Source organism: Streptomyces sp. NBC_00775, assembly GCF_036347135.1.
In the GTDB taxonomy this organism is placed as follows: domain Bacteria; phylum Actinomycetota; class Actinomycetes; order Streptomycetales; family Streptomycetaceae; genus Streptomyces; species Streptomyces lutosisoli.
Genome location: NZ_CP108938.1, coordinates 9,345,014 through 9,402,420, shown reverse-complemented (window position 1 = coordinate 9,402,420; position 57,407 = coordinate 9,345,014). Strand labels below are relative to the sequence as shown.

Annotated in this window: 48 protein-coding genes and 2 pseudogenes (1 of these 50 cut by a window edge); 27 read left to right on the top strand and 23 right to left on the bottom strand. The window is 70.1% G+C overall.

Annotated features, from left to right (window positions below):
- A protein-coding gene (locus tag OIC96_RS41825; RefSeq protein ID WP_330302837.1) for an aminotransferase-like domain-containing protein crosses the window boundary here: on the top strand, positions 1-937 show its 3' portion. It extends 401 nt beyond the left edge of the window; only the last 937 of its 1,338 coding nucleotides appear in the window; its start codon lies beyond the left edge, outside the window; the stop codon is at positions 935-937.
- Positions 938-1,039: 102 nt separating this feature from the next.
- Here the strand turns inward: OIC96_RS41825 and OIC96_RS41820 are convergent, their stop codons facing one another.
- Together OIC96_RS41820 and OIC96_RS41815 are read right to left on the bottom strand one after the other, a co-directional pair.
- Positions 1,040-3,463, bottom strand: a complete 2,424-nt coding sequence (locus tag OIC96_RS41820; protein ID WP_330302838.1) for a SpoIIE family protein phosphatase — start codon at positions 3,461-3,463, stop codon at positions 1,040-1,042.
- Positions 3,464-3,689: 226 nt separating this feature from the next.
- On the bottom strand, positions 3,690-4,895 hold the full coding sequence (locus OIC96_RS41815) for an MFS transporter (protein ID WP_330302839.1): 1,206 nt from the start codon (positions 4,893-4,895) through the stop codon (positions 3,690-3,692).
- A 207-nt stretch (positions 4,896-5,102) separates the two neighbouring features.
- Between OIC96_RS41815 and OIC96_RS41810 the strand changes: the two genes are divergently transcribed.
- Complete coding sequence (locus OIC96_RS41810) at positions 5,103-6,176, top strand: AraC family transcriptional regulator (protein WP_330302840.1); 1,074 nt, start codon at positions 5,103-5,105, stop codon at positions 6,174-6,176.
- A 17-nt stretch (positions 6,177-6,193) separates the two neighbouring features.
- On the opposite strand, the gene OIC96_RS41805 is transcribed toward OIC96_RS41810, so the two are convergent.
- From OIC96_RS41805 to OIC96_RS41795, 3 genes are read right to left on the bottom strand one after another with little or no spacing between them, the layout of a single operon-like run.
- Complete coding sequence (locus tag OIC96_RS41805) at positions 6,194-7,606, bottom strand: aldehyde dehydrogenase family protein (protein ID WP_330302841.1); 1,413 nt, start codon at positions 7,604-7,606, stop codon at positions 6,194-6,196.
- On the bottom strand, positions 7,603-8,481 hold the full coding sequence (locus OIC96_RS41800; protein WP_330302842.1) for an SDR family NAD(P)-dependent oxidoreductase: 879 nt from the start codon (positions 8,479-8,481) through the stop codon (positions 7,603-7,605). The genes OIC96_RS41805 and OIC96_RS41800 overlap by 4 nt, the downstream gene beginning before the upstream one ends.
- On the bottom strand, positions 8,478-9,824 hold the full coding sequence (locus OIC96_RS41795) for a flavin-containing monooxygenase (RefSeq protein ID WP_330302843.1): 1,347 nt from the start codon (positions 9,822-9,824) through the stop codon (positions 8,478-8,480). The genes OIC96_RS41800 and OIC96_RS41795 overlap by 4 nt, the downstream gene beginning before the upstream one ends.
- A 188-nt stretch (positions 9,825-10,012) precedes the next feature.
- Between OIC96_RS41795 and OIC96_RS41790 the strand changes: the two genes are divergently transcribed.
- The 4 genes from OIC96_RS41790 (at position 10,013) to OIC96_RS41775 (ending at position 16,792) form a co-directional block, all read left to right on the top strand.
- On the top strand, positions 10,013-10,636 hold the full coding sequence (locus tag OIC96_RS41790) for a TetR/AcrR family transcriptional regulator (protein ID WP_330302844.1): 624 nt from the start codon (positions 10,013-10,015) through the stop codon (positions 10,634-10,636).
- Positions 10,637-11,328: 692 nt separating this feature from the next.
- Entirely contained in the window at positions 11,329-13,536 is a 2,208-nt protein-coding gene (locus OIC96_RS41785) for an MMPL family transporter (protein ID WP_330302845.1), read from the top strand.
- Positions 13,537-13,783: 247 nt separating this feature from the next.
- The gene (locus OIC96_RS41780) at positions 13,784-16,435 is read left to right on the top strand and encodes a CHAT domain-containing protein (RefSeq protein ID WP_330302846.1); all 2,652 of its coding nucleotides are present in this window, start codon (positions 13,784-13,786) and stop codon (positions 16,433-16,435) included.
- 12 nt (positions 16,436-16,447) lie between these two features.
- Positions 16,448-16,792, top strand: a complete 345-nt coding sequence (locus OIC96_RS41775; protein WP_330302847.1) for a hypothetical protein — start codon at positions 16,448-16,450, stop codon at positions 16,790-16,792.
- 29 nt (positions 16,793-16,821) lie between these two features.
- On the opposite strand, the gene OIC96_RS41770 is transcribed toward OIC96_RS41775, so the two are convergent.
- Positions 16,822-18,078, bottom strand: a complete 1,257-nt coding sequence (locus tag OIC96_RS41770) for an MFS transporter (RefSeq protein WP_330302848.1) — start codon at positions 18,076-18,078, stop codon at positions 16,822-16,824.
- A 130-nt stretch (positions 18,079-18,208) separates the two neighbouring features.
- Between OIC96_RS41770 and OIC96_RS41765 the strand changes: the two genes are divergently transcribed.
- Together OIC96_RS41765 and OIC96_RS41760 are read left to right on the top strand one after the other, a co-directional pair.
- Entirely contained in the window at positions 18,209-19,093 is an 885-nt protein-coding gene (locus tag OIC96_RS41765) for a winged helix-turn-helix transcriptional regulator (protein WP_330302849.1), read from the top strand.
- A 138-nt stretch (positions 19,094-19,231) separates the two neighbouring features.
- Positions 19,232-19,708, top strand: a complete 477-nt coding sequence (locus tag OIC96_RS41760) for a DUF7919 family protein (RefSeq protein ID WP_330302850.1) — start codon at positions 19,232-19,234, stop codon at positions 19,706-19,708.
- 167 nt (positions 19,709-19,875) lie between these two features.
- Here OIC96_RS41760 and OIC96_RS41755 read toward each other — a convergent pair whose 3' ends face one another.
- Entirely contained in the window at positions 19,876-20,304 is a 429-nt protein-coding gene (locus OIC96_RS41755) for a secondary thiamine-phosphate synthase enzyme YjbQ (RefSeq protein ID WP_330302851.1), read from the bottom strand.
- A 188-nt stretch (positions 20,305-20,492) separates the two neighbouring features.
- Between OIC96_RS41755 and OIC96_RS49980 the strand changes: the two genes are divergently transcribed.
- From OIC96_RS49980 to OIC96_RS41730, 6 genes are all read left to right on the top strand, one after another.
- Positions 20,493-20,576: a putative leader peptide gene (locus OIC96_RS49980; protein ID WP_351276907.1), complete on the top strand. Its 84-nt coding sequence runs from the start codon at positions 20,493-20,495 to the stop codon at positions 20,574-20,576.
- 149 nt (positions 20,577-20,725) lie between these two features.
- A complete protein-coding gene (locus tag OIC96_RS41750) occupies positions 20,726-21,613 on the top strand; it encodes an ABC transporter permease (RefSeq protein WP_330302852.1) in 888 nt (295 codons plus the stop codon).
- Positions 21,586-22,341 (top strand): ABC transporter ATP-binding protein, encoded by a 756-nt coding sequence (locus OIC96_RS41745; protein WP_330302853.1) that lies wholly within the window; start codon positions 21,586-21,588, stop codon positions 22,339-22,341. Before OIC96_RS41750 ends, OIC96_RS41745 begins: the two co-directional genes overlap by 28 nt.
- 100 nt (positions 22,342-22,441) lie before the next feature.
- Entirely contained in the window at positions 22,442-23,476 is a 1,035-nt protein-coding gene (locus OIC96_RS41740; protein WP_330302854.1) for an ABC transporter substrate-binding protein, read from the top strand.
- Positions 23,473-24,630: an LLM class flavin-dependent oxidoreductase gene (locus OIC96_RS41735; RefSeq protein ID WP_330302855.1), complete on the top strand. Its 1,158-nt coding sequence runs from the start codon at positions 23,473-23,475 to the stop codon at positions 24,628-24,630. Before OIC96_RS41740 ends, OIC96_RS41735 begins: the two co-directional genes overlap by 4 nt.
- Positions 24,631-24,724: 94 nt before the next feature.
- Entirely contained in the window at positions 24,725-25,813 is a 1,089-nt protein-coding gene (locus OIC96_RS41730) for an NAD(P)-binding domain-containing protein (protein WP_330302856.1), read from the top strand.
- A 16-nt stretch (positions 25,814-25,829) separates the two neighbouring features.
- Here the strand turns inward: OIC96_RS41730 and mltG are convergent, their stop codons facing one another.
- Complete coding sequence (mltG, locus tag OIC96_RS41725; RefSeq protein ID WP_330302857.1) at positions 25,830-26,756, bottom strand: endolytic transglycosylase MltG; 927 nt, start codon at positions 26,754-26,756, stop codon at positions 25,830-25,832.
- A 43-nt stretch (positions 26,757-26,799) separates the two neighbouring features.
- Positions 26,800-28,599, bottom strand: a complete 1,800-nt coding sequence (locus OIC96_RS41720) for an ABC transporter ATP-binding protein (RefSeq protein WP_330302858.1) — start codon at positions 28,597-28,599, stop codon at positions 26,800-26,802.
- 144 nt (positions 28,600-28,743) lie between these two features.
- Here OIC96_RS41720 and OIC96_RS41715 point away from each other — a divergent pair, with 144 nt between their 5' ends.
- From OIC96_RS41715 to OIC96_RS41710, 3 genes and pseudogenes are all read left to right on the top strand, one after another.
- On the top strand, positions 28,744-29,199 hold the full coding sequence (locus OIC96_RS41715) for a MarR family winged helix-turn-helix transcriptional regulator (protein ID WP_330302859.1): 456 nt from the start codon (positions 28,744-28,746) through the stop codon (positions 29,197-29,199).
- Between the two features lie 20 nt (positions 29,200-29,219).
- Positions 29,220-29,779: pseudogene (locus tag OIC96_RS49975) on the top strand (FAD-binding oxidoreductase); the annotation flags it as partial.
- Positions 29,756-32,149: an FAD-binding and (Fe-S)-binding domain-containing protein gene (locus tag OIC96_RS41710; protein WP_443058587.1), complete on the top strand. Its 2,394-nt coding sequence runs from the start codon at positions 29,756-29,758 to the stop codon at positions 32,147-32,149. The pseudogene OIC96_RS49975 and the gene OIC96_RS41710, both read left to right, overlap by 24 nt.
- Here OIC96_RS41710 and OIC96_RS41705 read toward each other — a convergent pair.
- The 3 genes from OIC96_RS41705 to OIC96_RS41695 form a co-directional block, all read right to left on the bottom strand.
- Positions 32,142-33,614 (bottom strand): cation:dicarboxylate symporter family transporter, encoded by a 1,473-nt coding sequence (locus tag OIC96_RS41705; RefSeq protein ID WP_330302860.1) that lies wholly within the window; start codon positions 33,612-33,614, stop codon positions 32,142-32,144. The genes OIC96_RS41710 and OIC96_RS41705 overlap by 8 nt on opposite strands.
- 153 nt (positions 33,615-33,767) lie before the next feature.
- Complete coding sequence (locus OIC96_RS41700; RefSeq protein WP_330302861.1) at positions 33,768-35,381, bottom strand: peptide-N4-asparagine amidase; 1,614 nt, start codon at positions 35,379-35,381, stop codon at positions 33,768-33,770.
- A gap of 119 nt (positions 35,382-35,500) precedes the next feature.
- Positions 35,501-36,286: a L,D-transpeptidase family protein gene (locus tag OIC96_RS41695; protein WP_406501344.1), complete on the bottom strand. Its 786-nt coding sequence runs from the start codon at positions 36,284-36,286 to the stop codon at positions 35,501-35,503.
- A 208-nt stretch (positions 36,287-36,494) separates the two neighbouring features.
- Here OIC96_RS41695 and OIC96_RS41690 point away from each other — a divergent pair, with 208 nt between their 5' ends.
- From OIC96_RS41690 to OIC96_RS41675, 4 genes are all read left to right on the top strand, one after another.
- Positions 36,495-38,282 (top strand): ABC transporter ATP-binding protein, encoded by a 1,788-nt coding sequence (locus OIC96_RS41690; RefSeq protein WP_330302862.1) that lies wholly within the window; start codon positions 36,495-36,497, stop codon positions 38,280-38,282.
- A complete protein-coding gene (locus OIC96_RS41685; protein ID WP_330302863.1) occupies positions 38,279-40,060 on the top strand; it encodes an ABC transporter ATP-binding protein in 1,782 nt (593 codons plus the stop codon). Before OIC96_RS41690 ends, OIC96_RS41685 begins: the two co-directional genes overlap by 4 nt.
- 266 nt (positions 40,061-40,326) lie before the next feature.
- Entirely contained in the window at positions 40,327-40,797 is a 471-nt protein-coding gene (locus OIC96_RS41680; protein WP_330302864.1) for a DUF5709 domain-containing protein, read from the top strand.
- 34 nt (positions 40,798-40,831) lie between these two features.
- The gene (locus tag OIC96_RS41675) at positions 40,832-41,107 is read left to right on the top strand and encodes a type B 50S ribosomal protein L31 (protein WP_327426863.1); all 276 of its coding nucleotides are present in this window, start codon (positions 40,832-40,834) and stop codon (positions 41,105-41,107) included.
- 153 nt (positions 41,108-41,260) lie between these two features.
- On the opposite strand, the gene OIC96_RS41670 is transcribed toward OIC96_RS41675, so the two are convergent.
- The gene (locus tag OIC96_RS41670) at positions 41,261-42,055 is read right to left on the bottom strand and encodes a metal-dependent hydrolase (protein ID WP_327426864.1); all 795 of its coding nucleotides are present in this window, start codon (positions 42,053-42,055) and stop codon (positions 41,261-41,263) included.
- A gap of 145 nt (positions 42,056-42,200) precedes the next feature.
- On the opposite strand from OIC96_RS41670, the gene OIC96_RS41665 reads away from it, so the two are divergent.
- Together OIC96_RS41665 and OIC96_RS41660 are read left to right on the top strand one after the other, a co-directional pair.
- Positions 42,201-44,714, top strand: coding sequence for a DEAD/DEAH box helicase (locus tag OIC96_RS41665; RefSeq protein WP_330302865.1), 2,514 nt, complete (start codon positions 42,201-42,203; stop codon positions 44,712-44,714).
- A 19-nt stretch (positions 44,715-44,733) separates the two neighbouring features.
- On the top strand, positions 44,734-45,600 hold the full coding sequence (locus tag OIC96_RS41660) for an acyl-CoA thioesterase (protein ID WP_330302866.1): 867 nt from the start codon (positions 44,734-44,736) through the stop codon (positions 45,598-45,600).
- A 101-nt stretch (positions 45,601-45,701) separates the two neighbouring features.
- On the opposite strand, the gene OIC96_RS41655 is transcribed toward OIC96_RS41660, so the two are convergent.
- The 7 genes from OIC96_RS41655 to OIC96_RS41625 all read right to left on the bottom strand — a co-directional run bounded on the left by OIC96_RS41655 (position 45,702) and on the right by OIC96_RS41625 (position 52,515).
- Positions 45,702-46,721, bottom strand: coding sequence for a DUF6397 family protein (locus OIC96_RS41655; protein WP_330302867.1), 1,020 nt, complete (start codon positions 46,719-46,721; stop codon positions 45,702-45,704).
- A 127-nt stretch (positions 46,722-46,848) separates the two neighbouring features.
- Positions 46,849-47,262 (bottom strand): roadblock/LC7 domain-containing protein, encoded by a 414-nt coding sequence (locus OIC96_RS41650; RefSeq protein WP_330302868.1) that lies wholly within the window; start codon positions 47,260-47,262, stop codon positions 46,849-46,851.
- 163 nt (positions 47,263-47,425) lie between these two features.
- A complete protein-coding gene (locus tag OIC96_RS41645; RefSeq protein WP_327426869.1) occupies positions 47,426-48,031 on the bottom strand; it encodes a GTP-binding protein in 606 nt (201 codons plus the stop codon).
- A 239-nt stretch (positions 48,032-48,270) separates the two neighbouring features.
- Positions 48,271-48,684, bottom strand: a complete 414-nt coding sequence (locus tag OIC96_RS41640; RefSeq protein ID WP_330302869.1) for a DUF742 domain-containing protein — start codon at positions 48,682-48,684, stop codon at positions 48,271-48,273.
- Between the two features lie 19 nt (positions 48,685-48,703).
- On the bottom strand, positions 48,704-49,141 hold the full coding sequence (locus tag OIC96_RS41635) for a roadblock/LC7 domain-containing protein (protein ID WP_327426871.1): 438 nt from the start codon (positions 49,139-49,141) through the stop codon (positions 48,704-48,706).
- Positions 49,138-51,678: a sensor histidine kinase gene (locus OIC96_RS41630; protein ID WP_330302870.1), complete on the bottom strand. Its 2,541-nt coding sequence runs from the start codon at positions 51,676-51,678 to the stop codon at positions 49,138-49,140. Before OIC96_RS41630 ends, OIC96_RS41635 begins: the two co-directional genes overlap by 4 nt.
- A gap of 63 nt (positions 51,679-51,741) precedes the next feature.
- Positions 51,742-52,515: an MHYT domain-containing protein gene (locus tag OIC96_RS41625; RefSeq protein ID WP_327426873.1), complete on the bottom strand. Its 774-nt coding sequence runs from the start codon at positions 52,513-52,515 to the stop codon at positions 51,742-51,744.
- 152 nt (positions 52,516-52,667) lie between these two features.
- Here OIC96_RS41625 and OIC96_RS41620 point away from each other — a divergent pair, with 152 nt between their 5' ends.
- Positions 52,668-53,267: a class I SAM-dependent methyltransferase gene (locus tag OIC96_RS41620; protein ID WP_330302871.1), complete on the top strand. Its 600-nt coding sequence runs from the start codon at positions 52,668-52,670 to the stop codon at positions 53,265-53,267.
- 4 nt (positions 53,268-53,271) lie between these two features.
- Here OIC96_RS41620 and OIC96_RS41615 read toward each other — a convergent pair whose 3' ends face one another.
- A complete protein-coding gene (locus OIC96_RS41615) occupies positions 53,272-54,030 on the bottom strand; it encodes an alpha/beta fold hydrolase (protein ID WP_330302872.1) in 759 nt (252 codons plus the stop codon).
- 108 nt (positions 54,031-54,138) lie between these two features.
- Here OIC96_RS41615 and OIC96_RS41610 point away from each other — a divergent pair, with 108 nt between their 5' ends.
- On the top strand, positions 54,139-54,672 hold the full coding sequence (locus tag OIC96_RS41610; protein ID WP_330302873.1) for a PadR family transcriptional regulator: 534 nt from the start codon (positions 54,139-54,141) through the stop codon (positions 54,670-54,672).
- Here OIC96_RS41610 and OIC96_RS41605 read toward each other — a convergent pair.
- A pseudogene (locus OIC96_RS41605) lies at positions 54,649-55,540 on the bottom strand (oxygenase MpaB family protein). The gene OIC96_RS41610 and the pseudogene OIC96_RS41605 sit on opposite strands and share 24 nt — an antisense overlap.
- Before the next feature lie 98 nt (positions 55,541-55,638).
- On the opposite strand from OIC96_RS41605, the gene OIC96_RS41600 reads away from it, so the two are divergent.
- Entirely contained in the window at positions 55,639-55,944 is a 306-nt protein-coding gene (locus tag OIC96_RS41600; RefSeq protein ID WP_330302874.1) for a hypothetical protein, read from the top strand.
- Positions 55,945-56,079: 135 nt separating this feature from the next.
- The gene (locus OIC96_RS41595; RefSeq protein ID WP_330302875.1) at positions 56,080-56,919 is read left to right on the top strand and encodes a hypothetical protein; all 840 of its coding nucleotides are present in this window, start codon (positions 56,080-56,082) and stop codon (positions 56,917-56,919) included.
- A gap of 206 nt (positions 56,920-57,125) precedes the next feature.
- Here the strand turns inward: OIC96_RS41595 and OIC96_RS41590 are convergent, their stop codons facing one another.
- Positions 57,126-57,308 carry a hypothetical protein gene (locus OIC96_RS41590; protein ID WP_330302876.1) on the bottom strand — a complete coding sequence of 61 codons (183 nt, stop codon included), beginning with the start codon at positions 57,306-57,308 and terminating at the stop codon, positions 57,126-57,128.
- Positions 57,309-57,407: the final 99 nt, after the last annotated feature.

Here is a 57,407-nt window from a genome sequence, read left to right as displayed (position 1 = left end):
AGCCTCGATCGCACGACACCTCAGACGCCGGGGCATCACCACCGACGCGGACCGGATCCTCATCGCCAACGGCGCGCAGCACGGCCTGGCCATCACCGTCATGGCCATGCTCAACGCCGGCGACGTCGTCGCGGTCGACGCTCTCACCTACCCGGGTTTCAAGGTGCTCGCGCATGCCTTTCATCTCGACCTGGCGCCCATCCCCGCAACCGCCGACGGACCGAATCTCGACGCCCTGGAGAAGCTGTGCGTAACCCGCCCGGTGCGCGCGGTCTACACCATGCCCACCTTGCACAACCCGCTGGGCTGGGTCATGCCGGCAACCGACCGCACCCGCCTGATCGAGATCGCCCGACACCACGGCGCGCTCATCATCGAAGACGCTTCCTACGCCTACCTGGCCGAGAACCCTCCACCGCCGCTGGCAGCGACCGCGCCGGACATCACCGTCTACGTCTCCGGACTGTCCAAGAGCATCGCCACCGGCCTCCGGGTCGGCTTCGTCGTCGCCCCGCCCTCCACGGTGCCGTCTCTCGAACGCGCGATCCGGGCGACCACCTGGAACACCCCGGCCCTCACCACCGCCATCGCCTGCCGCTGGCTCGACGACGGCACGGTGGACCACCTGGAAGCGCAGAAACGAGACGACGCCAAGGCCCGCCAAGCAATCGCCAGACAGGAGCTGGCAGGCCTACCACTCGTCGGCCACCCCTCGTCCTACTTCACCTGGCTGCCGCTGCCCGACGACGCACGCGCCGACCGCCTGACCGCCACCCTCGCACGTCAGCACATCTCGGTATCCACGGCCGAACCGTTCACCACCTCGCCGCACACACCCCAGGCGATCCGCCTCGCTCTGGGCTCGACCGACCTGGACAGCCTCCGGTCGACGCTGCGCACAGTGCGCCGAGTCACCGTCGAGGACGCCTACGCTTGAAGCCGGCGGCGCTCCACGAGCCATGCCCTTCGAGGGCAACAGCTTCGAGCTCATCGGCCTCTCGTCGCGACAGCGAGGGGCAGGATGGCGCACGCCCGACCGTCAGCTGGGAAGTGGCTGCTCGGCCCAGATGGTCTTACCCCGTTCGCTGTACCGAGTCCCCCAGTTCTGCGTGAGCTGGGTGATGAGGTAGAGACCGCGTCCGCCCTCGTCCGTGTCCTGGGCCCGCCTCACGTGGGGGGAGGTGCTGCTGCCGTCCGACACCTCGCAGATCAGGTTGTGGTCCCAAATGAGGCGGAGCGTGATCGGCTCGCCGCCGTGGCGCATCGCGTTCGTCACCAGCTCACTGACGATCAGCTCGGTGGTGAACGACTCCTCCTCCAGCCCCCACAACGCCATCTGCTGTGCCGTCAGGTCCCTCGCCTGGCCGACCATCTTCTCCTGCGCCTCGATCTCCCAGGTGACATGACTGTCCGGAGCCAGGCCGCTCATCCGGGCCGCCAGGACGGCCACGTCGTCGTGACGGCCCGGCAGAAGCAGTTCACGGATCAACGTGTCGCACACCTCCTGCGGAGTGGCCGACACAGGAGTGCGGGAGAGGGTGTCCCGCATGCGGGACAACCCGGTGTCGAGATCCTGTTCACGAGATTCCAGCAGTCCGTCGGTGTAGAGGACGAGGAGGTCCCCATCGCTCAGGGTGATCTCACGCTCTTCGAATACGACACCGCCCAGGCCCAGTGGCGGGCCGCCGGGCAGGTCGACGAAGTCGACACCGCCGTCCACCGACACCACCGCAGGTGGCGGATGACCAGCGCGTGCCAGGTGGCAGTGGCGCGACACCGGGTCGTACACCGCGTACAGACAGGTCGCTCCCGTCACCAGGGACCCTTCGTCGCCGCGCTCGTCGAGGAAGCGGTTCATCTGGTCATCCAGATGGATGAGGAGCTCTTCGGGGGACAGATCGAGATCCGCGAGCGTGCGTACGGCGCTGCGCAGGCGGCCCATGGTCACGGCGGACTGCAGATCGTGTCCGACCACGTCGCCCACCACGAGCGCCACCCGTGCGCCGGACAGGGGGATCACGTCGAACCAGTCGCCGCCCAGCCCTGTGTGCTCGCTCGCCGGCAGATACCGGGACGCCGTCCGCGCCGCCGACGGCGACGGCAGCCGCTGGGGGAGCAGACTCCGCCGGAGGGTCCGTGCCGTCGTCCGCTCCCGGTGGTACCGGCTGGCATTGTCGACACATACCGCCGCGCGGGTCACGATCTGCTCGGCCAGCAGCACGTCGTCGGGCTCGAACCGGCGGGGACTGCGGGAGCGCATGAAGACGGCGGTGCCGAGCGCGAGGTCCCGGGCAAGCATGGGGACGAGAAGCCAGGAATGGACTTCCGTCCCGCCGTCCGGCGACCGCCGTGGGAGGACTGCGGCGGTACACGTGCGCAGCTGCTCGTCCGCAAGGAGGATGGACTCGCCTTTCGCAAGGGCGTCGAGGAACGGCGAGCCGGGCGCCGTCGCGCGCGCGTCGTGGTCGCCCACCATCGGCCCGGCCCCGCCCGGACCCAAGTCTTCGGCTGCTCCGCTGCATGCGGCCCGGCGGAGCAGCGGGGGACGCTGCCGCCGGTCGCCGGCCGGCTCCCTACCGGGGAAGACGGAGTCCAGTAGGTCGACGTGGCAGATGTCGGCAAAGTGGGGCACCGCGACCTCGGCCAGTTCCCGGGCCGTGCCCCAGAGGTCCAGGGTGGTGCCGATCCGGGTGGCGGCCTCGTTCGCCAGCACCAGCCGCTCCCGCGACCGGACCCGCTGGGTCACGTCGGAGAGCACATGGGCCAGCGCGACCACCGTCCCGGACGTGTTCCTGAGGGGCAGGATGGACTCGGACCACACGTACTCGCGCGGCGAACTGGGTATGTGGTGGCCGACGACCTCAGTGCCGATGAGGGCCTCGCCGGTCTCCAGCACGCGCCGCTGCCGCGCCTCCAGGGCATCGATGTCCAGCAGGCCCATCGGGGCCATCTCGCGCATCGTGTGTCCGGAGTACGCGGTCCCCCGGAACACTCCGGCGCGTCGCTCCGTGAGGTTCTGAGCGACGAACCGAAGCTCCCTGTCGAAGAGATCGATGTGGAACGGGGAGTCGGTGAACAGTCCCTTCAACAGGGCACGCCCGAACTCGTATGTGCGGAACACCTCCGCGCCAACCGCCTGAACGAGCCACTGACGTTCACCATTGACGGAGGTGAGGGAGCGCACCCAGACCTCGGCCTCCAGCGGCTCCCCGCTGCGCTGCCGCAACACCAGGGACGCCCGACGAACGCCCTTGTCCCACCGCTGGAGCATGTCCGCCGCATCAGCGGAGTCGTGGAGGAGCTCGTCCGCACGATGGCCGAGGATCTCCCGCACCGTGTAGCCGAGCATCTTCCGGGCTCCCGGCCCCCAGGCCGCCACTCGCGCGCGGGCGTCCAGCAGGGCTTCCGCTTCGCCCCCGGGCTCCGGGGACTCACCGACGCCGCGGAAGGTGATGTCGCGCATTCTCCACCTCGAGCACATCCGTGCCTGGCTAGGACTGTGCGCCTTTTATGGTAATTGTCCAATAGGTGCTACCGACGGGCATGGTGACTACTCTGGGCGCCAAATGGTGTCGGACGGTTACGACCCCCGTCGGTGTGGGCGTTGCAGGGTTCTGTCGAACTGTGGCCGACGCGAGGCGGAGACGTACGCATCTCACCAACCCTGAGATCGCCCGCTGACGGCTGACCTACAGGCCGGACAAGCGGCCACGACCCGCACTGAAATGGCGGGCGGCGACCAGGAGAAGAACCGCCAGGGCGGCCGGTGCCGCGTAGGCGAGACGGAACTGGCCGGTGGAGCCGAGGAGTCCGCTCACCGCGCCACCGGTGATGACGCCGACGTAGTTGAAGAGGTTCAGGCGTGCCAGGACCGCCTCCGAGGCAGCGGGACGCAGCCGCGCGGCGGAGGCCAGACACAGCGGAGCCAGGACGGACGCTCCCAGGCCCACCGCCCCGGCCGCGAGAACGGCGAACGGCCAGCTCGGCGCTGCGGCCATGCCTGCCAGGGCGCCCGCGACCAGCAGGGCCGCGGTGCGGACGACGGCGACCGCTCCGAACCGTTGCACGAGGCGGTCGGTGGCGGCGCGGCCGACGACTGTGCCGGCCTGGTAGGCCGCGTACGCCAGCGGCGCGACGGTGAGGGACGCGGCGAGGGTCTGGCGCAGGTAGACCGCCGACCAGGCCGAGACGGTGGAGTCGACGACGTAGACGACGAGGAGTACCAGGCCGAACGGGATGAGCCGGGTCCACAGGCGGCGCCCCAGCGGCAGCTGCGCGACGGTGTCCGGCGGTCCCGCGGAGGAGGAGGGGAGAGCGTGCGTGCGTATGCAGACGGCGAGGAGCAGCACGGTGCATGCCTGAACGCTCAGGCCGACGGCTACGGGCCACTCCAGCCGGGCGGCCCCGGCAGTGAGCAGGGCCGCGACCGCGCCACCCACGCTCCATGCCATGTAGAAGGAGCCGAAAATGCTGCGGCCGTAGGCGCGTTCGATCGCCGCTGCCCGGGCGTTGACCCCGACGTCGAGGGCACCGACAGCGAGCCCGAAGAGGATGTACGCGCAGATGACGGTCGTCTCGTCGGCGGCCCACCCGATCAGCACCAGCGTGGCGGCGGCCGTCAGCACGGCCCCGCGGATCGTGGCGACGGGACCGGCGCGTCGGATCGCGGCCAGACCCAGGAAGCTGCCGCCCCCTGCCATCAGCGCCACCGCGACCATGAGGGTGGTCGTCAGGAGCGGGGCCAGGTTCAGGTGTTCGGTGACAGCGGGGACCGTCGTGTACACGGCTGCGACGGACACCCCTTGCGCGGCGAACGCGAGGGTCGCGCCCCTTCGGGCGCCCTTCCTGGAGACCGGGTGCCCGGCACCCGGCCGAGCTGGAGCATTGAGGGACATGATGCTGTCGCGCCTTCATTTCCTGTGTGCGCTGGGGTGAGTGGTCGGGGACCAGCGAGTCGGATGCCGTGCGGGTTGCCGAAACCGTAGCCAGGCGCGGAAGGCAGGCTCAGGACGCCAGGGGCCGTACAGGGGACTTCGGGGGCCAATGAGCACGACCGGCGATGCCCGCTGCCTACGGTGGTCGCCGAGGAGAAGGTGAGTGCGATGTCCCTTGACCCCGGCCCGGCGGACTCTCCCGGGACCAGCCGCAGCACGTCGGCGACGATCCAGCCGAACATCCTGCGCTATCTCGTCGTGGTCGCCGACGAGCGCGGCGTCGATCTGCGGCCCTTGCTGAGGCAGATGGGACTGGACGAGACGGTCATGCGCTCCGCCGCGCTGCGGGTGTCGTACCGGCAGGGCAGCGCGGTGATCCGGCGTGCGCTGGAGCTCACCGGCGACGAGCGCCTGGGGCTGAAGGTCGGCTCGGCGCAGCACCTGACCGCGTGGGGCCTGCTCGGCTTCGCCCTGATGGCCGACGACACGCTCCAGCTCGCCATCGAAACCGGGGTGAGGTACCAGAACCTGTCCGGGGCGATGGTGGTGTGGTCGGCCGGTGGGGGTGAAGAGGACGAGGCCTTCGTGCTGCGCGCCGATCTTCCCGATCCCGCCATGGACCCGGCCGTGGCTTCCTTCCTGAGCGAGGAGGCGTTCGCCTCCGTGGTCACCCTGTCCAGGCTGGCCGTCGATCCGGCCTTCACACCGAGGGCGGTGGAGTTCTCGTTGCCGCCTCCGCGCCAACTCGACCTGTACGACGCCCTGTTCCGCTGTCCGGTCCGCTTCGGCACCCCCACCAACCGCATGGTCATCGACCCCGCGTGGGCCCGTACCCGGATGCCCGGCCGGGATCCGGTGAGCTACGCGTCGACGCTGGAGACGCTCGACGCGCAGATGGCTTCCCGCCGTGACCAGCAGGATCTGCTGGAGGTGCTGGAGATCTCCGTCGCGCAGGGCCTCCCGGCGGTGCCTTCGTTCGCCGAACAGGCGCGGCGGCATGCGACGAGCGAGCGGACGCTGCGCCGTCGGCTGGCCGACTGCGGCACGACGTACGAGGCACTCGTCGAGGGAGTGCGCCGGGAGCGCGTCGAACAGCTGTTGCTCCGCCCGGAACTGACACTGCGCGACATCGCCCGCCGTGCGGGATTCTCCGACGAACGGGCGCTGCGCCGCGCGGTACGCCGCTGGCACGGCACCTCCCCGGTCCAGCTGCGGGAGCGGATGCGTGCGGATCGCCTGTGAGGCCGAGGTCAGCGGGCTCAGCGGGTGCGGATCCAGATCGTCTTCTCCCGGGTCCACTGGTCGAAGGCGTCGGTGGACTTCTCCGCTCCGCCGAAGCCCGACTGCTTCCAACCGCCGAAAGGGGTGGTGATGTCGCCCTCGCTGTAGGCGTTGACGGAGACCACGCCGGTCTCGATGCCCCGGGCCAGCCTCAGCGCGGTGTCGAGGTCGCGGGTCCAGACCGAGGCGGCGAGCCCGTACTCGGTGGCGTTGGCCCTGCGTACCGCCTCGTCCTCGGAGGTGAAGGTCTGGACGGTGACGACGGGGCCGAACAGTTCCTTGGTGAGGACGTCGCTGCCGTCGGGGGCGCGGGTGATCACGGTGGGCGGGTAGTAGGCGCCGCGCGGAGGCAGCCCGTGGGGCAGTCCCCCGGTGTGGATCTGGGCTCCGCCGGCCCGGGCGGCCTCCACGGCTCCCGCGACCCGGTCGAAGGCGGCGTGGTTGATGAGCGGCCCCATCCGCGTGCGCGGGTGGGCCGGATCGCCGATGACGAGCTCTCTCGCCGCGGCCGTGAACCGCTCCAGGACCTCCTCGGCGATACTGCGGTGAACCAGAACCCGGGAGCCGGCCGTGCAGTTCTGCCCCATGGTCAGGAACGCGGCCTCGATCATGTTGTCGATGAGCTCGTCCCCGTAGGAGAGCGCGTCGGCCATCAGCACCTGGGGGCTCTTGCCGCCCATCTCCAGCGAGACGCGCTTGAAGTTGCTGTCGGCGGCGGCCTTGAGGATGCGGCGACCGGTCGCGGTGGACCCGGTGAAGGAGAGCGCCCCCACGAGGGGATGACGAGCGAGGGCCGCGCCGGCTTCCTGGCCGTACCCGGGCAGTACCGTGAGCACCCCGTCGGGCAGGCCTGCCTCGGCGGCGAGTGCGGCCAGGTGCAGGGCCGAACGCGGGGTCGCCTCGGCGGGCTTGACCAGGAGGCAGTTGCCCGCCGCCAGCGCCGGTCCGACCTTCCACGCGGTCATCGCAAGGGGGTAGTTCCACGGCAGGATCGCCGCGACGACCCCGACCGGTTCCCGGCTCATGAGGCCGAGAGCGTCCGGGCCGCTCGGCGCGAGGCGGCCGAAGACCTTGTCGGCGGCCTCGGCGAACCAGCGGATCGACTCGATCGCGCCCGGTACGTCGCCCGTACGGCACTCCGTGATCGGCTTGCCCGCGTCCTCGCTGTCCAGCCGGGCGAGGATCTCGGCGTCGCGTTCCATGAGGTCGGCCAATCGCAGCAGCACCGCGCCGCGCTCCCGGACCGGCAGCCGCGACCACACCCCGGCGTCGTGGACCCGCCGCGCCTGCTCGGCGGCCTTGGCGACGTCGTCGGCGCTCGCTGCGGGCAGGCTGGTGATCGGCTCCCCAGTGGCGGGGTTGACGACCTGCAGCGTCTCGTTCGTGGTCATGCTTCCTCCACCAGCTCCCAGCGCCCCTCTGTCCGGCGGGCCAGTCCGCGTCTGCGGAGTTCCTCCAGATAGCGGGCCATGCCGCGGTCACCGCGCTTGCGGAACAGCGGGAAGACCCGGGGCAGCAGGTTCGGCATGAGCATCGCGAACCGCACCAGACGGGACTCACCGGGCCGGGGGTAGGCCTCCAGTCGGGGCTTGTCCAGCAGGCTCACCACGGCCGCGACCACGTCGGCGGGCTGCTGGGGCCGGTCCTGGAACTGCATGGAGTTCCCGCCGTCCACGGCTTCCTGACGCAGCATCCGGGTGTCGGTCGCCGAAGGGAGCACCGACCCGGCCAGGATGCCCTTGCTCCTGAGGTCGAGCCCGATGGCGAGCATCGCGCCACGCAGTCCGAACTTGGAGGCGGTGTAGATCGGGGTCTCGCCCAGCGGGAAGATCCCGCCGAGGGAGACCGTGGTGACCACCCGGGCGTCCCGGGAAGCCATGAGAAGAGGAATGGCGATCCGGGTCGCGACCAGCGGAGAGGTCAGGTTGAGGCTGATCTCCCGCTCGATGCTCTCGACGCTGCGGACGTCGAAGCGTTCCGCACTGGTCATGCCCACGTTGTTGACGAGCACGTCGAGGCGGCCGTAGGAGTCGGCGACCAGCTCGAACAACCGCTCCACCTGGGCGCGGTCCATCAGGTCACAGCCGATGCCCGTATGCCCGGCGCCGGGAAGGTCCGCGGCCACCTTCATGGCGCGGGCGTCGTCGATGTCGACGACGATGCAGCGAGCACCGCCGGAGGCGAAGCGACGGCACAGCGCACTGCCGATGCCGCCCGCGCCGCCGGTCACCAGCATGACCTTGTCGGTGAAGCCGAACCCGCTCATGCCGTCACCTCCGCGGGTCGAAGGGACCGCACGGGCGGCGGCTGGCCCTCGGTACGCCAACCCATCTCGCCCGCGACCTTGCCCAGGTACTTCACGAAGGCCCCGCTGTCGACGTAACCGGTGTGGCGGGGCGAGTCGACGAACTTCAGCCCGCCGGAAAGATCCGGGCGGTCGGCGCGGATCCTTTGGGTGAACCGCTCGGCGTTCGGCAGCCGGTGCCGCGCGTCGTGGAGGTACCCGGCGATCAGCTGCGCCTGGGCGTCGAAGAGCTGGTACGCGCCGGAGTTGGTCTCGACGAAGCCGACGCCGAACAGGCCCTGGTGCTCGCGCGAGAACGACGACAGGTACTGGTCCGGGTGCTGCTCGTCGCCGAAGTACCGCTGCGCGACCGGCACTTTGTGGACGTAACCCGTGGCCAGCAGAACGAGATCGAAGTCGTCGCTCGTGCCGTCGGTGAAGTGCACGGTCCGGCCCTCGGTGCGGGCGATCCCGGGCTTGGCGGTGATGTCGCCGTGCTGGAGGTGGTGGATCAGCATCGAGTTGATGGCCGGGTGGGTCTCGAACAGCTTGTGGTCCGGCTTCGGCAGCCCCAGCCGCGTCGGGTCGCCGTTGATGATCCGCAGGAGGGCACCGAAGACCCGCTGCGCCAGCCACATCGGCAGATGCGGCCCGCTGTTGGCGATGGTGTCCACCGGCCGGCCGAACAGGTGCTTGGGGATGAACCAGTACCCGCGCCGCATGCTGATCACCGCGTGGTCCGCGGTTCGGGCCGCGTCGCAGGCTATGTCGCAGCCGGAGTTGCCCGCGCCCACGACCAGGACCCGCTTGCCCCGCAGTTCCTCCGCGCTGCGATAGCCGACGGTGTGCCGGACCTCTCCGCTGAACTCCCCCGGCAGTTCGGGGATGTTGGGGTGCCACTGCGAGCCCGTACACACGACGACCTGCCCGTGCACGCTTTCCCGCCCGTCGGCCCGGGTGACCGTCCAGGTGCCGTCCGCGTTCTTCTCGACGTTCTCGACCTCGACGCCGAACTCGATGCGCTCGGTCAGCCCGTAGGCGTCGGCGAAGGACCGCAGGTACGACAGAATCTGGCGGTGGGGCGGGTAGTCCGCGAAGTGGTCGGGCATCGGAAATCCGCCGAACCCCGACAGGGTTCTGCTGGAGATGAAATGAGCGGACTCGTACATCGGGCTGCCGGGGTTGTCGATGTCCCAGATACCGCCGGGCCCGGCGTGCCGCTCCAGATGCGTGTACGGCAGATTCCGCTCCCCCAGGGCCCTGGCGACCGCCAGCCCGGCAGGTCCCGCCCCGATCACGCACGTATCCAACTGGCTTTCCTGCACAGGCCTGCCTCCTCGTTCATCCCGCTTCACGGGCGTTTGAGGAAACGTATTCACCCGTCGTTCAGCGGGAACTGACCTGCGCGGCCACGGACCGGACCTCAGCGGCCGCGCGGCCACGGCATCCGTGTGCGCGACGTCCGACTTGTTCGGACGACTTGTTCGCAGGACTAAGTCGGTACGATGAGGTCATGGCTCACGTTCCCGCGGCCGAGCGCCGCCCTCAGCTGATCAAAGCGGCCATCGACTTCATGACCAGGGAAGGAGTCGCGGCCGGGAGCACCCGTGCCATCGCCGCCGAGCTGGGGGTGGCCCAGGCCACGGTGCACTACACCTTCGGCACGAAGGAAGGGCTGTACCGCGCCGTCATGGAGCAGCTCACCCAGGATCTGATCACCCAGGTCGAGCAGGCCGCGCCGGCCGACGCCGGATTCGAGGAGACGGCCAGCACGCTGGCCGCCGCCCTGTGGCGGACGGTGCGTGAGCAGCCCGCCAGCCATCAGCTCCTCACGGAACTGACCATGTTCGCGCTTCGCACCCCCGCCCTGAGCGAGGCCCTCGACAGCCACTACCGGGGTGTGACCGAAGTGACGGCGAGGCTGGTCACCGAGGCGGCCGAACGCACCGGCCAGCCCCTGGCCCAACCCGCGGAGACGATCGCACGGTTCTTCCTCGCCGGCTTCGACGGGCTCACCCTGCAGCACCTCTCCCACCCCGACGAGGAGGCCGAGCACACCTGCCTCCAGGCCTTCGTGTCCGCCGTGGTGGCCATGGCCGGCGGCCGGCTGGAGCTGGTGGCCGTGCCTGCGAGCTGACGGCGACCGGGCGCATTCGTACGGCGCACGTGCACCCGAGCCCGGTCGCCGACCGAGAAACACAGTGAGCACGCCCGGTTCACCGCCGGGCCGGCCGTTGCCGAACATCTCACGGATGGATGCCCCTCCCCGCAGCAGACCAAGCCACGCGGGCCGTCCGCCTGCCAGAACGGTTTTCCCGCAGGCGGCCACGCCCTTCCTTCACGAGCCTGCCGAAGGCGGCCGCTGGAACAGCTGGTTGCGGCTGCGGCGGCAGTAAGCCTCCCGGCCTGCACAGCCGGGTTTCATAGGGCATGCCGCCCCCTTCACGGCGTTCGAGGCTTCCCACGCCTCCGCCGGGGGCACCTTGCACGCCACCTGTGCGATGCGGGCCAGGACGGTGCGCCCGAAGCACCGCTTGGGTGCCATGCGCACGGGTCACACACAGAAGACTTTGTCATGAGACAAGGTCGCCCGATTCCGTCACCTGCAAATACACCGCGAACTGGTCTTTTACCGAGAGTGACCTCTGTGATAGTCGAACGACCGAGTCGTTCGACTTGAGCAAGTGATAAAGTCGGTCTATCGATCAAGGCGCCGTCAGCGTCTGCCGCTCATCACGCGGCCGCGGTGTCCGACCGGAGTCCCCTCCGCTTCCCCCGCCCATGACTGCGCTCGGGCGTGCGGGACCCCACCGTCCTAGGGAGTTCGTCATGGCCGTCCTGCTCCACCGGCTGGGCCACAGCGCCTACCGGCACCGAAAGCTCGTCCTGGGTATATGGCTCTTCGTCCTGGCCGCGCTCATCACGTGCGTCAGCCTCTTCAGCGGCAAGCTCGACGACCGCTTCGCAGTGCCCGGCACCGAGTCCCAGCGTGCGTTGGACAGTCTGAGCAAGACCCTTCCGGAAGCATCGGGCGCGAGCGCCCAGATCGTCTTCACCGCTCCCAAGGGCCACCAGGTCACCGAAGCCCCCTACGCCGCGACCATCGCCCAGAGCGTGGCGGAAGCCGAGAAGGCTCCCCAGGTCAGCGACGTCGTCGACCCCAGCACCTCCGGCGCCGTCTCGGCCGACCGGACCACGGCGATCATCCAGCTCCAGTACCCCGTGCAGAACGCTCAGGTCCGTACCTCATCGGTGGACGCGATCGAGGACATGGCCAAGGCGGCGGAGAAGAACGGGCTGAAGACGTCGGTGGGCGGGTCCGTCTACAGCAGCAAAGGCGTCCACGTCGGCCCGTCGGAGATCATCGGCGTGGCCGTGGCCCTGCTCGTCCTGGTCGTCACGTTCGGGTCGTTGCCGGCCGCCGGCATGGCGCTGCTGCCCGCGCTGATCGGTGTGGCGGTGGGACTGGCCGGGCTGCTCGCTCTCGCGCCCGCGGCCAGCATCTCCTCCACCGCCGTCACGCTCGCCCTCATGCTGGGCCTGGCCGTCGGCATCGACTACGTCCTGTTCATCCTCTCCCGCCACCGACAGCAACTGGCCCGCGGAACCGACCCCAAGGAATCCATCGCGCTGGCCACCGGCACGGCCGGAAGCGCCGTGGTCTTCGCCGGCACCACCGTGATCATCGCGCTCGCCGCACTGAGCGTCATCGGCATCCCGTTCCTGACCACCATGGGTCTCGGGGCCGCCGGAGCCGTACTCATCGCCGTGCTGGCCGCGATCACCCTCGTCCCCGCCATCGCGGGATTCGCCGGCTCCCGGCTCATCCCCAAGCCCGGCAGCCGCGCCGCCCGGCGGGCCGCCGACACCGAGGGCTCCACCGACCGCACCACCATGGGCACCCGCTGGACCAAGCGGGTCATCGCCAAGCCTCTGCTGACGGTGCTCGCGGTGGCGGGCATCCTGGTGACCCTCGCCCTGCCCGCCACGGACATGCGCCTGGCTCTTCCCGACAACGGCTCGGCCCCGCACGCCTCCACCGAGCGCAAGGCCTACGACACGATCAACGACAAGTTCGGTCCCGGCTTCAACGGCCCGCTCCTCGTACTGGCCGAGACCAAGCACGGCACGGCTGCCGCGAGCGCACAGGCCGGCGCCCAGGTGGCCCAGAAGCTGTCGACCCTCAAGAACGTCAAGGCCGTCCTGCCACCCCAGCCCACCAGCGACCCGGCTCAGAGCGTCATCACCGTCCTGCCCGCCTCCGGCCCGGACAGCGTCCGCACCGGCCAACTCGTCGGCGACATCCGTAAGGCCGCGCCCGACATCCGTGAAACCACGGGTGCCTCTGTGGCAGTCACCGGCACCACCGCGGTCAACATCGACGTCTCCAACCGGCTCAGCGACTCCCTGCTGCCCTTCGTCGCCATCGTCGTCGGCCTCAGCCTGCTCCTGCTGATGGTCGTCTTCCGATCTCTGGTCATCCCCGTCAAGGCCGCCGTCGGCTTCCTGCTCTCGGTGGGCGCCTCGCTCGGCCTCGTCGTCGCCGTCTTTCAGTGGGGCTGGCTGGCCGACGTCCTCGACGTGCCGCACAGCGGCCCCGTCGGCAGTTTCCTGCCGATCATCCTGATCGGCGTGCTCTTCGGACTGGCCATGGACTACGAGGTGTTCCTCGTGTCCGGGATGCGCGAGGAATGGGCCCACACCCGGCGGGCCCGCCAGTCGGTCATCGACGGCGCACGTCACAGCGTGCGCGTCGTGACCGCGGCCGCGCTGATCATGTTCACTGTCTTCGCCGGGTTCTTCCCGCTGGACGACTCCCTGATCAAGCCCATCGCGTTCGCCCTGGCCGTCGGAGTGGCCATCGATGCCTTCGCCGTCCGCATGACGCTCGTACCCGCGGTGCTCGCCCTCGCCGGCCGGGGCGCCTGGTGGCTGCCGGCCTGGCTGGACAGGATCCTGCCCGACCTCGACATCGAGGGGACCAGCCTTCAGAAGGCTCCGGCGACGGACCAGAAGGAGCCCCAGCCCGTCTCCTGAGTCCGTTGTGTCCACGGGTGGGCTCAAACGGCGTCGGCCCCGTCGCGCGCCGTCTGATGAAGGGCTTGATCAGACATGGCTGGGCGGCGAGCCGTGGTGTACACCGATTCCGCGCTCACGGGAGGAAGTGCCCGACTGTGGTTGGTAATTGACAGTCTCGTACGGGCGCGGGGTTTCCTGGCACTTCATGCCCGTATCCGGCACTATGTTGGCGTTGGTGGTCGTCGAGGCTTGATCGGGGAGCACAGTGGAAGCGTTCGCGAACCTGCTGCCAGCTGAGTTCCTCAACCCCGAGGTGCTTCCCGGGCTGTCATTCGACGCGCAGGCCTACTTCCGCTGCGACGCTTGCGGCTGGGAATGGCGATTCAACCCAGCGGTCAACTTCTTGACCCCGAAGGACTATGAGGGTCAGGCGTGTCCGGCTGAGGACGGGGGCCGGATGTCGCTGGTCATCCATGCCTTACGGATGGACCTACGCTGTTCCGAGTGCGGTCACCGGTGGGTCGTGGAGCAGAGGGGCATCCTCCAAGCGATCAGCTGCACCGAGTGTGGTTCCACCAAGTACGTGCTGGTCGACTCGAGCCTGCGGCTGCCCGGCCGATTCAAGAACATCAGCCTGCTGGGGGCGACCCGCGATCATGTCTGGGGGCACGCCCCGGAGAGCGACGCGCAAGCCATCACAGCCGAGTTGGAAGGCTTGATGCAGTACAGGAGCGACGGGCCGAATTATCTGGTGCCTGCCATCCGCTTCGCCCACCGCCTGCAGGCATGCAATGAATACCCCGAGTCGTCCGACTGGGTCATCGCCAATATCGAAGCCGTCTACCTGAACGAGTTCTACCGGCACACGGCCCTCTTCGAGGCCGGCCTGAAGGCGCTGACCAAGGCCATGGAGATTACCGTCGGGGACCATCCGCCCTTCGTAAGAGCCGCGTTGGAACACAACGTCGCGATGGACGCGTACAGTCTGGCGGCTCGTAACCAACCTGAGCTGGTGGTAGTTGGCGGGCTCAACAAGGTTCGCGCGATGGGCATAGAGGCCGCAGAGAGCTCACTGGCCTACTACCTGGAGTCATGCGATGACTCCGAGAACGTGCGACTCCAGGTGGCACGGGTGCGGCATACCTTGGGGGACCTCCTCAAAGTAGGCTCGGCAAGCGAGGCCGACCTGGACTTGTCCATCAGGCAGTTGAACCTGGCCATAGCCGAACCGGCACTGCCAGAGCACATGCGGGCCGGTGCACAAGAGTCACGTGCCACCGCAGTCATGCTGCGCAATCGCGGGAGGACGCAGCCGGACGCCGCTGAGTGGACCTCCTCCGCCGAGCAGGACCTGCTGGCATCGCTTCCCAACGTCCGGCGAATGCGCGATCCTTACCTGATTCTGATGCAACTAGCTGATCTCAGTGAGCATCGTGGCCGACGGGATGAGGCGCTGGGGTATGTGAAGGACGCCGCCGGCATCGCACAGCAAGAGTTACTTGCGGCCCGGACCAATGCAGCAGTTACCCTCGCCGCAAACCAATTCTGCGGCGCGTTCGACTCTCTGGCACGTCTGCGCGCGGAGGCCGGACGGCATCGGTCTGCGTTGGAGGCGCTGGAGACGACGCGCGCGGCCAACCTCCGCAATGCATACGCATCGACGGTGGACGTTGCCGCCCGCGCCGATACGGCAGCGCGCAATAGGTTCATCCGCCAAATACTCGGCAGGCCCCCCGCGTGGCTGCGGCAGCCGACCTCCGCGCGGCCGGCGGAGGGATTACGCAAGGAAGTCACCGCAGCCGCCCGCAAGGTGAAGCTCCGAGTGGCGGAGGCGACGACGTCGACCCCGCTGGTCGACCGGGCGTTGGAGCGGCTGGACCTCGCGCGATGGCCCGTGGACACAGCAATCTGTGTTCTTACGGCCGCCAGAGGGTGGATAACCGCCATCGTGTTGTACCGCGCCGGCACCGACTGGAGGTTCGAGTCGCGGCAGTCGCTCATCAATGAAGAGCGCCTCATAGGGATCGCCAAGGGTCACAACCTGGACCCTGGCGTCTTCCGCTCCCGGCATCTCCTACGCTCGTGCCGGCAGCTCAATCACCTCTTCACTGACGAGTTGGCTGCCCTGCTCCGCTCGGCAAAGATCAAGAAGTTGGCGATCAGCGCACCAGGATGGCTCAACCACCTGCCGTACGAGGCGACAGCGGTCGAGGGTTCGGTGCTGCTGGACTCGTTTGAGATCTGCTACCTGCCATCGCTCTCAGTCGGTGGCGAACTCGCCGGGATCGCAGCCGCGGCCAGTGGCAGCGCCTCCCCGGCGCTCGTGGTGGCATACGGCGGATCCGACCTGCCCCGGACAGCCGAGGAGGTGGCTGCCATCACCCGCCTGCTGCCAGGGAATGTGGACGTCATCGACGGCACCCGCGCAACGAAGGCTGATGTGCTGAACGCACTCAGCCGCACATACAGCATCATCCACCTCGCCTGTCACGGAACCTTCGACCCGGTCGAGCCCGATCGCTCTTTCCTCTACTTCGACGCGGACCACGAGCGTGACTCGAAGCGCGTCTCCGCGGCGGAGCTGAGCGCTGTCCGATTCCCGCAGGCGCCGATCGTCACGCTCTCCGCCTGCTCCTCCGGGCTGACTTCATACGGGCCGATGAACGAGTGCGCCGGCCTGACTGGAAGCCTGATCAAGGCCGGAGCCCGAGGCATCATAGCCAGCCGGTGGCCCATCTACGACGACGTGGCCTCGGCCTTTATGACCGAGCTCTACGGCCACCTCGGCGCCGGTGTCGGTCCGCAGGAGGCGGTGAACCGTGTTCAGCGACAACTGAAGCCAACGACCGAGGTCGAGAACTGGGCCGCCTACTCCTATCTCGGCGCTCCGGCGCTCGACAAACCCGTTGCCAACTAGATGGGACAACCTGTGAGCATCACCATCGAGCTGCAGGTCCACTCGCTGGCCGAGGAGGACGTGCGGGCAGTCGAGGACGTGTTGCAGGATCCGCGCCACGGGGTGTCCGTGCGGCGCTGGCCGCGTGCCAGGGTGGTGGATCCGCTCACAGTGTTCGCGGTGATCGGCGGGATCGTCGGGCTGGTGGACGCGTTGCAGTCGCTGCAGGAGCGGTGGATCACCCGGCGCCGCGCTGTAAAGGTCCTCCTGCGAAATGAGGACGGAGACGAGATCGAGTTGACCACCGCGAACCGGGCGTCCCTTGAGTCGTTCATGGAACGCAGCGGCTCAATTGATGTGATCCAGCCGCCGGACTGACCTCTCTAAACGCCGACTCCAGGACCGCGTCAGGCGAAGTCCCGGCGGCGGCCCACCGGGACCGCGAGCAGGTACAGCGGCGGCAGAAGCGCGGCTGTGCATACCGTCCAGAGGGCCGCGTGCGTCCCCATGTACGTGGCGAGCAGGCCGGCGGTGAGGGCGCCGAGCGGCTGGGCGCCCCAGGAGACGAAGCGGACGGTGGCCATGACACGGGAGAGGAGCTCGGGCGGGGACTCGGTCTGGCGGTGGGTGCGGGTGGTGATCGACCCGATGACGACGCCGAAGGCGAAGCCGGCGTTGCCCAGGGCGAACCAGTATGCGTCGCCTGCGGACGTGGTCAGCGGGGCCAGCAGGGCGGCGGCGCCGCCGGCCAGCGCGGTCCCGACGACCCCACGGGCGGTGCCGAACCGCCGGGTCAGCCGGACCGCCACGGCGGATCCGGCGAGCGCGCCGATTCCGTCCATGGCGAGCACCAGGCCGAGTTGGACGGACGTCAGTCCGGCCTCACGGACCAGGTAGAGGGGTGTGAGGGCGACCAGGGCGGCGCAGACGAAGTTGGTGGCGGTGGCCCAGAGCATGCAGGGCAGCATCACTGGGTGCCGCGTCACGTACGTCCAGCCCTCGCGGATCAGCCGGAGGGCGCCGTCGCCGGTGCGGGCGGCGGGACGGCGCTCGGGGAGGGTACGCAGCAGCACGGCGGAGAGCAGGTAGCTGGCCGCGTCCACGAGGAGCGCGCCGACCGGGCCCGTGGCGTGCACGAGGAGGCCGCCCCCGGAGGGCCCTCCGGTCTCGGTGACGGCGTGCGTGCCGGACATCAGGCTGTTGCGGGCGGCGAGCTGCCGGTCCGGGACGATGGCGGGCAGAAAGGTCGAGTTGCCGATGTCGAAGAGTACGGTCGCGGCGCCGGTGACCAGAGCGGCGAGCAACAGGTGCGGGTAGCTGAGCCGGCCAAGCCACCAGGCGAGCGGGAGGGATCCGACGGCGACGAACCGTACGAGATCGAGGGTGACCTGGAGGCGGCGGAGCGGGACGCGCTGGGCGATCACTCCGGCCGGGAGGCTGAGCAGCAGCCAGGAGATCTGTCCGGCGGCGGCGAGCAGGGCGGCCTGGAGCGCGGTGGCGTCGAGGACTGTGAGGGCGACCAGGGGTAGAGCGAGGGCGGTGACGGCGGTGCCCGCGTTGCTGACGGTGGCAGCGGCCCAGTAGCGCCAGAAGACGGTCGGAGGCGAGGTCGCGTGGTGGGTGCTGCGGCGATCGTGCTCCGGGACCGTCGGTGTCTCGCTCATGCGACGCCCATCCTCCAGCGAGTCTCTTTTGGGAACTTACTTGGTTGCGATTGAGTTCCTATCCGGAACTGACCACAGGGCGCAAGATGGTTTCGAAGGCTGGATGCTGTATCCGCAAGACAGGAGACCCATGGTCAGGTCGGTGCCCGAGCGGGACGCCGCCTGTGCGATCGCGCAGGCGGCGGCGGTGGTCGGCGACTGGTGGAGCCTGCTCCTGGTGCGGGAGACCGCACGCGGGCACCACCGGTTCGACGCGCTCCAGGAGGAGTTGGGGATCTCCCGCAAGGTGCTGACCGAGCGCCTTGCGCACCTGGTGGAGGCGGAGGTCCTGGAGAAGGTTCCGTATCAGAGCGGCCCGGTGCGGTACGAGTACCGACTGACGGAGAGCGGACGGGGGCTGCTGCCCGTGCTGCTCTCGATGCAGGACTGGGCGGACCGCTGGCTGCTCGGCGACGGCTCACTGAGCGGCACGGCCGACGAGGAGAGTGCCGAGGCGCGGCGGGTGGCGGGCCTGGTGGGCGAGTGGCTGCCGCGCCTCGAACTGCCGGGGCACCGGGACGGTGAGCCGCTGGACCCGGTGGCCGAGGCCGCGACCACCGTCCTGTTCTGCTACCCGGCGACCGGTCGCCCCGGCCCGTTGCCGGACGGCTGGGCCGACATCCCGGGTGCCATCGGCTGCACGCTGGAAAACCGGCTGTTCCGGGACGCGTACGACGACTTCCGCGCGGCGGGCGCCGAGGTACGCGGCGTGAGCACTCAACGCCCCGACGAGCAGCGGGTGTTCGCGGTCGAGGAGGGCATCCCCTTCACCCTGCTCTCAGACGTCGACTTGCGCCTCGCCGCCGCTCTGCGGCTACCAGTATTCCGCGCCGGGCAGGCACTGCGGCTGAAGCGGGCGGTGCTGGTGGTGGACCGCGAACGCGTGGTGCGCCTGGCGCGCTTCCCGGTGACGGACATCCCGGGGGCAGTGCGCGAGGCGCTGACGGTGGTACGGCGGATGGCGGAGGGGCGCTGAAGGGGGCGGGCGCGGGTTTGGCCCCGGGTATGCCCGCCGAGTCCGTCACGGCGAGAGCCGTTCCCACCCGCCAGGCCGTGTCCGATGGGTCGTGGAATCGCGCGGGCCTCAACGAAGTGGTGCGGCGATGATGTGCGGGTGTTCTACGAAGATCTCAGCGAGTACGACTACCAGGACGAGGATGCCTTCACGGACGGGGAGTCGGGCTTCTACACGCTCTGGTACCGCCCGGCGTACACCCGCCTGAACATCGGGTGGCTGGAGGCCGGCAAACCGTACTCGGCAGGAACGGTCCCCACGGCGTTCGTGGAGAAGCTGGAGGCTGTTCAGGAGGTCCAGTGGATGAACGTCTGCCTGGGGCTGCACGAGTGTGACCTGTGTCCCGAGGAATTGGCTCCAGCGGGCAACGGGGAGGTGCGGATCCCGGGCGAGGACGGCATCGCCTACGCTGCTCCGTTCCTCATCACGCACTACATCACCGCCCACGGCTACCGACCGCCTCAACTCTTCATCGATGCCGTCCTCGCTGTCGATCTCGACGCGTGGGCCGCTGCACGGTGGCCCGACGTGCCCTTTCCCTGGGTCCCGAATGACGCGGAACGCATGCTGGAGTAGGAGCGAGGGAACCTCACGCGCGGAGCCAGAGTCGGATCGAGGCGATGGTGACCGTCCCGTGAAAGACGTAGGCCCTCTTGTCGTAACGGGTCGCGACCGCGCGGGTTCGTTCCTCAGAGGCCGACCTGCACAGTTGGGGCGGGTGGGACTCGAACCCAGGAGTGAGATCAGGAGCCGGCAAGAAAGGTAAAGCGAACCTTTCGCTCAAAATTATCCCTGTTCGTGTCCACCAGGCACACCGACTGCCACGTCCCCAACTCCAGCCGCCCGCCCACCACCGGCAACGTCGCGTGCGGCGGCACGACCGCCGGCAGTACGTGGTCGCGGCCGTGGCCGGGGCTGCCGTGGCGGTGTTGCCAGCGGTCGTCCGCGGGGAGCAGGGAGTGGAGGGCGGCGAGGAGGTCGTCGTCGCTGCCGGCGCCGGTTTCGATGATCGCGATTCCGGCGGTCGCGTGCGGGACGAAGACGTTCAGGAGGCCGTCGCGGCCGGCCGCCGCCTCCCGGAGGAAGGCCTCACAGTCACGGGTGAGATCGACGACCGTCTCCGACGAACCGGTGGCGACGTTCAGGACACGGGTGGTGAAGGCATCGGACATGCCCCAATCCTCGCCCATACGTGGGGTTCCACGCCCGATCGACGGCCCGCACATCGGGGGTCACGCCCGATCGACGGCACATGCTTCGGGATCCGCACCCCGACCGCCCCGCCCGTACCGTGATACGAAAGGTCCAGTCCGCGAGACACCATTGACCGTACGCGCACCAGCTGGCTAGCTTCTGCCGCATGTTGCGTTCAGCCATGCTCACCACGCGCGGTCACATCGACCTGCTGCGGGTGGCCTCCGCCGCGTGTCGCCGCGGCTGCTGACGCCCTTCCACCCTCGCTTTCCTCCTTTTCTCCTCGCCTGCGCTCCGCCCACCCGCGCGTCCGATCTCATGTGATCCCACGCTGAGTTCATGACGCGGCGGCGCCATGGCGTACCCCTCTCCGGTCGCTCTCCTCCCCGTGGAGCACTCATGAGCATCAGCCATGCCCCGCCCGGCTCGTCCGAGCCCGATATTTCCGATATATTCAAGGACGGCGAGCCCTCGCAGGCGTCGCCCGACCTCGAACCCATCGTCCCCGCCTCCACGCGCCGCACCCGGGTCCCCCGTTGGCTGCGCCGGACCTCCGGCCCCGTCCTGCTGCTCGCTCTGTGGCAACTCCTCAGCGCTACGGGAGTTTTGGCCTCCGATGTCCTTGCCTCGCCGGGCACCATCGCGAGGGTCGGCAGTGATCTGATCGCGGACGGGGCGCTGCCGAACGCGATGGGCGTCTCGTTGCAGCGCGTCGCGGTCGGCCTGCTGCTCGGCACCGTCGTCGGTACCGGACTCGCCCTGATATCAGGGCTGTTCCGCATCGGTGAGGACCTCGTGGACGCGAGCGTCCAGATGCTGCGAACCGTGCCGTTCGTCGGGCTGATCCCGCTGTTCATCATCTGGTTCGGCATCGGCGAGGCCCCGAAGATCGCGATCATCACGCTCGGCGTGTCCTTCCCGCTCTATCTGAATGTGTACGCCGGCATCCGCGGCGTCGATTCCCAGCTGATCGAGGCCGGGGAGTCGCTGGGACTCTCGCGATGGGGGCTCGTCCGGCATGTCGTGCTGCCGGGCGCGCTGCCCGGGGCGTTGACCGGGCTGCGCTACTCCCTCGGCATCGCCTGGCTCGCGCTCGTCTTCGCCGAGCAGATCAACGCTGACGCCGGGATCGGCTTCCTCATGGTCCAGGCGCGGGACTTCCTGCGGACCGACGTGATCGTCGTCTGCCTGATCGTCTACGCCTTCCTCGGCCTGCTCGCCGACTTCGTCGTCCGCACCCTCGAAAGGCTGCTGCTGCAATGGCGACCGACGTTCACGGGCCGGTGACCACCGCCCGGAAGGCCCCCGCCGCGGCCGTACGCGTGGCGGGGCTGACCCGCTCCTTCGACGGCCGCGCCGTCATCGACGACCTCCAACTTGACGTCAGGCCGGGCGAGTTCGTGGCCCTGCTCGGCCGCAGCGGCTGCGGCAAGTCCACGCTCCTGCGGATCCTCGCCGGGCTGGACCGAGACATCGAGGGCACCGTCCTCGTCCCGCGGCGCAAGGCCGTCGCGTTCCAGGCACCCCGGCTGATGCCGTGGAAGAAGGTGTGGCGCAACGTGCTGCTCGGTCTGCCCGGCAAGCCCGGACGTGCCGTCGCCGAACAGGCGTTGACCGAGGTCGGTCTCAGCCACCGCTCGGGCGCCTGGCCCAAGACGCTCTCCGGCGGTGAGGCCCAACGTGCCTCGCTGGCCCGCGCGTTGGTCCGCGAGCCCGATCTGCTGCTGCTCGACGAGCCGTTCGGCGCGCTGGACGCGCTGACCCGGATCAAGGCACAGCGACTCGTCGGCGAACTCTGGCAACGCCGGGGCTGCGCCGTCCTGTTGGTCACCCACGACGTCGAGGAGGCGGTACTGCTCGCCGACCGCGTCCTCGTGATGGACGACGGCGTCATCGCGTACGAGACGGAGGTCGAGCTGGACCGCCCGCGTGACATCGCCGCCCCCCGGTTCGCCGCACTGCGCGCCGCACTGCTGGAACGGCTCGGCGTCGACACCGCCGCCGAGGCCGCCTGAACTCCCCCGCCCCAAAGCCTCAGTTCAACCCCGGCCGAACATCCCCGAGTTCGACCCCGCTGAATCACTCCCTCGGTTCAGCCCAACGAACGGAACCACCATGCGACGACGCCTCGCCCCCGCCGCCCTGCTCCTTCCCCTGGCCCTGCTGCTCGCCGCCTGCGGCGGGAACTCGGCGGCCGACACCGCCGCGGGTGCCGGGACCGACGGCAAGGGGTCCCTCACGCTCAACGTCGGTGACCAGAAGGGTGGTTCGGAGGCGGTGCTGCGGGCCGCCGGAGAGCTCAAGAACCTCGACTACAAGATCAAGTGGTCGACGTTCACGTCCGGCCCGCCACTCTTGGAGGCCGTCAACGCCAAGGCCGTCGACATCGGCGGCGTCGGCAACACCCCTCCCGTCTTCGCGGCCGGCGCCAACTCCAAGATCACCGTGGTGGCCGCCTGGCACGGCACGTCCAAGGGCGAGGCCATCCTCGTACCGAAGAACTCGTCGCTGAAGAAGCCCGAGGAGCTCAAGGGCAAGTCCGTCGCCGTGGCGCAGGGTTCGTCCGCGCACTATCAGCTGATCGCCTCGCTCAAGGAGGCCGGGCTCACGCTGAGCGACGTCAAGGTGAAGTATCTCCAGCCCGCCGACGCGCTGGCCGCGTTCACCAGCGGAAAGGTCGACGCGTGGGCGGTGTGGGACCCGTACACCTCGCAGGTGCTGGGGGCCAAGCAGGGCCGGATCCTGACGGACGGCGACGGCGTGGTCAACGGGCTCAACTTCCAGGTGGCGGCGCCGGGCGCGCTGAAGGACACGAAGAAGGCCGCGGCCGTCAAGGACTATCTGGAGCGGCTGCGGCGGGCCCAGGACTGGGTCTACGACCACCCGGAGGCGTGGGCCAAGGTGTGGGCGAAGGACACCGGGCTGCCGTACGAGGTGGCGCTGGCCTCGGTGAAGCGGACCAACGCCAGCCGTATCGCGGTCGCCGTCGACAAGCCGCTCATCGCCTCCGAGCAGGCGATCGCGGACACCTTCACCGGCCTGAAGCTCATCCCCGGCAAGGTCGACTTCGCCGACTTCGTGGACACCCGGTTCAACGGCAGTCTGCCGCCGTCCACGACCACGCCCCGCGTCTTCAAGGAATCCTCATGACCGTCCATCTCCACTGGTTCCTGCCGACCGGCGGCGACGGCCGTACCCTCGTCGACCGGCACGCGTACGCCTCGAACGACATCGACCGCGCCCGGCCGGTCAGCGGGGTCCGCGCGCCCGACATCGAGTATCTGGCCCAGATCGCCAAGGCCGCCGAGCAGTTGGGCTTCGAGGCGGTGCTCACTCCGACCGGCACCTGGTGCGAGGACGCCTGGCTGACCACGGTGGCGCTGGCCCAGCACACCGAGCGGCTGAAGTTCCTGGTGGCGTTCCGGCCGGGCGTCATCTCGCCGACGCTCGCGGCACAGATGGCGGCGACGTACCAGCGCATCACGCGCGGCCGACTGCTCCTGAACGTCGTCACCGGCGGCGACTCGGCGGAACAGCGGCGCTTCGGCGACCATCTCGGACACGATCAGCGGTACGCGCGTACGGATGAGTTCCTGTCGGTCGTACGCGGGGTGTGGAGCGGGCAGCCGTACGACTTCGAAGGCGCCCATTACCAGGTCGAGGGCGGGCTGACGGCGCTGCCGCCCGATCCGCTGCCGGAGATCTTCTTCGGCGGTTCGTCGGCGGCCGCGGGGCCGGTCGCGGCCCGGCACGCGAACGTCTATCTGACGTGGGGCGAGCCTCCGGCCCAGGTCAAGGAGAAGATCGACTGGATTCGCTCGCTCGCCGACCGTGAGGGGCGCACGGTTCGCTTCGGTGTCCGGCTGCACACCATCTCCCGCGATTCGTCGGCCGAGGCCTGGTCGACGGCGAACCGGCTGCTCGACGACCTCGACGCCGACACGATCGCGGCCGCGCAGTCGGCGCTCGGACGCAGCGAGTCAGTGGGCCAGCAGCGCATGCTGGCGCTGCACGGCGGCTCCCGCGACCGGCTGGAGATCTCTCCGAACCTGTGGGCGGGTGTGGGGCTCGTGCGCGGTGGCGCGGGCACCGCCCTCGTGGGCAGCCATGCCGAGGTCGCCGACCGGATCGAGGACTACCACGCGCTGGGCGTCGAGCACTTCGTGCTCTCCGGGTATCCGCATCTGGAGGAGGCGTACTGGTTCGGGGAGGGAGTGATTCCGGATCTGGCGGCGCGGGGGCTGCTGCCCCGCGCGGCGGCCGTGGGAGGTGGCGCGCCCCTGCTCGTCGCGAGTGGCCGCTGACGGAGACGCGTCGGGTGACTCATCACTCGTCGAAACGGCTCACCGGCGGACATCCTCCGGGAAGATCCCGGACCCCGGTCCGGTTAGTAGATGCGTGAACAACACCGGGGTACGAGCGCGCGAAGTCGACGTCGTCGTCATAGGCGCTGGACAGGCCGGCCTGTCCAGCGCCTTTCACCTGCGGCGGGGCGGTTTCGAGCCCGAGCGGGACTTCGTGGTGCTCGACCACGCGCCGCGTCCCGGCGGCGCCTGGCAGTTCCGCTGGCCCTCGCTGACGTACGGCAAAGTGCACGGGATGCACTCCCTGCCCGGCATGGAACTGACGGACGCGGACCCGGCGCGCCCGTCCTCCGAGGTCATCGCGGAGTACTTCGACACCTACGAGCGCACCTTCGACCTGCGGGTGCGGCGGCCGGTCGAGGTGAAGGCCGTACGCGAGGGCGAGGGCGGGCGGCTGCTCGTCGAGACGGACGACGGTACGTGGTCGGCGCGGGCGCTGATCAACGCGACGGGCACCTGGGACAGGCCGTTCTGGCCGCGCTATCCGGGCCAGGAGACCTTCCGGGGGCGGCAGTTGCACACCGCGCAGTACCCCGGTCCCGAAGCTTTCGCCGGACAGCGGGTGGTCGTCGTGGGCGGCGGCGCGTCCGGCACCCAGCATCTGATGGAGATCGCCCCGTACGCCGCCGGGACCACGTGGGTGACGCGGCGTCCGCCCGTCTTCCGTGAGGGTCCCTTCACCGAGGAATTCGGCCGGGCCGCTGTCGCGCTCGTCGAGGAGCGGGTCCGTCAGGGGCTGCCGCCCAAGAGTGTCGTCTCGGTCACCGGGCTGCCCTTGAACGACGCGATCCGGCAGGCACTGGCCGACGGCGTGCTGGACCGGCAGCCGATGTTCGACCGGATCGCGCCCGACGGCGTCGAATGGAACGACGGCCGTCACGTGGACGCCGATGTCATCCTGTGGGCGACCGGCTTCCGGGCCGCCATCGACCATCTGGCACCTCTGCGGCTGCGCGAACCGGGCGGCGGCATCCGCGTCGAGGCGACGCGCGCGGTCGCCGATCCGCGCATCCATCTGGTCGGGTACGGCCCCTCGGCCAGCACCATCGGCGCCAACCGGGCCGGACGCGCGGCGGTACGGGACATCAGGCGGCTGCTGGCGGGGGTGCCGACCGCCGCGTGATGTCCGGTACGCCGGCTCAGCGAGGGGCGGTGACGGAAGCGGTGGAGGCAGTCGAGGCAGTGGGAGCGGTGGAGGCTGTGGAGGCGGTGGCAGTGCCGGTGACAGGGGCGGCGGGAGACGCGCTGCTGCGGATCTGGTTGAACTCGGCGACGTTCCGCTGGTGTTCCTCGTAGCTGGCCGTGAAGCGGGTGTCGCCCGGCTTGACCGTCACGAAGTACAGCCAGTCGCCCGGGGTCGGCGTGATCGCGGCGCGCATCGCCTCTTCGCCGGGGTTGGCGATCGGCGTGGGCGGCAGACCCATCCGCTGATACGAGTTGTAGGGGCTGTTGATCCTCGTGTCGCTCTGGCTGGTGTTCAGGGTGGAGCGGTTCAGCGCGTAGTTGATGGTGGAGTCCATCTGCAGCGGCATGCCCCGCTCCAGGCGGTTGAAGATGACCCGGGCCACCTTGCCCATGTCCGCCTTGGTCGCCGCCTCGGACTGGACGATGCTCGCGATGGTGACCGCCTGATAGACGTTCATCGCGTTGCGCTGCGCCCCGGCGGCGACCGGGGTCCCGTTGAACTTCAGGTTCGCGGTGTTGACCATGTACGACAGCAGCGACTCCGGAGTCGCCTTCTTGTCGAGCGGATACGTCGCCGGGAAGAGGTACCCCTCGGGGTTGCCCTCGGCGTCGTTCGGCAGCTTCAGGTTGGCCTTCCCGAGGGACTTCTTGGTGGTGCCCGCGGGCAACCGGAGGGCCTTGTCGACGGCCTCGTAGACCTGGCCGGAGCGCCAGCCCTCCGGGATGACGAGGGACGTCGGCTGCGCGACCTCGCCGCCTCCCATCGTCAGCAGCGGCACCGCCACGGCGGTGGCCGCCACGACGGCTCCGGTCGTGATGAGGGCGACCCGGCCCCGTCGCGTCAGTCGAATCGTGCTCCGTGGCGGAGTGTTCATCTGCATGCGGGCACGTTAACCCGCTAATGCCACCAAACCCGGCATATCGTCATCTTGTCGGCTCCAGTTGGGCGTCCCGGCGGACAAGGGCGGCGTAGCGCCCTTCCTGCTCCAACAGCTCCTCGTGCGTGCCGCGTTCGACGGTGTGACCGGAGTCGAGGACCACGATCTGGTCGGCACCCCGAATGGTGGACAGCCGGTGCGCGATGGTGAGCGTGGTGCGGTTGGCCGACAGGGCGTCGATGGCCTCCTGGACGGCGTGCTCCGTACGGGTGTCCAGGGCGCTGGTCGCCTCGTCGAGGATGAGCACCGGCGGGTCGCGCAGGATCGTACGGGCGATGGCGAGGCGCTGCTTCTCACCGCCGGAGAAGCGGTGGCCGCGCTCGCCGACGACCGTGTCGTACCCGTCGGGCAGGGACGCGATGTGCTCGTGGATCTGGGCCGCCCGAGCCGCCGCGTACAGCTCCTCGTCGGTGGCGTCCGGCTTGGCGAACCGCAGGTTCTCGGCGACCGAGGCGTGGAAGAGGTACGTCTCCTGGGAGACGACGCCGATCGCGCGCGCGAGCGTGTCGAAGTCCAGGTCGCGTACGTCGACCCCGTCAAGCGTGACGCGGCCGCCCGTGACGTCGTACAGCCGCGGCACCAGATAGCTGAGCGTGGACTTGCCGGAGCCGGTCGGGCCGACGACGGCGAGGCTGCCGCCCGCGGGGACGGTGATGTCGATGCCGTCGAGGATCGGGCCGCTCTTGTCGTCGTAGCGGAACTCGACGCCCTCGAGGCGGATCTCGCCCTTGACCTGGTCGAGGTGGACCGGGCGCTCGGGCTCGGTGATGTCGATGGGCAGGTCGAGGTACTCGAAGATGCGCTGGAAGAGGGCGAGCGAGGTCTGGATCTGGACACCCGTCGAGAGCAGGCTGACCGCCGGCCGGAACAGGCCCTGCTGGAGCGAGACGAAGGCGACGAGCGTGCCGATCGATATCGAGGAACCCTCGAGCTGGAAGGCGATGCCCGCGGTCCAGTAGATGACGGCGGGCATGGCGGCCATGACGATGCCGATGACGGACATCCGCCAGCGTCCCGCCATGTTCGACCTCACTTCGAGGTCGACCAGACTCTCGGACTCCTCCGCGAAGGACTTCGTGAGCGAGTCGGCGCGGCCCATCGTGCGGCCGAGCAGGATGCCGCTGACGGAGAGCGACTCGGTGACCGTGGCGGCCATCGCGGCCATCTGCTTCTGGCGCTGGGTGGTGATCTTCTTGCGTTCGTTGCCGACGCGGCGGCTGATCCACACGAACACCGGCAGCAGGAGCAGCGAGACGGCGGTGAGGCGCCAGTCCAGGGCGATCATCGCGACGATGGTGGCGACCACACTGGTCAGGTTGGAGACCAGCGAGGTGGCGGTGGAGGTGACGGTCGCCTGCATCCCGCCGATGTCGTTGGCGATGCGCGACTGGACCTCACCCGTGCGGGTTCTGGTGAAGAAGGCGAGCGACATGCGCTGGAGCCGGCCGTAGACGGCGGTGCGCAGGTCGTGCATGACGCGCTGGCCGACGGTGGTGGAGATGAGGGTCTGCAGCACGCCGAAGACGCCGGTGAGGACGGCACTGAGGATCATGCCGAGCGCGAGCAGGCTCAGCAGGCCGGTGCGGCCCTGGGGGATCGCGACGTCCAGGATCTCCCTCAGCAGGAAGGGCGTGGCGACGGAGACGAGGGACGCGGCGCCGACCAGCAGGCCGACGATCGCGAGGCGGCCCCGGTAGGGGCGGAAGAGTTTCAGGATGCGGCGCACCTGCCGCGGCTGTTCCGCGTCGGCAGATGTCGGGGTCCAGGTGGGTTCGTCGGGACGCAATGGGCTCCTACAGGAGTGAGGTGACAGGGACAGAAGTGTCGCTCGCTCCAGTGACGCTGGGGCGAGCGAGGAAATGACGATTGGCGGAGCTTAGCTCATTGTTACCTATACTCACAATGAACTGCATCCTGATATTGTTCCCGCATGACCACCCCCGATGCCGACGGCCTGCTGGCCGAGCAGCTACTGCGGCTGACGCGCCGCGTGCACCGCATCCAGAAGCGCCATCTGGAGCAGCGCGAGCTGGGCATCACACCGGCCCAGTCCCGGCTGCTGCGCACCCTCGCGCACTACAGCTCGCCACCCCGCATGGCCGATCTCGCCGAGCGCCTGGAAGTGGTGCCCCGCGCCGTCACCTCCCTGGTCGACGGCCTGGAGGCGAGCGGCAAGGTGCGCCGGGTCCCCGACCCCACCAACCGGCGCGTGATCCGCATCGAGGTCACGGACGACGGACGCAGGGCGCTGCGGGAGCTGCGCGGCGCGCGCCGGTCGGCCGCGGAGGAGATCCTGGCTCCATTGACGGACGAGCAGCGCGAGGTGCTCGGCGGGCTGCTGGACACCCTGGTGGACGGCGCGCCCAGGATGGAGCACCGCTGCTGAATCGGTAGGAGTGGTGCGCGATGCCGTTGCTGGAGCCGGAGCCGGATGCCCTGCGCCCCGCCGCGCGCCCCGAGGCCCCCTCGCCCGACCGGGTCCCCGACGACCGTGCCGGGGGTACGCCCGAGCCTCTGCGCGGCGACCTGATCGCGCTGCTCGGCGCCGACAAGGTGCTCACCGGGATCTCCGACCTCGTCCGGTACGCCTCCGACGCCAGCCCCTACCGCTTCGTCCCCCGGGTCGTCGTGGTCCCCGAGGACATCGACGACGTCTCGGCCGTGCTGTCGTACGCGCACGGGAAGGGCCGCGAGGTGGTCTTCCGCGCGGCCGGGACCTCACTGAACGGCCAGGCGCAGGGCGAGGACATCCTCGTCGACGTGCGCAGGCACTGGACCGGCGTCGAGGTCCTGGACGGCGGCCGGCGGGCCCGCATCGGGCCCGGTACGACCGTCGCCCGCGCCAATGCCGCGCTCGCCCGGCACGGACGCGTGCTCGGCCCGACCCGGCGAGCGCGGTCGCCTGCACCGTCGGCGGGGTCGTCGCGAACAACGCCTCGGGTATGACGGCGGGCACTACCCGGAACGCGTACCGCACGCTCGCCTCCCTCACCATCGTGCTGCCGACCGGCACGGTCGTGGACACGGCGAAGCCGGACGCCGACGAACAGCTGGCGCATGCCGAGCCGGCCGTGTGCGCCGGGCTGATGAAGCTCAAGGCGGAGATCGAGTCCGACCCCGAACTGGTCGCCCGCATCCGCGCCAAGTACGCGATCAAGAACACCAACGGCTACCGCCTGGACGCGTTCCTGGACGGTTCGACACCCGTCGAGATCCTGCGCGGCCTGATGGTGGGCTCCGAGGGCACCTTCGGCTTCATCTCGGAGGTCGTCTTCGACACACTGCCGCTGGACCGGTGTGTCACCACCGGGCTGCTCTTCTTCCCCTCGCTGCCGGCCGCGGCCGGCGCCGTGCCCCTGTTCAACGAGGCGGGCGCGCTCGCCGTCGAGCTGATGGACGGCAACACGCTGCGCGCCTCGGTGAGCGTCGAGGGCGTACCAGCGGACTGGGCCGCACTGCCCAGGTCGACGGCGGCGCTCCTGGTGGAGTTCCGCGCTCCGGACGCGTCCCGGCAGGAGGCGTACGAGGAAGCGGCCCTCGAAGTGCTGAAGGGGCTCGCGCTGGTCTCCCCCGTCGCCTCGGTGACGAACGCCTTCACCCGAGACCCGAAGACCATCGCGGGCTACTGGAAGGCCCGCAAGGCGTTCGTCACAGCGGTCGGCGGTGCGCGTCCGTCCGGGACCACGCTGATCACCGAGGACTTCGCGGTGCCTCCGGAACGGCTGGCGGAGGCCTGTGCGGCACTGCTCGAACTCCAGACGCGGCACGGCTTCGACGCGGCCGTCGCGGGTCACGCCGCGCACGGCAATCTGCACTTCCTGCTCGCCTTCGACGCGTCCCGGGCGGCCGATGTCGCGCGGTACGCCTCCTTCATGGACGACTTCTGCCGACTGACGGTCGAGCGCTTCGACGGCTCCCTGAAGGCCGAGCACGCCACGGGCCGGAACATCGCGCCGTTCCTGGAGCTCGAATGGGGCCAAAGGGCGACGGAGTTGATGTGGCGGACGAAGCGGGTGATCGATCCGGACGGGGTGCTCGCGCCGCGCATCGTACTCGACCGTGATCCGCTCGCGCATCTGCGGGGCCTCAAGACGATTCCGCGGGTCGAGCCGATCGCCGACCCCTGCATCGAGTGCGGCTTCTGCGAACCGACCTGCCCCAGCCAGGATCTGACGACCACGCCGCGCCAACGGATCGTGCTGCGCCGGGAGATGATGCGCCAGCCCGACGGTTCCCCGGTCGAGGACGGCCTCCTGGAGGCGTACGGATACGACGCCGTGGACACCTGTGCGGGCGACTCGACGTGCCGGCTCGCCTGCCCGGTCGGCATCGACACGGGCGCGCTGATGAAGGGCTTCCGGCACGCACGGCACTCGCCGCGCGAGGAGAAGGCGGCGGCGCTCGCCGCGCGGAACTTCCGGGTGGTCGAGGCGGCGGCGCGGCGGGCCGTGGCCGCCGCGGACCGGATCGGCGAGCGATGGGCGGGCGCCGCGACGCGCGCGGCACGCAAGGCGGTACGGCCGGATCTCGTGCCCGAGTGGCTGCCGGGAATCCCGGGAGCGGCCTCCGCGAAACTGCCCCGCACCGCGCGCGTGGGAGCCACCGCCGTCTACTACCCGGCCTGCGTCAACCGCATCTTCGCCAGCCCTGGGGACGTGTCGCTCGCCCAGGCCGTCGTCGCGGTGTCCACGCGCGCGGGGAGGCCGGTTTGGATTCCGGACGATGTCGCGGGGACGTGCTGCGCGACGATCTGGCACTCCAAGGGGTACGACACGGGCAACGCCGTCATGGCCAATCGCATCGTCGAGGCCGCCTGGGGGTGGACGGCGGGCGGCAAACTGCCCCTCGTCGTGGACGCCTCGTCCTGCACGCTCGGCCTCGCGCACGAGGTCGTGCCGTATCTGACCGCCGACAACCGCGAGCTGCACGCCGAGTTGACGGTCGTCGACTCCCTGGTGTGGGCCGCCGACGAGCTGCTCCCCCACCTCACCGTGCTCCGGAGGGTCGGCTCCGCGGTGCTCCACCCCACCTGTTCCATGCGCCACTTGGGCGACGAGGCACAGCTGCGCGCGGTCGCCGAGGCCTGCGCCGAGGAGGTGGTCGTTCCGGACGACGCCGGGTGCTGCGCCTTCGCGGGCGACCGCGGCATGCTCCACAAGGAGCTCACCGAGTCGGCCACCCGCAAGGAGGCCGCGTTCGTGGGCTCGCGCCCCTTCGACGCGCACCTTTCGGCGAACCGTATGTGCGAGGTGGGGATGGACCACGCGACGGGCCGCGGCTACTACTCCGTACTGCTGGAGTTGGAGCGCGCGACCCGTCCTGAATCGGTCAACTGACCTCGGGCGCGGGTTCCTTGACCGCGACGGCTTGAGCGGGCACGTCGGCCTTGGCCGCCGGCTCAGGCTCCAGGTCCAGGTCCAGGTCCAGGTCCGACTCCGGCTCCGGCTCCGGCTCCGGCTCCGGCTCCGGCTGTGCGGGCGCCTCGGCCCGTGGCTCGTCCTCCTCCACGAACGCGATCTCGCCGTCCAGCACCTTCTTGGCCCGTTCCAGGTCGAGCGCGCCCTCCCAGCGGGACACCGCGAAGACGGCGACGCAGTTGCCGAGCAGGTTGGTGGCGACGCGCATGGAGTCCATGATCCGGTCGACGCCGAGCAGGAGCGCGACCGCTCCGGCGGGGATGACGCCGAGGGAGGACGCGGTCGCCGACAGGGCGAGGAAGGCCGAACCCGGTACGCCCGCCATGCCCTTGCTGGTCAGCATGAGCACCAGGACGACGGTGATCTGCTGGCTCAGGGAGAGGTCCACGCCCACGGCCTGGGCGATGAACAGCGTGCCGATGGAGAGGTAGATCGAGGCGCCGTCGAGGTTGAACGAGTACCCCGTGGGCAGCACCAGGCCCACCGCGTCGTCCCGGGCACCCGCCTGGCGGAGCTTCTGCATCATGCGCGGCATCACGGTCTCGCTGGACGCGGTGCCGAGGGCGAGCAGCATCTCCGCGCGGGTGTAGCGGACGAACTTCCACAGACTGAGCCCGGTGACCAGCTTCAGCGCGACGGCGAGCAGCGCGAGGAACAGCAGCGCGACCGCGTAGCACAGGATGATCAGCTTGCCGTACGTCTTGATCACGCCGAGCCCGTACTCGCCGACCAGGTGGACCATCGCACCGAACACCGCGAGGGGGGCCAGCTTCATGACGAAGCCGACGATCGCGAAGATGATCTCCTGGGCCTGCTCGATGGCGGGCAGGATCTTGGGCACCTTGGTGGTGCCGAGGTGCAGCAGCGCGGCGCCCGTCAGACACGCCAGCACCAGGACTTGGAGCAGCGAGTTCTCGGCGAACGCGCCGACGGCGCTCTGGGGCAGCGCGTTCAGGATGAACTCGCTGGTCGAGGGCAGCGAACCGCCTGCGGTCTTGCCCTCGATCGCCGAGGCGTCGAGCTTCGACGGGTCGACGTTCATGCCCGAGCCCGGGCTGACAACGTTGGCAGCGATCAGGCCGATGAGCAGCGCAGCCGTGGACGCGACCTCGAACCAGATCAGGGACTTGAGCCCGATCCGCCCGAAGGCCTTCAGATTGCCGGCCTTGGCGATGCCGACGACGACCACGCAGAACACGAGCGGCGAGATCACGGTCTTGATGAGACGTACGAAACCGTCGCCGAGCGGCTGGAAGGTCGTGGCCGTGTCGGGCCACAACCTTCCGACGACGATTCCGAGCACGAGGGCGCAGGCGACCTGCGCGAACAATGAGGTACGCAGTATGCGTGCGACGCGTCGCGGGGACGGTACAGACGGCGGCACGGGGGACTCCTCCAGGGGGACTTCTGGTATGCGGAAAAGCGCTTCCGCGCTGATCACTATTGAGGAGTTCCCCGTGCCGCCGGATACCTCTGTGTCACGTCCATGTAAATCATGGAACAGAGGCACCATTCCCGCTCAGCAGTCGCTGCGGTCTCAGCAGTTGCTGCGGTCTTCCGTCAGCACGCCCTGCACGGTGGTCACCTTCCGGTCGTAGCACCCGGCTGAGCCGTACAGCCGATAGCGCTCGCTCGTCGCTGCGACCGCATGACGCTGGTCCCGCGGCACGTTCGCCGTATACGTGGCATCGCCCGTATAGGTGTCGTCGAGCCGGGACCACGCGGTGCGCCGCCCGCCGCGCGTCTCCACCACGGCCGCCCGGTCGCCGAGCGTCAGGACGGTCCGCAGCCGGTCGTCCGCGCCGAGAGTCGTCGTGCCGTCCATCGCGTACGTGCGCTGGGTGCGCGTCGTCCTGGCCGGCCCTCGTCCGTCGACGGTGACCGTCTCGTCGTCGGTCCAGGTCGCCTTGAGCCCGTCCGTGTTCTCACCGTCCGTCCAGCGGTGCACGGAGGTGTTCGCCAGCACCCGCCGGACGGTGGTCTTCACGCGGCCGTGCGAGGTGTCGACGTACCCGGAGACCGTCAGCCCATGCCCGCCCTCGGTGTCGAGGCGGTTCTCCGAACCGGGCGTGTACGTCGACGAGTTGGCCAGGTCGCCCGCCTTGACCTCGGTGAGCGCGCCGCTCACGTGCTCGCTCTTCGCGTCCTGCCAGACGAGGACGTTGACCGGGGCGCTCCAGCCGGTCTGCCCCTGGGGAACGCCCACGACGGAGACGTCGACCCGGTGCGGACGGCCGTCGTTCAGGAGCCCGGCGAAGGGTGTCAGGTCGTACTCGATGGGCTTGACGTCGAAGGCGCGCGGGCCCGGAATCACGTACCAGAGGAAGGGGTTGGACCAGCCGCCGGTCCACACGGTCGGGAACGGCTCGGCGATACCGGCGAGTTGACCGTCGACCTTGATCTGCACCTCGCGGTAGGGACCGTTGTCCGCCTGGCAGGAGTACGGGGCCGAGTCCGGCACCGTCAGATACCAGAACTCCTCGCAGCCGCCACCGGACCCGGTCGCGTACACCTCGGCGACGATGCGCTCACTGTTGCGCGGTGTGGTGAGGGTCCCGTCCTGGAGGGTGAGGACCCGGTCGGGGGTGGCCGCCGCCGGCTTGGCGGGCTGTTCGGCGGCGTAGAAGGTGAGCGTGGCCTTGACGTCGAGGACTCCGGTGTACGTGTCGTCGACGACGTTCCCTATCAGCATCTCGACGTCGCGGCTCTGCCGGAAGGTGTCGCTGTAGCGGGTCACGTCCTTCTCGACGGACCACTCGATGCCGTCGGGCGAGGGCTCCGGAGTGGACGTGCGGAAGATCTCGACCCCGCCGATGTGCAGATAGCCGAGCCGGTCGAACTGCCGCCCCTTGACCTTGCCGTCGAGCCGCAGCACCACCTTGCTCCAGCGGTCACCGCAACCGCTCGGCGGCGCGTACGTGCCCTGGTACGGCGTGAAGTCGCGGAACTGCGCCTCGGCGACCGTCACTTCGCAGGACTTGGTGGCGGGCGCGGCGATCGGTGGGGCGGCGGTCAGGGGGTCGTGCCAGTCGGTGCCGAACTCGGCGGGAGGGTCCGCGAGTTGAGTGGCCGAGACCGGTGCCGCCCCGAGGAAGGCGCTCGCCACGAGGGTCACCCCGGCGAGCATGGACATGATGAGCCGTCTTCTCATGTGCGGTGTTCTACGGGGCGGTTGACCCGTCCCGCAATGGGCACTCGGGACGGCGCGCGCACGAGGACGGGGGCGGAACGGGGGCCCCACGTCGTGGTGCCCCCGTTCCGCCACGAGGACTAGGCGTTCAGATCCACCCTGTCCCCCATCACCACGACAGGATGCTGATCCGGGTCGAGCGTGCGCAGCAGATACTCCATGGCCGACTCGGACACGGTCACACACCCGGACGTGCCGCTGTCGTGGTCCAGGTGCAGCCAGATCTCGCCGCCCTTCGACTGCCCCAGGGGGCGGTGCGGGTCCTCGGGCGGGGCGCCCACGCGGCGGTTGTAGTTGATGGCGATGACGTAGTCGAAGTCGTGCCAGTGCGACTCGGCCCAGTCGTACGGCGCCTGATAGGTCTCCGACTGGTCGTACGGGAGCAGGGCACCCGGGTCGTCGAGCACTCCGCCCGCGTCGGTGAGCGTGAACACCCCGACGGGGCTGCGCTTGTCGTTCTCGTGGTGGTCGGTGGTCCAGCCTCTGGTCCCGTTGTGCGCCGGCCACCTACGGGTCTCGTCCCAGGTGGAACCGGACTTCGTGTACAGGACGACGGTGGAGTCGGCGGAGTTCTTGCCCTCGCCGTAGACCGCGACGACCTGGCGGGAGGCGGGCGGGATCCGCTGCTGCAACCGGTCGCCGACGTCAGGGATGCGTGTCAGGTCGACGGTCTGCGGCGGGGAGTGGCCGGCATGGCCGCCGGGCCCTCCGGTGCCCTTCGTCCCGCTCCCATTCGCGCTCGCGCCCCCGCCGCCTTGGCCACCGCAGGCCGACAGAGCGACGACAAGGACACCACAAGCCGCCGCGGCGAGCCCCGCACGCATCGCGCCGCTCTTTCGTACGCGGCCCATCCTGTTCTTTCGCATACGGCACATAGTCGCACCAATCGCCCACCATCTGCTTCCCGGCCATTCGCCGACGGTGGGGCCGAATCCATGCCCTGCGGCGAAAAATCGTTTGCCTCCGACCACGCTGCGACGCGAACCTTTCACGGTTTGTTGCCGGCCTTCACGGCCGGCCGGTTGCCGAAAACCGCGGCTCCCGCCACCCCCTGACACGAGCCACTGGGACGTCATGCAGATTCAAGACCTTCCGTATCCCGACCCGGGTGTGCCGGACGCACGCTCGGGTCCCCGATTCCTGTGGTGGCTCGGCCGGAATCAGCTCGGTGGGCAGTTCAAGGCCCTCGCCTGGGGCCTGCTGCACTTCGTGGCCGTCTCCGGGCTGCCGTTCTGCGTCGGCCTCGCCATCCAGGCCGTCGTCGACCGCTCCGGCACCAGGCTCGCCCTGACGGGCGGGCTGATGGTGCTCTGCGGCTTGGGCATCGCGCTGGGCGACACCATGCTGCACCGCACGGCGGTCACCAACTGGATCACGGCGGCCGCGCGCGTCCAGCAGCTGCTGGCCCGCAAGACCGCCCAGCTGGGCTCCGCGCTGACGCGGCGCGTCGCGGCCGGCGAGGTCGTCGCGGTCTCCACCGGCGACGTCGAGAAGATCGGCTGGTTCGTGGAGGCCCTGTCGCGCTTCGCGGCGGCCGCCCTGACCGTGGTGCTGGTCTGCGTCGCGCTGGTCGTCTACCAGCCGGCGCTCGGCGTGATCGTCGCCGTGGGCATGCCTGTCCTGGCGCTCGCCGTGCTGCCGCTGCTGCCCCGCGCCACCCGGCGCGCCGACTTCCAGCGCGAGAAGGCCGGACGCGCCACCGAACTGGCCTCGGACACCGTCGCGGGCCTGCGTGTACTGCGCGGCATCGGCGGCGAGGAGCTCTTCCTCGACCGCTACCGCCGTGCCTCCCAGGAGGTCCGCCGGGCAGCCGTGCGCAGCGCCCGGATGTGGTCGCTGATCAGCGCGATCCAGGTACTGCTGCCCGGTCTGCTGTTGATCGCCGTCGTGTGGCGCGGCGTGCATCTGGCCCGCGACGGCAAGATCACGGTCGGCGAACTGGTCACCGTGTACAGCGCCGTCATGCTGCTCACCTATCCGCTGCGGCACTTCGAGGAGATCGCCATGGCGTACTCCTTCTCGCGTCCGTCCGCCAAGCGGGCCGCCCGGGTGCTGTCCCTCGAACGAGCGATGGACAGCGACGGATCTCGCGCGGCCGAGGTGCCGGGCGGCGATCTGTACGACCCCTCGACCGGGCTGCTGGCGCCCTCCGGCCGGCTCACCGCCGTGGTGTGCGGGGACCCGGACACGGCGGGGCTGCTGGCCGAGCGGCTGGGCGGGCACCCTTCCGAGGAGGGCACCTCGGCGCTCCTGGGGGGCGTACCGCTGGACGAACTGCCGTTGGACTCCGCCCGCAGCGCCGTCCTCGTCCAGGACAAGGACCCGGTGCTGCTGTCCGGCTCGCTGCGCGAGCTGCTCGACGTCCCCGCGTCCGGTCTCGTCACCGCCGAGGACGCCCTGGCCGCCGCGCAGTGCGGCGACGTCCTGGACGCGCTGGCGCAGGGGTCGCTGGACGCCGAGGACCCGATGGACGCCCGGATCACCGAACGCGGACGCTCCCTGTCGGGCGGCCAGCGCCAGCGTCTGGCGCTCGCCCGCTCGCTGCTCACGGACCCCGAGGTACTCGTCCTGGACGAGCCGACGTCCGCCGTCGACTCGCACACCGAGGCCCGGATCGCCGACGGCGTGCGCTCCCTGCGCGCCGGGCGCACGACGGTGGTCTTCACCTCCTCTCCGCTGCTCCTGGACCACGCGGACCGGGTCGTGCTGGTCCACGAGGGCGAGGTCGCGGCGGTCGGCGTGCACCGCGAACTGGTGCGCGGCGAACCGCGTTACCGGGCCGTGGTGACCCGGGAGACCGAGGACGAGGCCGCCCTGGACGACGTTCTGGAAGCACTGGAAGAAATCGAGGAGAGCGCATGATCGGCGTGGCGCCACCGGCGTACGACCCGGCCGCCCCGACGACGGCGAACACCCTGCCCGTCGGCGCGCCCGCGACCGTACGCGCCTACGTGGCCGAACTGTTCCAACGGCACCGCAGGGCCTTCCTGCTCCTGGTCGCCGTCAACACCGTGGCCGTCGTCGCCTCGATGGCCGGGCCCTATCTGCTGGGCTCGGTCGTCGAGCGGGTCTCGGACCACGCGCGCGAGCTCCATCTGGAGCGCACCGTCGCGCTGTTCGTCGTCGCCCTCGTCGTCCAGGCCGTGTTCGTACGAGCGGTACGACTGCGCGGGGCCGTGCTCGGCGAGCGGATGCTGGCCGATCTGCGCGAGGACTTCCTCGTACGGTCGGTCGGGCTGCCGCCCGGCGTCCTGGAGCGGGCCGGGACCGGCGATCTGCTGTCCCGCATCACGACCGACATCGACCGGCTCGCCAACGCGATGCGCGAGGCGGTGCCGCAGCTGGCCATCGGTGTGGTGTGGGCGGCGCTGCTGCTCGGCGGACTCGCCGTGACCGCGCCGGCGCTCGCCCCCGCCGTGCTGGTCGCCGTGCCGCTGCTGGTGGTCGGCTGCCGCTGGTACTTCAAGCGCGCGCCGTCCGCCTACCGCTCGGAGGCCGCCGGGTACGCCGCTGTCGCCGCCGTCCTCGCCGAGACGGTCGACGCCGGGCGTACGGTCGAGGCGCACCGCCTGGGCGAACGCCGCATCGACCTGTCGGACCGCCGGGTCAAGGAGTGGACGGCATGGGAGCGGTACACGCTCTGGCTGCGGTCGGTCCTCTTCCCGGTCGTCAGCCTCACGCATGTGACGGTGCTGTGCTCGGTCCTGATGATCGGCGGGGTCTTCGTCCTCCAGGGCTGGATCGGTGTGGGCCAGCTGACGACGGGCACGCTCATCGCACAGATGCTCGTCGACCCGGTGGGCCTGATCCTGCGGTGGTACGACGAGCTGCAGGTCGCCCAGGTCTCGCTGGCCCGCCTTGTCGGTGTCCGGGACATCGAGCCGGCCGCGGGCGATCCGGCCGTGGCCCCGAACGGGCGCGACGTCCACGCGGACCGGGTGCACTTCGGCTACCGGGCCGGAGTGGACGTGCTGCGCGAGGTCTCCCTGGAGGTCGCGCCCGGCACCCGGCTCGCCCTGGTCGGCCCGTCCGGCGCGGGCAAGTCCACGCTGGGCAGGCTGCTCGCCGGGATCTACGCGCCCCGGGACGGCCGGATCACGCTCGGCGGCGCCGAACTGTCTCGGATGCCCGCCGAGGAGGTCCGCTCCCACGTGGCCCTGGTCAACCAGGAACACCACGTCTTCGTGGGCTCCCTGCGCGACAACCTGCTGCTCGCCCGGACCGGCGCCGCCGACGCCGAGCTGTGGGCGGCGCTCGGCGCGGTCGACGCGGACGGCTGGGCCCGGGCCCTCGGCGACGGCCTGGACACCGAGGTCGGCTCCGGCGGGGTGGCGCTCACCCCGGCCCAGGCCCAGCAGATCGCGCTGGCCCGGCTGGTGCTGGCCGATCCGCACACGCTGGTTCTGGACGAGGCGACCTCGCTCCTCGACCCGCGCGCGGCACGCCATCTGGAGCGCTCACTGGCGCGTGTCCTCGACGGCCGCACCGTCGTCGCCATCGCGCACCGGCTGCACACCGCGCATGACGCGGATGTCATCGCCGTCGTGGAGAACGGCCGGATCAGCGAGCTGGGCAGCCACGACCAGCTGGTCGCGGCGGAGGGTGCGTACGCGGCGCTGTGGCGGTCCTGGCACGGGTGAGCGAGCGCTGCCGGTGCGGTCCGCGCTCACACGTGGGAGCGGTCGCACCGGCGCCCCGGGCCTGTATCCGTGGGCATGCCCGTCCCACATCGGACCGTGTGGCGTTGCGCGGTGCCGAAGGGGGGTGGAAGGCTGGATGTGGGCACCGGCTCGGGGGACTCCCGGGAACCACCCGTTCGCGCGGAGTGACGCCTGTGTCCAGTGGCCCGTGCGCCGCCGTCCAGTGCGGCGGCACCGGACCCCGCCCGCACCCCCTGGAGGTAGCCGTGAACAGCGCCGACGGATGGGGAGACGACGTCTACCAGCCCGACGGATCCGAGGTACAGGACGACGCGGGGCTGCTCGACGCCGAGGACACCCTGCTCGCCGACGGCGTCGGCGATCCCCTCGACCGGGGCTGGTCGCCACCGGAGCGACCGTGGGCGGTGGAGCACTCCGGCGTGACCGCCGCCGAGCGCCAGGAGGGCGAGACCCTGGACCAGCGCCTGGCGGAGGAACTGCCCGACGTCGCGGAACCCGACGGAGACGGCATCGGCGACTGCGAGGGCACCGACGGCGAACCCCTCGACAACGAGGTGGGCGCCCTGCGCTCCGGCCGTCTCGTGGCCCCCGACGAAGGCGCCCATGAGGACGAGGAGAGCGGGCTCATCGCCACGGACGTGGGCATCGACGGAGCCGCCGCCTCGGCCGAGGAAGCCGCGATGCACATCGTGGACGAGGACTCCCTGTCCGGCTGACCGATCCCCCGCCCCTCTCCCCCAAGGAGCACCCATGCAGCAGGACAAGCAGCCCGCCTACCACCCCGTCGTCTTCCGCGACCGCGCCGCCGGCTACGCCTTCCTCACCCGCTCCACCGCCACGAGCGAGCAGACCATCGAGTGGGACGACGGGGAGACCTACCCGGTCGTCGACGTCGAGATCTCCTCGGAAAGCCACCCGTTCTACACGGGCAAGGCCCGGACCGTCGACACGGAGGGCCGCGTCGCTCAGTTCGAGCGGCGGTACGGAGGCGGCGGGCAGGACTCCGGCGGGAGCACCACCGCCTGAGCGAGACGATGTCCCTGGGCCAACCGTCCTGCCGTACGGGCCCGTTGAGAGCGACTCCTCCACCGCCTCGGCGCCACCACAGCCCCGGCTGGACCGCGTCTACAGCTGCCTGGGGTGCCGGCCGCACGAGGACGACACGGGCCGCCCAGCACCTCAGATGACGTTGAGCGCCGCCGCGCACCCCACCCCGCCCAGCAGCATGAACACCGGCATCAGCACCTTGAGCTCCACCCAGCTGCCGGCGCGGAAGCGCATCGCCTTGGGCGGGCCGATCGGGTACCAGCGCTTGCGGCCGATCGGGATGGGCCACAGGACCGGGCATCCGGACACCGTCAGGGCGTCCCCGATGTCGTGCACCAGGGCGCCCAGGACGATCGGGAGCCCGAGCCACAGGTATTCCTGGCCCGGCGCGGTGAACAGCCAGTCCGAGCCGTTGCCCGGCTTGTCCAGGACCCCCGCGAGGATCCACGCGCTGGTCGCGGCCAGCAGCCAGACCAGGATGTCGGCGCTGGAACCACGCGTCGCCCGCCACAGCAGACCCTCGATGGCGAGCACCATGTGGACGAAGAGGATGGCCAGGACCGCCCAGCGGCCGCCGGTGATCGCCACGACCGAGGTGCCCGCACCGATCATCACCGCCCACAGCCAGGTGTGCGTCAGTGTGCGGTGGCCGCCGGAGCGGCGCGGGTCGCCGGGCTTCTTCGTCCCCTTGTAGACGGCGTACGAGAGCTTGTCGACGATCTCGCACAGGCCTCGTGAGACGGGTCCGAAGGCCCGCGAGATGGTGGCCGCCTTGTGATCCAGGTCGGGGGCGAGGGCGGCGCCGGCGCAGATCAGCGCCCCGACCAGGAGGACCGGCCAGGGCATGGTGTGGCCGGCCGCGGCGGCCGCCGCTCCTACGCCGAGCCAGGCCGCGGCTCCCGACAGTGAGTGTGCTGGTCCCATCATGGCCGTTCCCCGCCCCATTCCTCTTGTAACGCTGTCCAGTTGCCCGTGTGCGCCGGCGCTTGGCCGGCGCCACAGCGTAGCGGTCGTGATCTTCCGACCAGCATCCGATTCCCCCATCGAGTGGGTTCACAGGCAAGATGGGGGCGTGACCCTTATCGATCAGCTGCCGCAGACCGCAGACCCCGACGCCCTCTACGAAGCCTTCGAGTCGTGGGCCGGGGAACGCGGTCTCACGCTCTACCCCCATCAGGAGGAGGCGCTGATCGAGGTGGTCTCGGGGGCGAACGTGATCGTCTCGACGCCCACCGGCTCGGGCAAGAGCATGATCGCCGCGGGCGCGCACTTCGCGGCGCTCGCCCGTGACGAGGTCACCTTCTACACGGCGCCGATCAAGGCGCTCGTCTCGGAGAAGTTCTTCGAGCTGTGCAAGATCTTCGGCACCGAGAACGTCGGCATGCTCACCGGCGACGCCTCCGTGAACGCCGACGCCCCCGTCATCTGCTGCACCGCCGAGGTGCTGGCGTCCATCGCGCTGCGCGACGGCAAGCACGCCGACGTCGGCCAGGTCGTCATGGACGAGTTCCACTTCTACGCGGAGGGCGACCGCGGCTGGGCGTGGCAGATCCCGATCCTTGAACTGCCGCAGGCGCAGTTCATCCTGATGTCGGCGACGCTCGGCGACGTCTCGATGTTCGAGAAGGACCTCACCCGGCGCACCGGCCGCCCCACCTCGGTGGTCCGCTCGGCGACCCGGCCCGTGCCCCTCTCCTACGAGTACGTGCTGACTCCGCTGACGGAGACACTCACCGAGCTGCTCGCCACCAAGCAGGCACCCGTCTACATCGTGCACTTCACCCAGGCCCAGGCCGTGGAGCGCGCGCAGGCGCTGATGAGCATCAACATGTGCACGCGGGAGGAGAAGGACCAGATCGCCGAGCTGATCGGCAACTTCCGCTTCACCACCAAGTTCGGCCGCAACCTCTCCCGTTACGTACGCCACGGAATCGGCGTGCACCACGCGGGCATGCTGCCCAAGTACCGCCGCCTGGTGGAGAAACTGGCCCAGGCCGGTCTTCTCAAGGTCATCTGCGGCACGGACACCCTCGGCGTCGGAGTCAACGTCCCGATCCGCACGGTGTTGTTCACGGCCCTGACGAAGTACGACGGCACCCGGGTGCGGACGCTGCGCGCGCGGGAGTTCCACCAGATCGCGGGCCGCGCCGGGCGGGCCGGCTTCGATACGGCGGGCTACGTCGTCGCCCAGGCGCCGGAGCACGTCATCGAGAACGAGAAGTCGCTCGCCAAGGCGGGCGACGACCCGAAGAAGCGCCGCAAGGTGGTGCGCAAGAAGGCTCCCGAGGGCTTCGTCGGCTGGACGGACAACACCTTCGAGAAGCTCATCGCCTCCGAGCCCGAGCCGCTGACCTCGCGCTTCCGCGTGACGCACACCATGCTGCTGTCGGTGATCGCCCGCCCCGGCAACGCCTTCGAGGCCATGCGGCATCTGCTGGAGGACAACCACGAGCCGCGCAAGCAGCAGTTGCGGCACATCCGGCGGGCGATCGCGATCTACCGCTCGCTCCTCGACGGCGGTGTCGTCGAGAAGCTCGACGAACCGGACGCCGAGGGCCGCATCGTGCGGCTCACCGTCGATCTCCAGCAGAACTTCGCCCTCAACCAGCCGCTGTCGACCTTCGCACTCGCCGCGTTCGAGCTCCTGGACCCCGAATCCCCCTCGTACGCCCTCGACATGGTGTCCGTCGTCGAATCCACCCTGGACGACCCGCGGCAGATCCTCGCGGCCCAGCAGAACAAGGCGCGCGGCGAGGCCGTGGCCGCGATGAAGTCGGACGGCGTCGAGTACGAGGAGCGCATGGAGCGGCTCCAGGACGTCTCGTACCCCAAGCCGCTGGAGGAGCTGCTCTTCCACGCGTACAACACCTACCGCAAGAGCCATCCGTGGGTCGGCGACCATCCGCTCTCCCCGAAGTCCGTCATCCGTGACATGTACGAACGGGCCATGACCTTCACCGAGTTCGTCTCCAACTACGAGCTCGCCCGCACCGAGGGCATTGTCCTGCGCTATCTGGCGAGTGCCTACAAGGCTCTTGAACACACCGTCCCGGACGACCTCAAGTCCGAGGACCTGGAGGACCTCATCGCCTGGCTGGGCGAGATGGTGCGCCAGGTCGACTCCAGCCTCCTGGACGAGTGGGAGCAGCTCGCCAACCCCGAGGAGATGACGGCCGAGGAGGCCCAGGAGAAGGCCGACCAGGTCAAGCCGGTCACCGCGAACGCCCGCGCCTTCCGCGTCCTCGTCCGCAACGCCATGTTCCGCCGGGTCGAGCTCGCCGCCCTCGACAATGTCCACGAGCTCGGTGAGATGGACACCGACTCCGGCTGGGACGCCGATGCCTGGGGCGAGGCGATGGACAAGTACTGGGACGAGTACGAGGACCTCGGCACCGGCCCCGACGCCCGCGGCCCCAAGCTGCTGTCGATCGTGGAAGAGCCGCAGAACGGCCTGTGGCGTGTCCGTCAGACCTTCGCCGACCCGAACGGCGACCACGACTGGGGCATCAGCGCGGAGGTCGACCTCGTGGCCTCCGACGCGGAGGGCCGCGCCGTGGTCAAGGTCACCGACGTCGGCCAGCTGTGAGCACGGGAGAATCCCCCACATGACGAACCCAGCCGAGAGACTCGTCGATCTGCTCGACCTGGAGCAGATCGAGGTCAACATCTTCCGTGGCCGCAGCCCGGACGAATCACTGCAGCGGGTCTTCGGTGGCCAGGTGGCGGGCCAGGCCCTGGTCGCCGCCGGGCGCACCACCGAAGGCGACCGGCCGGTGCACTCGCTGCACGCGTACTTCCTGCGCCCGGGCCGGCCGGGCGTGCCGATCGTGTACCAGGTCGAACGGGTCCGGGACGGGCGGTCGTTCACCACCCGTCGTGTCACCGCCGTGCAGCAGGGCCGCACGATCTTCAATCTGACCGCCTCCTTTCACAAGCCTGAGGAAGGGAGCTTCGAGCACCAGCTGCCGCCGGCCCGCGAGGTTCCGGACCCGGAGTCGCTGCCGACGGTGACGCAGGAGATCAAGGAGCATCTGGGCGCGCTCCCCGAGGCGTTGGAGCGCATGGCACGGCGTCAGCCGTTCGACATCCGCTATGCGGACCGGCTGCGCTGGACCCCCGAGGAGATCAAGGACGCCGAGCCGCGCAGCGCGGTGTGGATGCGTGCCGTAGGGCCGCTGGGCGATGACCCGCTGGTGCACACCTGTGCCCTTACGTACGCGAGCGACATGACCCTTCTGGACGCCGTCCGGATCCCGGTGGAACCGCTGTGGGGCCCGCGCGGCTTCGACATGGCCTCGCTGGACCACGCCATGTGGTTCCACCGGCCGTTCCGCGCGGACGAGTGGTTCCTGTACGACCAGGAGTCCCCGATCGCGACGGGCGGTCGCGGGCTGGCCCGCGGGCGCATCTACGACCTGGAGGGACGCCTGCTCGTCTCGGTCGTCCAAGAGGGGCTCTTCCGGGCGCTGTAGGGAAGTGCCGACCCTCCCGGGAGGCTTTTCCGGCACTGCGGGGAAGCGCCTGACCGTCCCGGGAAGGGCTCTTCAGGGCGCTGCGGGACGACACCTGTGACTCAGGGGTTTCTGCGGCGCAGCCACCCGAGCAGCCTCCGTGACCGCTCGGACTCCTCCGTCGAGGGCCGGTCCTCCGTCGAGGGCCGGTCCTCCGTGGTCGGCCGGTCCTCCGTGGTCGGTCGGTCCTCCGTCGTCAGCTGCTCTCCGGCCGTCGGCCGCTCTTCCGGAGCGGTCGGCCCCGGTCGCGAGGCCACTGGTGGTGAGGCCACGAGGGACACGGCCACGGATGGTGGGGCTTTCGCTGTCGGGCGGGGCGCGGCACGGAGCTCCCGGGCTTCGGCGACAGCCTGGCCCAAGTCGGCCCGGAGCCAGCTGATCTCGTCGGGATCCTCGGCCGTCATGATCCGTGAGGCGAGGTGTGCGGCGGGAGAGTCCGGTGCGCCATGAGAGGCCCGCTCGGGCCCGAAACGGTTCAGATAGGCCCGCTCGTACGGATCACTGACGATCTCCGCCACCTGAACGGGGTCGAGCAGGGACGCCACGACCGCGGCCCGTGCCCAGGGATCCTCGGCCTGCCGCAGCAGGAAGCCCATGTGCCGTCCCCGCCAGTTGCGAGGACGCAGGTCCAGACCGGCCTCCAGCTGGTCGCGGAGCCCCTCGGGCGTACGGCCGCTCAGCATCAGGGCATTGTCCTTGTCTGCCGTGAACTGCCGCAGTTCCTCGGCCAGATACAGCCAGACCACCGCCCTATAGCGGTTTAGGTAAAACTTCACCGGAACCACCAGCCCCAGGCGCGCCAGGCGCGTGAACCTGACGGTGGTCACCTCCATGAGGGCGGCGCCCTCCGTGGTGCCGACGACCTTGACACGCTCGCGCAGGGACTCGGGGAAGCCGTCCTCGGAGCGCACCCGGTCGATCTCCGTGCGTGCGACGCGACGTCCACCGCCGCCCTCGTCGGGGACAGTCCGGACGCATCCGAGGTGCAGGGCGAGGTCGAACTCACCGCGCCTGAGTTCCAGTTCTCGTGCGGCGCGGCTGAGTGACGATGTGGCGGACTGGGTCATCGTGTTGCCGGACATGGCGGTTCTCCCCGTGGAGCGAGTTGCTCGCGCTGGCGTGCGCTTGCTTCGAGAAAAACCGTATCCGGCTCGGCCGACATCGCGGCGAGCCTGTGGATAACTCTGACCGCGACGACGTATGCCCAGGTCAGAGGTCTACGGTAGGTGCGCCTTCTGGCTGCCGCGCGTCCACGCGAAGGTGTTCGCCGACGCGGTTCACGAGCAGGGTCATCTCATAGGCGATCTGGCCGATGTCGGCCTCCGCGGCGCTGAGGACACACAGACAGCTGCCGGCGCCGGCGGCGGTGACGAAGAGCACCGCGTCGTCGAACTCGATCATCGTCTGGCGTACTTGCCCCGCACCGAAGTGACGGCCGGAGCCCTTGGCCAGGCTGTGCAGGCCCGACGAGACCGCGGCGAGGTGCTCGGCGTCCTCGCGCCGCAGTCCCGTGCTCGCGCCCGTCACCAGCCCGTCGTTGGACAGCACCAACGCGTGCCGTATGTGTTCGACGCGCCCGGTGAGGTCGTCCAGCAGCCAGCCAAGTCCCGTGTTCTGCGCCATGATCCGGTCTCCCCGTGGTGTCCTTCCCCCTGGCCGGAGGATCTGACCAGCAGCCTTCCCCACAGCCGCCCTCCGAGCAAGGAGGACGGTCGGCATGGCAGAGAACATGACCGACGAGCAATGGCCGGCGTTCGTCCGGCTCCGCCTGGTCTTGGCCGACGTCTCAGCCGACGGAGTCGAGCAGCCGGGCGGTGTGCACCCGCCCGGCGTACTCGACGAGACGGATCAGCACCTCCTTCCCGGAGTCACGGTCACGTGCGTCGCAGAGCACCACGGGCGTCCCTCGGTCGAGGTCGAGGGCGCGGGACACATCCTGAGCGCCGTAAGTGCGGGCGCCCGTGAAGCAGTTGACGGCCACCACGAACGGGATGTGCCGGTGCTCGAAGTAGTCCACCGCGGGGAAGCAGTCTTCGAGCCGCCGGGTGTCCGCGAGAACGACGGCGCCGAGGGCGCCCTGCGACAACTCGTCCCAGAGGAACCAGAACCGGTCCTGGCCCGGGGTTCCGAAGAGGTAGAGCGAGAGACCGGACCTGATGGTGATGCGCCCGAAGTCCATCGCGACAGTCGTCGTGACCTTCTGGTCCACACCGTCGGTGTCGTCCACCGACTGGCCTGCCTCACTCAGCAGTTCCTCGGTGCGCAGCGGCCTGATCTCACTGACCGCGCCCACCAGGGTGGTCTTGCCCACGCCGAATCCGCCGGCGACCAGTATCTTCAATGCCAGGGCGGTCATCTCGCCACCCGAGGCGTCGGAGTTCTCGGAGACCATCGATCACTTCTCTCGGGAGTGCCGACAACGGTCGACGTCGGTACATCTGTGCAGAGTGTGCGTCGGTACATCAGTGCGGGTGTGCGAAGCGTCAGCGCGAGTGTGCGAAGTCAGCATCATGACAACTGCGGCTCCTCTTCGAGGGGTTGGACCGCAATTTGACCGTTGTGACCCGCTCGCGTGCGTTCAGTGCTCGAATGTGGGCACAAAGAGGTCCGGGACAAGCCGACGTGGTTCATCTAGAGCGCCCTCAGCCCCTCGATCACCTCGCGGAGGATCCGCTCGTCGGGCAGTTGCGCGGGCGGCACGGGGCGGCTGACGGTAACGCAGCCCAGTTCCAGCAGATCGCCGAGGAGCACCCTGACCACACCCACCGGCAGGTCGGCGCCCGCGGCCAGTTCGGCCACCGACTGCGTCTCGATACGGCACAGTTCGATCAGCGCCCGGTGCTCCGGGCCGAGCGAGGTGTCGTCGTCGACTCCGGGTGCGCCCGTGTCGAGCGTGACCAGGGCGATCAGGTCGAAGCGCACCCCGGTGGGGCCGGGTTTGGTTCGCCCGCCCGTCATCGCGTAGGGGCGGACGAGCGGTCCGGCCTCGTTGTCGTACCACTGGCTGCCCGGCTGCGGCGGGGCGCCCGGCGTGTCCTCGGTCATCTGCACCGACCGTCCTCGGTCATCCGGCGGCGGGCGGCTGTGCGGCGACCCGCGGCGGCGTGTAGAGGTGCTCGCCCACGCGCTTGACCAGTAGCGCCATCTCGTACGCCACCAGGCCGATGTCGGCCGTGACGGCGGTGAGGACGGCAAGGCACGAACCGTCACCCGCCGCGGCGACGAACAGGAAGCCGTCGTCCATCTCGACCATCGTCTGACGTACGCCGCCGGCACCGAAGTGGCGGCCTGCGCCCTTGGCCAGGCTGTGGAAGCCGGAGGCGACGGCGGCGAGGTGTTCGGCGTCCTCGCGGCGCAGACCGGTGGAGGCGCCCACCGCGAGACCGTCGTTGGACAGCACCACGGCGTGTCGCACTTCGGCCACGCGCAGCACCAAGTCGTCCAGCAGCCAGTCGAGTTCGCCGGACCGCTGGGCGGCCCTCATGCTCGGGTCCTGGATCATGCGGGGTCTCCTTCGCTGCTGTCGCTGCCCGCTTCGGGGTCGGGGGTGGCTCTGAGGCCGGGTGACCTGCCGCTGCCGCGTACCCAGCCGTCGCGGTAGGCCGCCATGCGGTCCCGTACGAGTTCGGGGGTGCGCTCGTCGTCGCCTTCGGGACGCGGCGTTTCCACCGGCTTCTCGGAGCGCTGTTCGCGCAGTTGGGGGGCGAGACTCGCCTGTCGTACCCGCCGTGGAAGGTCGTCGGAGTCTTCGGAGTCGTCCGGAGGACGGTGCAGCCGCAGTGTGGTGACTCCAGGCGGTGGGGTGTCCGACGAGCCGTTCACGGGGGCTTCGGCGACGCTCTGCACCGGGGGCACCAGTGCGGGCCGCTCGGTGACGGCCTGCACGGATTCCTGTTCCGGGGCGGCGGACACGCGCGCGTACTCCCGTTCCGTGGGCTGCCTTCCGGTGGTGTCGGTCCTGCGGGGGGAACGTTCCGCCGCACCGCCGTGCAGCAGGGCCGTGGGGAGCAGAACGACCGCGGTGGTACCGCCGTAGGGCGAGGTCCGCAGGTGCACCTTGATGCCGTGCCGGGCCGCGAGCCTGCTGACCACGAACAGTCCGAGCCGGTCGCTGTCGAACAGGTCGAGCGCCTCGGACTGCTCGATGCGCCGGTTGGCCTCGGCGAGCGTCTCCGCGCCCATGCCGAGCCCCCGGTCCTCGACCTCGACCACGTAGCCGTTGCCGACCGGCTCGCCGGTGATCCGCACCCGGGTGTGGGGCGGCGAGAACTGGGCGGCGTTCTCGACGATCTCCGCCAGGAGGTGCGTGAGGTCGGCCACCGCGGCACCGACCACGGACGCCTCGGGGAGTTGCCGTACCTCCACGCGCGCGTAGTCCTCGACTTCGGAGACGGCCGCGCGGACCACGTTCGTCAGTGAGACCGGCATGCGCCAAGCCCGGCCGGGCGCGGCTCCTGAGAGGATGATCAGGCTCTCCGCGTGACGCCGCATGCGTGTGGTGAGGTGGTCGAGCCGGAACAGGTCGCTCAGCTCGTTCGGATCCTCCGACCTGCGCTCCATGCTGTCCAGCAGGCTCAGTTGACGGTGCACGAGGACCTGACTGCGGCGGGCGAGATTGACGAAGACCCCGGAGATTCCGCTGGCGAGTTCCGCGCGTTCGACGGCGGCGCGCAGGGCGGCCCGGTGCACGGTGCCGAGGGCCTCCGCGACCTGTCCCGTCTCGTCCTCCGCGGGCGGCCCGGGCGGGGCCTCGGCGCGGACGTCGATCTCCTCCCCGGCCCGCAGCTTGCGCATGGCCTGCGGGAGTTTGCGGCGCGCGATCTCCAAGGCGCTGTTGCGCAGGCTCACCAGCTCGATGACGAGGCCGCGTCCGATGCGCACGGAGATGATGAGCGACGCGACGACCGCGGCAAGTCCGAACAGGACCGCGGCACCGGCGGGGGTGAGCACACCGCGAGTGAACGGGTCGGCCCGGTCCGCGACACCGCGGCCCGCGTTCGCCTCGATCGTGCGCATTCCGTCCTGCACGCGCGCGTGGGCCGTGTTCCAGTCGGCCTCCGGCGCGGCGTCGATCGCCTTGCCGCCGGAGCGGGAGACGAGCACCTTGTCCTCGACGGCGCGTACGTCGGTGTACGCGCTCCCTTCCACGAGGTGGTGCCAGGCGGCTCGTTCGGCCCCGCTCAGATCCGCGACGGCGGAGTCGATCAGGGTGCGGCGGGTGTCGACGGCCCCGGTGAACAGCCGTAGCCGCTCGCCATTAAGGCTCCCGGCGAGCCGGGCACTGGACAGCACCGCGTCCTCCTGCGCGAGCGCTTCCCCGGCCCGGGAGAATTCGAGCAGCACGCGCGCGTCGGAGCCGAGGTCGGCGTCCTGGATGCCGGTGAGCGCGCCGCCCACCGCGAAGGCCGTCGAGATGGTCTTGGTGTACTGCCCGTACGCCTCGTCCCATCCGGTACGGCGGTCCAGCACGGCGGTGCGCAGGGACGGCAGGTGCTCGGCTCCGGTGACGAAGGCGTTGAGGCGCCCGGCCACTCCCGCGGGCAGGTCGGCACCGTCGGCGACGGTGTTGTGGTCGCCCAGTCGCAGCTTGGCCACCGCGCGGTCGGTGCGCCGCGCCAGCTCCTTGAGGTCTGCCGACTGTTCGGTGGCGGGGTCGGTGGCGTAGCGGACGGCGGCCGCGCGTTCGGCCTGGAGCGCGGCGACGGCGGCGTCGACCGGGGATCGGACCGTCGAGTCCACGCGCTGCAACTGCCGTAGCCGCGCGACGTCCTGGGCGGTGCTCACCGTGGCGTACGCCCACAGGGCGAGCAGGGAGATGACCGGCACCATGAGCAGACAGACGATCTTGGCTCGTACGGTGCGGGGCCTGACGCGCCACCGTCCCGCGCGCGTGGGTGCCTCTGGCGGCGTCCCCGCGACGGTCTCGTCGGTGTCCGCGTGTTCGTCGGCCGGCGGGCCGGCGTGCGCGCGGCGACCGCGGGCCAAGGGCTGGGGCGGCGGCTCGGCGCCGGCTGTGGGGGTCCTACGGGGTGTACGCATGGCCTCCTCGCTCGGAAAGGTTCGGGGCGTGTCTTCCGGGCCGTCGTGGCTCCGGGCCCGCCACTAGCGGGCGACGCTCTCGACCGGCCGCTGGGCCGATGCGGATGCCTCGCGCTCGCCGGCCGTCGGCGACAGCGCGACGAACGCCGATGTCAGGAAGAGATAGGACCCGAGGCCGACGGCGAGGGGGAAGATGAACTGCATCGCCGTGGCCCCGGGCAGGGCCTCGCCGGAGGGCGTGACGCGCACGCTCACCGCGATCATTCCGGTGTAGTGCATGCTGCTCACCGCACCGCCCATGACGAGGGAGGCGATGGCGACCGCCACGGGCGACTTGATGTTGAGCGCCGCCCACAGGGCCGCGGTCGCCGCGACCACGGCGATCACGACGGAGAGGCCGACGAGCCCCGGGTCGTAGTGCACCTGGCCGTGCAGCCGCAGCGCGGCCATGCCCAGGTAGTGCATGCTCGCGACGCCGAGTCCGGTGGTGAGTCCGCCGAGAACGAGCGCGCGTCCCCGGTCGCGTCCGTAGCCGACGGCGAATACGCCCGCGCCGACCACAACCATGGCGACGAGCAGACTGAGGATGGTCAACGGCACGTTGTAGCGCATCTCCGTGCCGCTGACGCTGAAGCCCAGCATCGCCACGAAGTGCATGGTCCAGATGCCGGTGCCGATCGCGGAGGCCGCGGTGAGGAGCCAGTTGCGGCGCGACCGCCCGGTGGCGCCGAGCGCGCGGACCGTGCAGCGCAGCCCGAGGGCGGCGCCTATGCAGGCCATCACATACGACAGCACGGGGGTCAGCCAGCCGAAGGCGGCGTGGTCCAGGTGTCCCATGGCTCAGGGACGCTAGTCCGGTCAGGGGCGTGCAAAGGGGGCGCATTTCGAAAGCTGTTGGAATATGACGAAGAGATGTACCTGAACGATCGCGTCACGCTCGAACATGTGCGCCGCGTCGTCCTTCGTGTCGGTGAGGGATCATGCGGAGCATGAGCGACGACCACACACATGTCCAGGAGTTCTTCACGGCACGTGCCGCCGACTGGGACAGGCGGTTCCCCGACGACGGACCCGCGTACGCGGCCGCGGTCACCGAAATGGGTCTGCGCGAGGGGGACCGCGTGCTCGACGCGGGCTGTGGCACCGGGCGCGCCCTGCCGCCGCTGCGAGCGGCCGTGGGGGCCTCCGGAGTGGTCCTCGGGGCCGATCTGACCCCGGCCATGCTGGAGGCCGCCGTACGGGCCGGACGGGACCGGGACGGACAGTTGCTGCTCGCCGACGTCAGGGCGCTGCCGTTGCGCACGGCGTCGCTGGACGCGGTGTTCGGGGCAGGCCTCATCGCGCATCTGCCGAACCCGGCCGAAAACCTCAGGGAGTTGGCTCGCGCGGTGCGGCCGGGGGGCACCCTTGCCCTCTTCCATCCGATCGGCCGGGCGGCGCTCGCTGCCCGTCAGGGCCGGCAGATCACCCCGGACGACCTGCGCGCGGAGGCCAATCTCCGGCCCCTGCTGGCCGGCTCCGGCTGGGACATGACGTCATACGTCGACGAGGACACCCGCTTCCTCGCGCTGGCCGTCCGCCACGGCTGAACCATCAGCCTCTTCCGGCGACCTCCGCCGCGAACGCGTCGGGGTTGTCGAACATGACGTTGTGCCCGGCGCCGGGCACGGTCACGACCCGTACTCCGGCGTCCTCCAGGCCTTCCCTGCCCGGGAGTTCACCGCTCAGCTCGCCCTGGAGGTAGACGCGGTCCACCGACAGCTCTTCGAGCATGTGGCGCATCGTGGGGTTCGTGCCGCGGCTGAGCCCCGTCGCCGTGCGGTGCAGGGCGCGCGGATCGGCGAGTCGCATGGTGGCCGCCCAGGAGGGGCCGACCTTCTCCAGTACGCGCGCGTGGCCCCCGTTTTCGACGTAGTCGTCCTCTTCGTAGGAGGCGATGCCGCTGCTGCCCGGGGTGACCGGAGGGTACGGGTCGAGGTTGGCCTCCGTCAGGACCAGCCGTGAGACCAGGTCGGGCCGCCGGTGGGCGAGCACGATGGCGACGGCGCCGCCCATGCTGTGTGCGACCAGCTCGGCGCCGGTGACGTGGGCCGCGTCCAGGGCCGCCGCGAGCGCGTCCGCGTGGTTCTCCAGGGTGTAGCCGAAGTCCGCGGGCCGGTCGCTGATGCCGTGACCGGGCAGGTCGACGAACAGGGTGCGGCGGCCGGCCAGCTCGGGCCGGGCCGCGATATGGGCGTTGTAGACCGTCGAGGCCGAACCCAGACCGTGCACGTACACCCGCGCGGGTTCGTTGCCCGCCGCCTCCGTCCAGCGGATCCGGCTTCCCTTGCCGTCGAATTCTGCCTGCTTCATCACGCGCTCCCCTGTGCCGCTTCACGTTTCCTGACGCCTTCGGGAGGATACCTCGGAACCGATGTATCTAGGAAGCGATGTACAGCGAGAGTGCGGCAGAATAGAGACATGCTGGAGCTGGCCATCCTCGGATTTCTGTACGACGCCCCGTTGCACGGCTACGAGCTGCGCAAGCGCATCACGGCACTGACAGGGCATGTGAAGCCCGTGGCCGAGAGCACGCTGTATCCCGCGATCAAGCGGCTGGAGAAGGCGGAGCTGCTGGAAAGGGCAACGCAGCCGGGCTCCGTGGCCGCCCCCCGCCACATCCTGACCCTCACCGAAGAGGGCAGACGCGAACTGCGCCGCCGGCTCGCGGAACCGGCGGGACGCGATATCACCGACGAGAACCGCTGGTTCACGGTGCTCGCCTTCCTCAGACACCTGGACGCCCCGGGGCCTCAGGCCGCCGTACTGCGCCGCAGGCTCGCCTTCCTGGAGGAGCCCGCGAGCTTCTTCTACGACGGTGACCAGCCGCTGCGCGCCGAGGACCTGGACGACCCGTTCCGGCGCGGCATCCTCACCATCGCGCGGGCCACGAGCCGGGCCGAACTGGCCTGGCTGCGGGCCACGATCGACTCACTCGACGCGGGCGGCCGATGAGACGGGGCAGCCCCGCACACCCGGCACCGGACAGGTGCCCAGCTCGGCGACGCGGTAGCCGTCCGGGTAACCCTTGATCTCCCAGTTCTGGCGCGCGAAGTGCGGGGCACGGCGCGGTGGCATCAGGCGGACCAGCCGGCCACGCGCGCGCACCGCACGGCGGACCAGCGCACGCGTGACGGCGCCCGGGATCTCGTAACGGAAGGCACGCAGCAGCGGTTCGTCGAGCAGGGCCAGGGTCGAGGTGCGCAGCAGGGGGGGCGAGCGGACGCGGGTACCAGGAGGCCATCAGCTCCAGCGTCGCGTCGGAAACCCTGCGCGCGCCCACGTCCCACCCGAAATGGGCCTCTTCGTAGGAGTCGAGACAGGCCTCGAACTCCTCGTAGGTCTCCGGGATGTCCTTGATGCCCATGTGCTGCCCGAGCGTGCGGTAGTGCACGCTGGACGCGACGATCTCGTGGCACGACAGCCTGCGCCACCCATAGGCCTCGATCCACCGTTTGGGCATCACCACGAAGGTGCAGAGCACGTAACGCATGTCTTCATTGCTGATGTCGTAGCTGCGGTGCATGTCGTTGATGCGGCGGATCGCGGTACGGCCCTCCTCCCCGTCGAAGCCGTGCTCGACGATGGCGTCGAGAAGCAGTGCGGTGTCGTCGTAGCGCTTCTGTGTGCGGTCCGTGAGCTCCGTCGTCTCGGCGAGCAGCCGACCGATGCTGGGGACGGCGTATGTGCGGTAGAGCGCCAGTTCCAGGGCCCGGGTGAAGTCCCAGGGGAATTCGTACGCGGAGGTGAGCCGTTAGATCTCCGACGCCTCCTTCTCCGGGTCCATCCGCCGGATCTGTCCGAGCCGCTCGTAACGCTTCACCTGGCCGTCCCCCTTCTGTCGCCGAAGCTCCAACTCTACGTTGAGTAGCAGCAGATGAACGATCAGCGATGTCCATCGCGCAGGGGGAAGGTGGCCCGATGTTCGACAGACTCCGCAAGATGTGGGGCAAGAAGACGGCCGAGCGGCCGGAGGAGCGGCGGCCCGTCGCACCACGGCCGGAGAAGCGTGCGCACAACCTGTTCGAGGCGGCCGCGGCGTATGTGTCGGCGTGCGCCGAGGACGACCAGGACCAGATCGACGAGGCGGCGGCCTGGGTGTCGCCGGAGGCGCTGTCGTTCGGGGTGAACGAACTGGCCTGCCGGGCTGTGATCGCCCTGGCGCGGGAACGCGACGAATCGCCGAGAACGGTGGCCCGTACGCTGCTCGGGCTGCCTGCGACCTGACCCCAGGGGGCCGGGACGGTCGATTCGCCCCTGTCCAGCCGGATAACTGCAGCTCCGCGTGTGCTTCGGGCTCGTGACAAGCACCTTCCGGTCGCATTATGGTGCGCCGACGAACGTAGCGATGGGGAGGCTGGGATGGCCGGGACGGACGATGACGCCGTCGCCACCGGGGACGACGACGCACTGTATGTGCTGACGGCGGTGTTGCTGACACCCGCCAAGTTCCCCAGCGTGCTGGGGGACGACTACCCGGAGGCCTGCGCGACGCTCGGCCTCGCGCCGCTCGCCGACGGGTACGGTCTCGTGCTCGGCCAGGACGGCGAGGGCGCGCGGTGGACGGTTGTCGTCGACGACGTGTCACTGGTCGCCGTCGCCATCGCGTCCTGGGACTGCGGGATGGAGCAGGACTTGTCGCCGGACGAGCGCACGGTCGTCGCGGCGCTGCCCGGCTGGCCCCTCGAGGTCGCCGTTTCGGCCCCCGGGGTGCCGGCCCCGCACGACCCCGCGCCCGAGCTCACGGAGCTGCCCCCGCTCAGCCCACCGGATACCGCCACCTGGGGCCCGGCCCAACGTCGCCTCGGGGCCGACGAGATCGCACAGCAGTGGGCGACCTGGCGGGAGCAGATCGACGACGGCGATTTCGTGACGTCGGGCGGCGAGGCGCAGGCGCAGGACACGCCGCAGGGGGAGGGCGGCGACGGCGAAGCCCGCAGCGGAATCCGCCGGGTCCTCGCGGAGGCACGCTCCTACGTGGACACGCCGCCCCCGCTCGGCCGTGTCCGCTCGTCCTTCGCCACGGGTGACGCCCGGACGCTGCGCGCCGACGGCCCTGGCTGGTCCTTGGTCGCCAGGACCGACGACATCGCGTTCGTCCTCCTCGACGACGAGCCCGGGGAGGTCCTGCCCGTCGGTCGCGGACCGGAACTGCCCGGCCTCCTGGAGGCCCTCGACAAGATGGCGGTACGCCCCAGCTGAGCGGCCGCGCCACACGGCACCCGGCGGCGGTGCCCTACCGGGCGGCTCGCGTCCGGGTCGACAAGAAGGGCGCCCATCGGGGTGTCGAGGTACTCATGGAGCAGGGCACGCGGCCCCGCTCCTGGGCCGTACCGACGGCAGGCCCGCGAGCGGCGCTGTGGTGGACCCCCGCGAGCGGGACGGAGCCGCACCAGGCCGGCGGCTCCTCAGCGGCCGATTTCCTTGCGCGTGACGCGCCGCAGCCTGCGCCGCTGCGAGGGGTCCAGCGCGAGGTATGCGGCCGCCGGGACTCCCACCACGATCAGGAAGGCGGCCCACCAGGGCAGCCAGATCAGCAGGATGAGGCCGACCGCCACACCTCCTGCAGCGATCTTCGCGTTGTTCGACATGTGTGTCGCCTCCTTCGCGGCTGCTGCCGCTCTCTGTCCTGAGAACGGGTCCCCGCCTCCCACGGTTCCGGACCGCGACCCTGATACGTCCCTGAGCCG

Coding starts and splice junctions, on each gene's coding strand:
- OIC96_RS41695 (WP_406501344.1), bottom strand. CDS start 36,286: ATGCGAAAGAACAGGATGGGCCGCGTACGAAAGAGCGGCGCGATGCGT.
- OIC96_RS41630 (WP_330302870.1), bottom strand. CDS start 51,678: ATGCGTACACCCCGTAGGACCCCCACAGCCGGCGCCGAGCCGCCGCCC.
- OIC96_RS41655 (WP_330302867.1), bottom strand. CDS start 46,721: ATGTCCGGCAACACGATGACCCAGTCCGCCACATCGTCACTCAGCCGC.
- OIC96_RS41790 (WP_330302844.1), top strand. CDS start 10,013: ATGGCTCACGTTCCCGCGGCCGAGCGCCGCCCTCAGCTGATCAAAGCG.
- OIC96_RS41595 (WP_330302875.1), top strand. CDS start 56,080: ATGGCCGGGACGGACGATGACGCCGTCGCCACCGGGGACGACGACGCA.
- OIC96_RS41650 (WP_330302868.1), bottom strand. CDS start 47,262: ATGGCGCAGAACACGGGACTTGGCTGGCTGCTGGACGACCTCACCGGG.
- OIC96_RS41765 (WP_330302849.1), top strand. CDS start 18,209: ATGGTCAGGTCGGTGCCCGAGCGGGACGCCGCCTGTGCGATCGCGCAG.
- OIC96_RS41700 (WP_330302861.1), bottom strand. CDS start 35,381: ATGAGAAGACGGCTCATCATGTCCATGCTCGCCGGGGTGACCCTCGTG.
- OIC96_RS41750 (WP_330302852.1), top strand. CDS start 20,726: ATGAGCATCAGCCATGCCCCGCCCGGCTCGTCCGAGCCCGATATTTCC.
- OIC96_RS41710 (WP_443058587.1), top strand. CDS start 29,756: ATGACGGCGGGCACTACCCGGAACGCGTACCGCACGCTCGCCTCCCTC.
- OIC96_RS41590 (WP_330302876.1), bottom strand. CDS start 57,308: ATGTCGAACAACGCGAAGATCGCTGCAGGAGGTGTGGCGGTCGGCCTC.
- OIC96_RS41635 (WP_327426871.1), bottom strand. CDS start 49,141: ATGATCCAGGACCCGAGCATGAGGGCCGCCCAGCGGTCCGGCGAACTC.
- OIC96_RS41615 (WP_330302872.1), bottom strand. CDS start 54,030: ATGAAGCAGGCAGAATTCGACGGCAAGGGAAGCCGGATCCGCTGGACG.
- OIC96_RS41785 (WP_330302845.1), top strand. CDS start 11,329: ATGGCCGTCCTGCTCCACCGGCTGGGCCACAGCGCCTACCGGCACCGA.
- OIC96_RS41620 (WP_330302871.1), top strand. CDS start 52,668: ATGAGCGACGACCACACACATGTCCAGGAGTTCTTCACGGCACGTGCC.
- OIC96_RS41685 (WP_330302863.1), top strand. CDS start 38,279: ATGATCGGCGTGGCGCCACCGGCGTACGACCCGGCCGCCCCGACGACG.
- OIC96_RS41610 (WP_330302873.1), top strand. CDS start 54,139: ATGCTGGAGCTGGCCATCCTCGGATTTCTGTACGACGCCCCGTTGCAC.
- mltG (WP_330302857.1), bottom strand. CDS start 26,756: ATGCAGATGAACACTCCGCCACGGAGCACGATTCGACTGACGCGACGG.
- OIC96_RS41805 (WP_330302841.1), bottom strand. CDS start 7,606: ATGACCACGAACGAGACGCTGCAGGTCGTCAACCCCGCCACTGGGGAG.
- OIC96_RS41770 (WP_330302848.1), bottom strand. CDS start 18,078: ATGAGCGAGACACCGACGGTCCCGGAGCACGATCGCCGCAGCACCCAC.
- OIC96_RS41690 (WP_330302862.1), top strand. CDS start 36,495: ATGCAGATTCAAGACCTTCCGTATCCCGACCCGGGTGTGCCGGACGCA.
- OIC96_RS49980 (WP_351276907.1), top strand. CDS start 20,493: ATGTTGCGTTCAGCCATGCTCACCACGCGCGGTCACATCGACCTGCTG.
- OIC96_RS41740 (WP_330302854.1), top strand. CDS start 22,442: ATGCGACGACGCCTCGCCCCCGCCGCCCTGCTCCTTCCCCTGGCCCTG.
- OIC96_RS41745 (WP_330302853.1), top strand. CDS start 21,586: ATGGCGACCGACGTTCACGGGCCGGTGACCACCGCCCGGAAGGCCCCC.
- OIC96_RS41660 (WP_330302866.1), top strand. CDS start 44,734: ATGACGAACCCAGCCGAGAGACTCGTCGATCTGCTCGACCTGGAGCAG.
- OIC96_RS41625 (WP_327426873.1), bottom strand. CDS start 52,515: ATGGGACACCTGGACCACGCCGCCTTCGGCTGGCTGACCCCCGTGCTG.
- OIC96_RS41820 (WP_330302838.1), bottom strand. CDS start 3,463: ATGCGCGACATCACCTTCCGCGGCGTCGGTGAGTCCCCGGAGCCCGGG.
- OIC96_RS41810 (WP_330302840.1), top strand. CDS start 5,103: ATGTCCCTTGACCCCGGCCCGGCGGACTCTCCCGGGACCAGCCGCAGC.
- OIC96_RS41640 (WP_330302869.1), bottom strand. CDS start 48,684: ATGACCGAGGACACGCCGGGCGCCCCGCCGCAGCCGGGCAGCCAGTGG.
- OIC96_RS41800 (WP_330302842.1), bottom strand. CDS start 8,481: ATGAGCGGGTTCGGCTTCACCGACAAGGTCATGCTGGTGACCGGCGGC.
- OIC96_RS41645 (WP_327426869.1), bottom strand. CDS start 48,031: ATGGTCTCCGAGAACTCCGACGCCTCGGGTGGCGAGATGACCGCCCTG.
- OIC96_RS41815 (WP_330302839.1), bottom strand. CDS start 4,895: ATGTCCCTCAATGCTCCAGCTCGGCCGGGTGCCGGGCACCCGGTCTCC.
- OIC96_RS41675 (WP_327426863.1), top strand. CDS start 40,832: ATGCAGCAGGACAAGCAGCCCGCCTACCACCCCGTCGTCTTCCGCGAC.
- OIC96_RS41715 (WP_330302859.1), top strand. CDS start 28,744: ATGACCACCCCCGATGCCGACGGCCTGCTGGCCGAGCAGCTACTGCGG.
- OIC96_RS41735 (WP_330302855.1), top strand. CDS start 23,473: ATGACCGTCCATCTCCACTGGTTCCTGCCGACCGGCGGCGACGGCCGT.
- OIC96_RS41670 (WP_327426864.1), bottom strand. CDS start 42,055: ATGATGGGACCAGCACACTCACTGTCGGGAGCCGCGGCCTGGCTCGGC.
- OIC96_RS41755 (WP_330302851.1), bottom strand. CDS start 20,304: ATGTCCGATGCCTTCACCACCCGTGTCCTGAACGTCGCCACCGGTTCG.
- OIC96_RS41600 (WP_330302874.1), top strand. CDS start 55,639: ATGTTCGACAGACTCCGCAAGATGTGGGGCAAGAAGACGGCCGAGCGG.